A 54,816-nucleotide genomic window follows, 5' to 3' on the forward strand; every position below is an offset into this window, starting at 1 on the left:
CTGGATCAACGATCCCAACGGCCTGATCTGTATTGACGGCGTCTATCATGCGTTCTTCCAGCATCACCCCTATAGCGAACACTGGGGGCCCATGCACTGGGGGCACGCGACCAGCCGCGATCTGATACGCTGGCAGCACCAACCCATCGCCCTGGCGCCCGATGCGCCCTATGACAAAGACGGTTGTTTTTCCGGCTGCGCCGTGGATGACAACGGCGTGCTGACGCTGCTTTACACCGGCCACGTGTGGTTGGGCGAACCCGGTGACGACAGCCAGGTGCGGGAAGTGCAATGTCTGGCCACCAGCGAAGACGGCATACGCTTCGTCAAGCACGGGCCGGTACTGGCCCCGCCGGACGGCATTCAGCATTTTCGCGATCCGAAAGTCTGGCGCGAAAACGGCGAATGGTGGCTGGTGGTCGGCGCCAAAGAAAACGGCCTGGGCCAGGTGCGCCTGTACCGCTCTGCCGACCTGCGCGCCTGGCGCTTCGATCGGGTGCTGGCCGGCGCGCAAACGGCGCATCAGGGCTATATGTGGGAATGCCCGGATTTCTTTCCGCTGGGGGAGCAACACCTGCTGCTGTTTTCGCCGCAGGGGCTGGCGGCGCAGGGCTACCGCTACCGCAATCGCTTCCAGAGCGGCTATCTGCTCGGCCATTGGCGGCCGGACGGCGACTTTACGGTAACGCAGCCCTTCTGCGAGCTGGATGCCGGCCACGATTTCTATGCGCCGCAGACCTTCACCGCCGCCGACGGCCGTCGGCTGCTGTTTGCCTGGATGGATATGTGGGAATCACCGATGCCCAGCAAAGCGCACCGCTGGGCCGGCGCCCTCACCCTGCCACGCGAGCTGACGCTGGCCGCCGACGGCAGCGTCCGCATGAATCCGGCTCGTGAACTGGCGGCGTTGCGCCGAGGATCGCAGACGTTGTCGGCGCAGACGCTGACCAATCAGCATCTGCCGCTGACGAACGATATGCAGGAGCTCATCATGACGTTGAGACCGGCCGACAGCGACGCCGAGCGGTACGGGCTGGCCATTGGGAGTGCGGCGCGGCTGTTCGTCGACAATCAGTCACACCGATTGGTGCTGGAGCGTTTTAATGAACACCCGGCGCTGTGCACCTGCCGCAGTGTGCCGCTGCCGGAGGGTGACATTCTGTCGCTGCGGATCTTTATCGATCGCTCCTCGCTGGAGATCTTCGTTAATCAGGGGCAGGCCTGCCTGACCAGCCGCATCTATCCGACGGCGGGCGATCGCCGCCTCAGCCTGTTCGCCGAAGGCGGCCAGGCGCTGTTCGAGCCCATCACGGGATGGCAGTTGGCAAGCATCTGGGGGTAATGGGAATGAGCACCGGGCGCGCAGCGACGCCCCCGGTGCGTTTACAGCGAACCACGTTCCAGCAGCGGGCAAGGCACTTTCACCGTATCACGCTGTTCCCGCCGCTCAATCACATGCAGCGCCGCAAGACGACCCAGTTCATAATGCGGCAGCTGCACCGTCGTCAATGCCGGCAGGAACAGCTCGCCGGTGCCGACCATATTGTCGTAGCCCAGCACCGCCACCTGCTGCGGTATCCGCCATCCTTGCGCCAGCAATACCTGATACGCCAGAAACGCTATCCGATCGTTCCCACACACCACGACATCGCAATCGCGCCGGCCGGCGGAAAAATGCCGCTCCAGCAACGCTACGCAGTCGCGATAGCTTTGATCGCCGGCGCTCAGATCGAGATGATACTGCCGCAGCTGTTCAACATCGCGCCCCGCTTCGCGCCAGGCGCGTTCCAGACCGCGGCGGCGCAGCCCCGCCGCCAGCGTATCCGCCGGTAAATGAATGCACAAAGGCGCGCGATAGCCTTTGGCGATCAGCGTGCGCGTCGCGTCATACTGCCCTTGCTCATCATCAGGAATGTAGCTGGCGATCGAATGCGCCGGGCTGACGCAGTTGGCCAACACCAGCTTTTTGTCCAGCAGTTTGGCCGGCAGCGTCACCTCACGCAGCCCCATCGTGGTGAAGATCACCCCATCCGGCCGATGTGCCAGCAGCAGATCGACGGTCTGTTCGGCGTTGTCGTCGGCGAACAGGTTGACGACGAAGCTGTTCCAGCCGCGCTCGCGCGCGGTTTTCTCAATCGACAGGATCATTTCCACCGAGAACGGCGTCGTGGCGGTATCCAGCGCCAGCACGCCGAGCGTCTGCACGCGATTTCCGTCACCGCGAATACGCCGCGCCGACAGATCCGGCACATAGTCCAACCGATCGATAGCCTGTTTGACGCGCCGATAGGTTTCCGGCCGCAGCTTGCCGGGCTCATTGATGGCGCGGGACACCGTCATCAACGAGACTCCGGCAAGTTTTGCGACGTCTTTCAGCGAAGCCATGCGCCCTTCTTTATGATTAATGGGTAAAAGTGAATAATCCCATAACCGGGCGCAGGACTCTACTCTGCGTTAACGGGGTGTGATGTCCGCCCACAGGATAGCGCTGCCGGCCCTTAACGGCGCCACGTCGCCCCCCGCCGCCGATGCCGTCCACCAGACGCCCTCGCGCGCGCTCAGTTCGCCGCCCCCCGGCAGCGACCAGAGCCCGCTCAGCACATACAGCACCCCCGCCCGCCCCGGCGGCAAGGTTAGCGGCTCGGCGCTGCGTTGCACCTGCGCCGCTAGCCGGCCGCGGCGCGTCATGATGTTGAAATCCTGACTGGCGCCGCCCAGCAGCGTCGCTTCCAGCGCCACGTCGCCGGAAAAGGCGAACGGCTCCCCGATACGCGCCAACTGATGGTCGATATGCCCGGCGCTGAACAGCCGCACGCCGTCGCCTTCCAGCAGCGTGATCGAACGGTCAATGCCCGCAAAGGCGGAAAACGGCCCGTCCTGCGCGATGGTGGCGATGCTGGCGCGCCAGTCGAAATCCGGCTCGCCCGGCGGCCAACTGACGATTTCACGGGTTTCCCCGCCGCCGTTGCGCCACGGGCTGACCGGCAGCCCAGCGAAATTAAAACGGGTCAGGCTCATCACGCCTCCTGCTGAAAGGTTTTCAGCACCTGCAGGAACTCGGCGCTGCTCTGCTGCTGCAGCGCGTGCCGCCCCTGCTCGATCACCTGTCGGCCGCCGACGAACACGTCGCGAATTTGCTCTTTGCCGCCGGCGAACAGCCAGCGGTTGAGGATCGAGGCATCCGGCGCCGCCGCCAAATACGGATCGTCGCCGTCCAGCACCAGCCAGTCGGCGCGATAGCCGCTCTGCAAGCGGCCGATCGGCGCGCCACACGCCTGCGCGCCGCCTTGCAGCGCCTGGTGATACAGCACATCGCCCACCGCCGATTGCTGCGGTGTCGTCAGGCGATTGCGGCGCTGATCGCGCAGCCGCTGCCCATATTCAAACCAACGCAGCTCTTCCACCACGTTGAGCGAAACGTGGCTGTCGGAGCCGATGCCCCAACGCCCCTGCTGCTGCAGATAGGCGTCGCCGGGGAAAATGCCGTCGCCGAGGTTGGCTTCGGTGGTCGGGCACAGGCCGGCCACCGCGCGACTGCGCGCCAGCGCTTCCAGCTCATCGCGATCCAGATGGGTGGCGTGCACCAGGCACCAGCGCTGATCCACCGGCAGATGGTCATACAGCCAGGCCACCGGTCGCTGCCCGCTCCACGCCAGGCAGTCGTTCACCTCTTTTTGCTGCTCGGCGATATGAATATGCACCGGCAAGGTGCGATCCGACGCGGCCAAAATCTGTTGCATCTGGCCAAGTTCCACCGCGCGCAGCGAATGGAAACACAGACCGTGATTCTGCAACGGGCGATCCGCCAGTTGGCGAGCAATCACCTGCTGCTGTTGCAGATAGCTTTCGGTGTCCTGGATAAACCGTTTCTGCCCCGGCTGGGCCGGCTGGGCGCCGAAACCGGCGTAGCTGTACAGTACCGGCAGCATCGTCATGCCGATGCCGGCCTGATGCGCGGCCGCGCTGAGGCGGCCGGTCATTTCACCACGATCGGCGTAAGGCTTGCCGTCGGCGTCGTGATGCAGGTAGTGGAATTCGGCCACCTGGGTATATCCGCCCTTGAGCATTTCGATATACAGTTGACGGGCGACCACCTCCACCTGCTCCGGCGTCAGGCGCTGCACCAGGCGGTACATTAGATCGCGCCAGGTCCAGAAGCTGTCCTGCGGGTTGCCCGCCACTTCCGCCAACCCGGCCATCGCGCGCTGAAAGGCGTGGGAGTGCAGGTTCGGCATGCCCGGCACCGCATCGCCGTGCAGCCGGGTGCAGCCTTGCGGTTCAGCGTTGGCGGTAACTTGAGTCAGATAACCTTGCGCATCGACGTCCAGCCGGACGTTATGCGCCCAGCCCTCAGGGAGCAAAGCGCGTGGGGCAAAATAAGCAGGCATGGCAGTATTCCACGGTTAATGTAACGGCGAATAAGGCGCGGCGATGGCGCGTCTTCAGGAATTTTTGGCGGTCGCCAGCAAGTTTCTGGCGCGACGGCCACTAGTTGTATATACATATACATACGCCGACATCAACAGTAAACTGGTGTTATTATTTTTTTATTTGACGAGGTTAACGTCGTGGCTGAACAACAGACCGTGTTACAACTGGCGGCTGCAATGAGCGATGCCCCCGCCCCGATCTACCAACGGGTCAAACAGGCGATCGTGAATCAAATCCGTGCGGGGCACTGGCAACCGCACCAGCGCGTGCCCTCCGAAAGTGAACTGGTGGCGGAACTGGGCGTCAGCCGCATGACCATCAACCGCGCGCTGCGCGAGCTGACCAGCGAAGGTTTTCTGATCCGCATGCAGGGCGTCGGCACCTTCGTCGCCGAAGCCAAGGCGCACACCGCGCTGCTGGAAGTGCACAACATCGCCGATGAGATCGCCGCGCGCGGTCATCGCCACAGCAGCAAAATCCTCGAGCTGAAGGCCCGCCCGGCCAGCGAGGAAGAGGCGGCGGCGCTCGGCATTCAGCCCGGCCAACGGCTGTTCTATTCGCAGATCGTGCATTACGAAAACGACGTGCCGGTGCAGGTGGAAGACCGCTGCGTCAATCCGCTGGTGGCGCCGGATTACCTGAAGCAGGATTTCGACCGCGTCACGCCCTACACCTATCTGACGCAGGCCGCGCCGCTGACCGCCGGCGAACACATCGTCGAAGCGGTGATCCCGACCCGGCGCGAACGCGAGCTGCTGCAGCTGGAGGACCACGAACCCGGCCTGCTGATCCACCGTCGCACCTGGTCCGGCAAAACCGTGGTGACCTCGGCCCGGCTGCTGTACCCCGGCAGCCGTTACCAGCTGTTCGGCCGCTTCACCAGCGAAGTCTGATCCCCGGCGGGCGCACCCTGCGCCCGCATCTCCGCGGTCGATCACATCCTGATAACAAAATCTCTCCCGCCTCTTGTGACATCCCGATGAATGCGTTAGGTTGTTTTTAATTGTATATACAACCATGTGGGAGCTGTGGCTCCGGCGGAGGAAAGCAATGACGTCTGAAATTCACTGTGACAGCCTGTGGCACGGCGCCGATATCGTCACCATGCGCGACGGCAAATATCACACCCTGACCGATGGCGCCATCGCCGTACGCGACGGCAAGATCGTCTGGATTGGCGAACATGCGGCGCTGCCGCCCGGCCTGATGGCGGACGAAACGGTGAAATTCGACGGCGGCATCATCACCCCCGGCTTTGTTGATTGCCACACGCACCTGGTGTTCGGCGGCAACCGCAGCGGCGAATTCGAACAGCGGCTGAACGGCGTAAGCTACGCCGACATCGCCGCGCAGGGCGGCGGCATCATCTCCACCGTGAAAGCCACCCGCGAGGCCGACGAAGCGCTGCTGCTGGAACAAGCGCTGTTCCGCCTGCGGCCGCTGCTGGCGGAAGGCGTCACCTGCGTGGAAATCAAATCCGGCTACGGTCTCAGCCCGGAAAGCGAGCTGAAAATGCTGCGGGTGGCGCGCAAACTGGGCGAGCTGCTGCCGGTCGAGGTGAAAACCACCTGTCTGGCGGCCCATGCGCTGCCGCCGGAATACGCCAACCGCGCCGACGACTACATCAATCTGGTCTGCAATACCATCATCCCGCAGGCCGCCGCCGCCGGCCTGGCGGATGCGGTTGACGCCTTCTGCGAACATCTGGCGTTCTCGCCGGCGCAGGTGGAGCGAGTCTTCGCCGCCGCCGAAGCCGCCGGTCTGCCGGTCAAACTGCACGCCGAACAGCTCTCCGCCCTCGGCGGCAGCACGCTGGCGGCGCGCCATCACGCGCTCTCCGCCGACCATCTCGAATACGCCACCGAACAAGATGCCCGCGCCATGGGCGACGCCGGCACCGTGGCGGTGCTGCTGCCGGGCGCCTACTACCTGCTGCGTGAAACCCAATGCCCGCCGGTAGAGCTGTTCCGCAAACACAACGTGGCAATGGCGATCGCCAGCGACGCCAATCCCGGCACGTCGCCGGCGCTGTCGCTGCGCCTGATGATCAACATGGCCTGCACGCTGTTCCGCCTGACGCCGGAAGAAGCGCTGGCGGGCGTCACGACCCACGCCGCCAAAGCGTTGGGGCTGCAACACAGCCACGGCACGCTGGAAACCGGCAAGGTGGCGGATTTTGTTCACTGGCCGCTGTCGCGGCCGGCGGAACTGGCTTATTGGTTGGGCGGCCAGCTGCCCTGTACGGTGATTTTCCGAGGAGAAGTACGTCAATGACCATTCGCGATCCTTTTAGCTTCCAGATCGGCAGCCTGCCGCTGCTGATCAGCATCCCACACGCCGGCACGCAACTGACGCCGGCGGTCGAGGCCGGGCTGACCGACGATGCCCGCCCGCTGCCCGATACCGACTGGCATATCCCGCAGCTGTACGACTTCGCCCGGGCGATGGGCGCCAGCGTACTGGTCGGCAACTATTCGCGCTTCGTCATCGATCTGAACCGCCCGGCGGACGACAAACCGCTGTACACCACCGCCACCACCGGTCTGTATCCCGATGTGCTGTTCGACGGCCGCCCAAGCTTCCTGCCGGGCAAAACGCCGACGGACACAGAACGCGCCGGCTATCTGCAGCAAATTTGGCAACCTTATCATCAGCAGCTGCAGAACGAGCTGGCGCGCCTCAAAGCGCGGCACGGCTATGCGTTGCTGTTCGACGCGCACTCCATCGCCTCGGTGATCCCGCGGCTGTTCGACGGCAAACTGCCGGATCTCAACCTCGGCACCAACGGCGGCGAAAGCTGCGCCCAGGCGCTGAGCGATCGGCTGGTCGCCTGCTGCGAGCAGCAACAGCAGTACACCCACGTGCTGAATGGCCGCTTCAAGGGCGGTTATATCACCCGCGCCTATGGTCAACCGCAGCAGCAACAGCATGCGATCCAGCTCGAACTGGCGCAGGTCAACTACATGTCCGAACAGTATCCTTTTGCGTTCGAGCCCCAGCGCGCCGCCTCGCTGCAGCGCCTGCTCAAGCAGATAATTGAAAGCCTGTTGGACGGTGCCGCCAGACTGAATTGATCCCCCTTTACAGGCGCCGCCGGGCGCCTGTTTTTCTCCTGCCTCTAACCGCAACGCCAGCAGCAATCTGCGCGCTATATCAAAGTTTCGCGTGATTCCCCGCTAGCTGGTCTAAACAGCGCACAAAACGGCGGCCGACGAAAAACGCACTGCGCCACAATCAGCCCAAAAGCCCGCGCTCAGCGCCGGGCGGCGTGTGGCCGAGCTGGCCCGTTTCGAATACTCTCTGGAGGCCCTATGTCTGTAACACCGTTAAACTGGCGCGCTGCCGGCGCCTTGGCCGAACAACTGCTGGCCGGCTGGCAACGGCATGGCGAACCCGGCGGCGCCATCACCCTGTTTGACGCCCAACAACGCCGCGCCACCGCCTGCGCCGGCCTGGCCGATCTGGCGCAGAACACCCCCTTCACCGCCGACAGCGTGGTGCGTTATGCCTCAGTGACCAAGCATATCTTCGCCGCGCTGGCGCTGAACGCCACCGAGCGCGCCATTCGGCTGGAGCAACGCCTGGGTGAACTGCTCCCCGCCCTACAGCCCGCGTTGGCGGACGTTACCGTCGGCCAGGCGCTGGACATGACCGGCGGCCTGCCCGACGTGCGCGAGACGCTCGGCCTGCTGGGCATCTCGCTGCACGCCGTCAGCGAGGCGCAGCCGGTGATGCAGTTCGTCGAGGGGCTGGAGAAATTGAACTACGAAGCCGGCAGCGAGATCGCCTACAGCAATACCGGCTATCGGCTGCTGGAGGCCGCGCTGCGCAGCAAAGGGTATGATTTCGACCAGTTGGTGCAACGGCATATCGCCCAGCCGCTGCAGGTGCAGATGCGGGCGCCGGAAAGCTGGTTCGACGTAGTGCCGGGGTTGGTGCCGGGTTACTGGCGGGCGCCGCAGGGCTGGCAACACGCCAGCGCCGGTCTGCACCTTTCCGCCTCCGGCAGCCTGACTGGCAGCCTCAACGCCCTCACCCGCTGGCTGCAAACGCTGCTGGCCGACCAGGGCCCCGGCCAGGGCGTGCTGGCGCAGCTCAGCGCGCCGCGCCGCCTCAATCAGGGCCAACTCAGCGCCTATGGCCTGGGGCTGGCGCGCACGCCGCTGGGCCGCCGCAGCCTGCTGGGCCACGGCGGCTCCCATGCCGGTTACAAAACCTATTTCCTGCTGGCGCCCGACCGTCAGGCCGGCGTCGCGCTGGTGGCCAACCGCGAAGACTGCGACAGTTTCGGCATGGCCTTGCAGGTGATGGCGACGCTGCTGGGCGAACCGCTGCCGCAGCGCAGCGCGGCGATCCCCGACGGCCTCTACGCCACGCTGGCGGAGCCGCACTGGCTGGAAGTCAAAAACGGTAACCTGGCCTATCTGGGCAGCGATGAACCGCTGTATCAAGGGGAGGACGGGTACGCGGTGTCGCTATCCGCTCATATGCCCATCAGGCTGAAGTGGACCGGCGAAGCAGTAGAGGGCGAGGTTGGACACGTGGCGCGCCGTTTCCTGCCGGTCACGGCCAACGGCGACTGCCTGAAGCATGTGCAGGGGCTGTGGTACCACCCGCACTATCGCACCGCCTTTGAAATTCGCGGCAATCGGGTGCATATCGGCGTCGGCCCGGCGGCGCAGACCGGCACGCTCAGCCCGCTGGGCCAGGGCCGCATGCTGGTGGAGTGCCAGGACGGCCCGTGGTTGAAACGCTTTTGCCTCTATTTCCGCGGTTACAACGTGGATCTCATCGCCAACCGCAGCCGGATGCTGACCTTCCGCCGCAGCACCGTCGGCCGCGACTGACGATCAGCGCGCGCTGTCGGTTTTGACCGCCAGCAGCGCATCCGCCAGCCGCCGTTTGTCGGCGGCGCTGAGATTCACCTGTTCCACGGACGCCATAAACGCCGCCCGATCCGCCGCGTCGAGCGGGCCGGCGCGCAGCCGCGCCGCCAAACGCTGCAGTATCCGGCTGCTCAATTGCCCGATCTGCACCCGCACCTGCGCCAGCGGGCGCGGCTGCCAATCGCTTTCCGGGCTCGCCAACCAGTCGGCGCGATAGCGGTACTGAATCGCCTTGGCGGCGTCCATCTGCGCGGTGATAAAAGGCCGTACCGACGCCGGCTCCAGCCCCAAACGCCCCGCTTCCGCCTGCGCGTTGGCCAACACCTTCGCCTCCTGCGCCAGATCTTCGATCGGCAAATGCTGCTGCGCCTTGTAACCGGCCACGTCTTTCATCAACGACAGCCGTTGGTTCACCAGCTCGCCGATAGCGGCGCCGCCGTCCGCCAACGCCGGAAAACTGGTCAGGCAACACGCTATCAATAACGCCCTGAACATGGCGCCTCCCTTATGATGCAGTGAAAAGGTCAGGCGCCAAGTTCACCACGTCAGCCCCGCGCCGGCAAATAAAAAAGGCCCCGCCGCAGCGAGGCCCGATGAGACCCAACCGGCGTTAGTTGAACACGCCGTTGATGACGGAAGCCACAATCGCGGTGCTGAGCGCGACCAGCACCAGATCGTCGCCGGCGATGCGCCATTCATAACCCGGATACTGCGGCAGTTCACGCAGCATCGAAGACGGCACCATTTTTTTGGCGATGCCCGGCGGCAGCGGTTTGCCGCGCGCCAGATTCTTGGCGATGCCCGGCGGCAACGAGCGGTAGCCGGTCAGCCCGTAGGTGTGCGCCAGCGAACGGGCGCGGTCACGCGAGAGGCTGACGGAAACCAGATTATCGTCGTTTCTATAGTCTCTATAGTCGCCTTTATCTTTGTTGCCTTTGTTGCCGTGATTGCCGTTGTTGCCGTGGTTACCGTTATTGCCATGATTGCCGCTGTTGCCATGCCCGTTGCCGTTACCATTACCGCCTTTGTCGGCCATGGCCGGGGCGGATGACAACCCCAGCGATGCAATCAGTGCCAACACCGTGAGAGTCGTACGACGTTTGTTCATGTTGTGTATTCCTGCGTGGGGGACTCTGTTTACTATAGTTGGCCTTTTCCGGATAAAGTATAAGGAAAACTCCGAGATGACAGTGCGGTTTTACGGCATTCGCGCCACTCTCTTGTTTTAACGCAAAACGCCTCGAGAATTCCGAAATCTACCCCCGATTTTTCTTGAAGAAAAATAAGCCTTCCGCTAGCGTGGGACGGTAACAAAAAAGAGTTAGCGTGCTCTTTTTCGTCGCACCTCAAATCTTATTCTTATCATCCAGAATGATAATATCGAACACTTCCCGCCTTTCCGTGCGGGATTCTTTTTCCCACCGGCGTCGCCCCTATTTGGTGCTTTATGTTGAGATTTCGTTGCCGATAATTTACATTCGCTGTCTGAGAAACCTTAACCTCCCGCGGTGGCCAGGCTGGCAACGGGTGGGCGTTCAGGAGCAAAAGACGTGCAAATGACCCTCATGGAATACATCACTCGGCACTTTAACGGCGATCTTCATCGTTACGCGCAGTCGGAAGGCGTCAGCCGTGAACAAATCATTAGTTGGATAAATAATGAATGTCACGTGATCAAAGGCAGGCTGTTTATGCCGGTGAGGCATCTCCCGGTAGAACAAGCCCAGTGATGACGAAAAAAAACCCCGCCAGGCGGGGTTTTCTGTTTCTGATAACACGGAAAATCAGAAGTTATAGCCGACTACGAGGTAGTAACCCCAACCGGTAGACTTGATCGGGCCCTGCGGCGTGCCGATCTCCGCGCCATCCTGCCACTGGCCGCCGTTATGGAAGTAACGCGCCACGAAAGAATAATGCCAGTGATCGTAGTTCAGCGCCAAAATATGGCTGGAGGCGATCGAGTTGCCGGTGCGCACCTGTTTGCCGGTGCCGTCAACCCAATGGCTGTCCTTGCCTAGATCGGAACCGAAATCGAAGTTGGTAAAGCCGATGTAGCTCAGATTGCCGCCCCACACTTGGGTCAGCGGCACGAAGTATTTCACCTTGAAGCGGTAACCGTCCCAGCTGTTCTCGTTGGCGGCCTGGTAGTTTTCCCACTGGTATTTGGCATAGATGTTCATCGACAGGCTCATCGGCAGGCCGGTGTCGATATCGGTACCCAGACCCATGTACCAGGTGTTCTGACGGCCGTCGGCGTTGTGGCCCAGATCATAAATGTAGTTGTTGGCGAAATACCACTCTTTGAACGGGCCGAAGCTCAGATCGGTGCCGGTCAGTTTGTCGATGGAGAAGCGCGGTTCAATCTCCATAAACAGCGGGGAGCCTTTGTCCCAAATGCCGCGATCCGGGGTGTTGCCCACGCCGAAGAACTTCGGCACGTCAACGTAGCCGTAGAAATCGAACCAGTCTTTCTTGGCGAAGGCTTCGTATTCGAGATACACGTCGTTATTCAGCTGCGGCCCGAAACGGGTGTGGTAGCTGCCCACCACGTTAACGCTCTGGTGCCACCAGTCGGAGACATATTGACTGTCTTTGCTATCAGCCATTGATGATGCACTGTAAGACGCTGCGAGCAGTACACCTGCTGCGAGAGCTATTTTTTTCATTTTATTACCACATGCTTAAAGGGCCATTTCCTGCCCGTTTAGAAAAGATGACAATGAGTCTGCCGACACCTGGCGTTGTCTTCACACAGAAACTCGGATGACGCGCGCATTATAGAAACCACTGACTGTAAGAATCTGTGATCCAGTTACGCATTTCGCGAATAGGTAATCGATTGCGTTCACATTTGTCAAATTATGTTTCATGCAAATTCACATTCGCTGTGATTTTTGTCATGTGTCGCGTTTTTTAGCGCAGTTTTTAAGCCAAATGACATCAGAGCGTCATCACGAGGTGGAAAAGAAAAAGCCGACGCGCGAGCGTCGGCCTTCATCAGTATCAGGAGAAAGTGCGGAACGTGAAATCAGCTTACCGCCGGCACCGCTTTGGCGATGTTTTCCTGGCGGAACGCCACCTCTTCACCGTTTTTGACCTCCCAGCTGGCGACCGGAATATCGGTTTTGGGCGCCGCCGCGACGACCGAACCGTAAATCAGCTTGTCATCGCGGCGCAAAATATAAACATCGAGCTGATATTCATGCCGCAAATTCGCCGTGGTCAGGCGCACGGTATCGCCGCGCTCATAATGATGCACGTCGATTTCAGGCTGCTGAATAAATTGAATGTCACTTCTCATTGTCGTCGTTCCTTCAGGCAACATGGCTAGTTAAATTCTAGTTCAACATTGCGGCGATGGCGGATAATTTCCGTTAATTTCCGCGAGTTGCCCGCCAACAGATCAGCGAGCCCAGGGTGACCATCGCTACGCCCTGCCAGAAATTGGCGGTCAGCGACGTGTGCAGCACCAGCGCGGCGAACACCGCCGACAGCACCGGGGTAAAATAGGAGACGGTCGCCAGCAGCGTCATGTTGCCGTGCAGAATGCCGACGTTCCAGGCGGCATACCCCGCCCCCATCGCCACCCCGGCGCACAGCAGCGTCACGGTCACGCCGACGCTGAACTGCATGCCGCTTTCCGCGCTGAAGGCGTACTTCAGCCACAACGCCAACGCGGTCAGCGCGATAAACAGCACCACGCCGTTGCTGCCCCGGGCGATCTTCTTGGTCAGGTTGCAATACAGCGCCCAGATCACCGCGCCGCTGAACGCCAGCGTATAGCTGAGCGGATTGCTGCGCACGTTGGCCAGCATCTGCGCCGGTGACCAGCCGCCCTCGCCGCTCATGATCCAGCCGATGCCGAACAGCGACAGCAGCAGCCCCGGCAGCAGCCACCATTTCGCCTTTTGGCCGTTGAGCGCCAGCGCCATCAGCACGGTGAAACAGGGCCACAGGTAGTTGATCATGCCCACTTCTATCGCCTGCAGGCGGGTATTGGCGTAGCCGAGCGACAGCGACAGGCAGATCTCGTAGCTGACGAACAGCAGGCTGCCGACGATCAGGTAAGGCCGCGGAAAGCTGCGCCATTTCGGCACGCCGAGCGCCACCAGCAAGAACGCCGCGCTGACGCTGTAGATCATCGCCGCGCCGCCGACAGGCCCCAGCCCTTCGCTGACGCTTCTGATCAGGCCAACGACGCTGCTCCACAGCACGATGGCCAACAAACCGAACAGCGTGGCGCGGGTACGCGAGGGCAAAGCGGGCATAAGGCAGGTCCAATAGGTTATTTTTTATCAGGTTTTTCACTCTACTGCCGCACGCGCCAAAAAGAAAGGCGGGAAACTCCCGCCTGTGAATTTATTGCTGCGGTTGTCGCTCCAGCTGCGGCGGCGGCTGGCGAAAACGCCGGGTCAGCCAGGCCAAGTAGCCGAAGCCCAGCGTCGCCCAGATCAATCCCATGGTCAGCGAGCTCTTCTCCAGATTCAGCCACAGCACGCCCACCGTCAGCGCCCCCACCAACGGCAGGAACAGGAAGTTGAAACGATCCTTCCAGCTTTTGTTGCGCCCTTCGCGAATAAAGAAGTGGCTGATCACCGACAGGTTAACGAAGGTAAAGGCCACCAGCGCGCCAAAGTTGATCAGCGCCGTGGCGGTCACCAGATCGAACGACAGCGCCGACAACGCCACCAGCCCGACCATCAACACGTTCAGCGCCGGCGTGCGCCATTTGGGATGGATATAGCCGAAGAATTTCTCCGGGAACACGTTGTCGCGCCCCATCACGTACAGCAAGCGCGACACGCTGGCGTGCGACGCCAAGCCGGAGGCCAGCGTATTGATAAAGGTCACGCACAGGAAGATCGACTGGAACAGTTTGCCGCCGACGTACAGCGCAATCTCCGGCAGTGCGGCGTCGGGCTGATGAAAGCGTTGAATGGACGGGAAAAACAGCTGAATGAAGAACGACACGCTGATAAAGATCACCCCGCCGTACAGCGCGGTCAGGAAGATGGCGCGCGGGATCACCTTGGCGGCGTCGGGCGTCTCTTCACACAGCGTGGTGACTGCGTCAAAGCCGAGGAACGAGAAGCACAGGATAGTCGCGCCGGTAATGATCGGCAGCAGGTGCGCATTCTCGCTGAGGAACGGCCGCAGGCTCCACACCGTACCCATCCCCTCGCCGTTGTGCAGGCCGCGTACCACCAGGTAGATAAATACCAGAATGATCGCCACCTGCGCCAGTACGAACAGGGTATTGAAGTTGGCCACCAAATTGACGCTTTTCAGGTTGATGGCGGTGATCAGAATCACGAAGCCCACCACCCACACCCAGGGCGGCACCTCCGGGAACAGCGCGGTCAGGTAGATCTTGGCCAGCAGCGTGTTGATCATCGGCAAGAACAGATAGTCCAGCAGCGACGACCATCCCACCAGGAAACCGACGTGCGGGTTGATCGCCTTCTGCGCATAGGTGTAGGCGGATCCGGCGGTGGGAAACTGGCGCACCAGTTTGCCGTAGCTGATGGCGGTGAACAGCACGCCGGCCAGCGCCAGCAGGTAGGAGGTCGGCACATGGCCGTCGGTGAGGCCGGAGACGATGCCGAAGGTGTCAAACACCGTCATCGGCGTCAGATAGGCCAGGCCCATCATCACCACCTGCCACAGCTTGAGGGATTTGCGCAGCTGCGGTTTGCCCGCCTGGCCGCCGTCGATGGCTTTAGTCGTCATGGCATTTCCCCTTTTGGTCCTCTGCTGTCAACCGTGCAACGTCATTCAGAGAGGCCGCAGGGAAACTGCTGCTCAGGCGGCGGTAAAAACGGGTTGGGATCGCTGTCGGGCGGCCGGCGACCGGCCCGTCGGCACTGCGGCACAGGCAAACGTCTGCGCAGGGGGATGACTGAGTCATGGTTATTTCCTCGTCGGCGTCCTGTACGCCGTGATAGAAGAAATTCTGTACCGCAGCGCGCAGCCTCGCCGGCCACAGGAGAGCCGATGAAATGCGCCGGACGCGCGCGGTCATGGTTGGGTGAGCGGGATCAGGCGTTTTTCAGCATCCACTCGATCTCGGTTTCGGTGATCAGGCGCTCAAACTGCACCAGCTCATCGGTTTTGCAGGCCAGGTAGACATGGCTGAAGCGTTCGCCCAACAATGCATTGAGCACCGGCTGATGTTCGAACTCGTACAGCGCGTCGCTCTGACGGATCGGGAACGGCAGCCCGTCCTGCTCCAGCCCGTTGCCGGTCACCGGCTCAGGCAGCGGCAATGCGGTTTCCAGGCCGTAGACGATGCCGGCCAGAATGGTCGCCATCACCAGATACGGGTTGGCGTCGGCGCCCGCCACGCGATACTCCACCCGGCGGTTATCACGATCGCCGCAGGGAATGCGCAGCGCCACGGTGCGGTTATTATGCCCCCAGGAGGCCTGGGTCGGCACATACATGCCGGGCTGGAAGCGGCGGTAGGCGTTGACGTTCGGCGCCAGCAGCGCCATCGAAGACGGCATCAGGGCGATCATGCCCGCCAGCGCCTGTTTCAGCAGCGCCGAATCTTCGCCGTCGTCATCGGCGAACACGTTGTCGCCTTGCGCATTCAGCATGCTGATGTGCACGTGCATGCCGCTGCCGGCGTGCTCTTCATACGGCTTGGCCATAAAGGTCGCCTGCATATTGTGGTTCTCGGCCACCATGCGCACCAAGCGCTTCAGCGCCAGCGCATGGTCGCAGGCCTGCAGCACATCATCGGTATGGTGCAGGTTGACCTCGAACTGCCCCGGCGACGCCTCCGCCACCGCGCCGTCCGCCGGAATGCCCTGCAAGCGCGCCAGTTCGTCGATCTCGCTCAGCACGTCGGCGAAATGATTCAGGTTATCGACGGAGTACACCTGGCTTTGGGTGTTGCGCTCCTGGGTCCCCGGTGCGCACGGCGGCTGCAGATACCCCTCCGCATCGCGTTGACGATCGATGAGATAGAACTCCAACTCTACCGCTACCACGGGGGAGAGCCCGCGCTGACGCAAACGCTGCCACACTCGGTTCAGCACATTGCGCGGTTCAACGTCAAAGGGAGTGCCATCTTCATCCAACATGGTGAGCAGCACCTGCGCGATATATTGCGGATCCGCCGCCGACGGCGTCAGCGTGCCCGGTACCGGCACGCACACGTGATCCGGCTCGCCCAGCTCCTGCCCCAACCCGGCCTCTTCCACCACGTTGCCGAGAATATCCATCGCAAATACCGACGCCGGGAAGTAACAGCCCTTCTCCAGTTTGTTCAGGCCGCTGACCGGGATGCGTTTGCCGCGGAAGCTGCCGTTCAGGTCGGTCAACAGTACGTCGACATGTTGGGTTAACGGATAACGTTCCAGATACTTCTTCACTTCGCGCTGGAACGCGCTACTTCGTCTCTCTTCACTGTGCTGAACAAAGTTTTCCACTTCTACGATGTTGGTCTGCATGGTTCACCCGCCGTTTGTGTTTTGCTGTCGTCGATGTTTATTGACCGCATTGTTCAATATAATGCCCACAAATGAAACGTAGATGAAACAAATTTGTTTTGCAAGTGTTACTTTTGGTTTGAATATTGCCCAATCGACTGCTAGATTTATAGAATATTGAACGAAATCGGCGGTGGAGAAGCTTATCGTTCATAATTTCGAACGTACCAAGGGGATAGCATGGACAATATATTTAACAGGCCAGTCATTGGCGTCGTCATGTGCAGGTATAGGTTAAACGGGCACCTCACACAGACCTTGCAAGAAAAGTACCTGAATGCCGTTATCACCGCCGGCGGCTTGCCGATCGCCCTGCCGCACGCGCTGGCGGAGCCGGAAATGCTGGCGGAACTGTTGCCGCGCCTCGACGGCATTCTGTTGCCCGGCAGCCCCAGTAATGTGCAACCGCACCTTTATGGTGAAAACGGCGATGAGCCTGACGCCGATCCTGGCCGAGACGCGTTGAGCCTGGCGCTGATCCGCCAGGCATTCGACAGGCGCATTCCCCTTTTCGCCATTTGCCGCGGCATGCAGGAAATGGTGGTCGCCACTCAAGGCACCCTGCATCGCCGCCTGTACGAACTGCCCGAGCTGCTGGAGCATCGTGAAGATCACGACCTGCCGCTGGAACAGCAATACGCCCCCGCCCACGAGGTCATCGTTCAGGAAGGGGGGCTGCTTTCGCAACTGATACCGGATTGCAACAGATTCTGGGTGAACTCGCTGCACGGCCAGGGCGCCAAAACCCTGGGCGCGAGCGTTCGCATCGAGGCGCACGCCGCCGACGGGCTGGTGGAGGCGATCAGCGTACGCGATCAGCCTTTCGCGCTCGGCGTGCAGTGGCACCCGGAGTGGAACAGCGACGAGTACGCCCTGTCGCGCCTGTTGTTTGATGGTTTCATTACCGCCTGTCGGAACTATCAAAAGGAAAAACGCCCATGAGCGACGTCAGCTTGGCACCGGGAAAACGTCTGTCGCAGATCCGTCAACAATTGGGGTTGTCGCAGCGCCGGGTCGCCGAACTGTCTGGGTTAACCCACAGCGCCATCAGTACTATCGAGCAAGACAAGGTCAGCCCGGCCATCAGCACGCTGCAAAAGCTGCTGACGGTATACGGTCTGTCGCTGTCGGCGTTTTTCGCCGAACCGGAAAAACCGGCTGAGCCGCAGATCGTGATAGACAGCGACGACCTGATCGAGATCGGCAGCCAGGGCGTATCGATGAAGCTGATCCATAACGGCGACCCGAATCGCACGCTGGCAATGATGATCGAGACCTACGAACCGGGCACCACCACCGGCGAGCGCATCAAACACCAAGGGGAAGAGATCGGCACGCTGCTGGAAGGCGAAGTGGTGCTGCAGGTCAACGGCCAGAGCTATCACCTGCTGGCCGGGCAGAGCTACGCCATCAATACCGGCATTCCCCACAGTTTCAGCAACACGTCGGCGCGCATTTGCCGGATTATCAGCGCCCATACGCCGACGACATTCTGATCAACGGAGCCAGGCATGAACTTTCACCATTTGCAGTATTGGCAACAACGGGCGCAGGCCCTGAAGATTGAGCACCAGCTGTTTATCGACGGCCGTTACCAGCCGGCCGCCGCGGGGAAACGTTTCGCCGTCGAAGATCCCGCCGGTCGCCGTGAGCTGGCGCAGGTCGCGCGCGGCGAAGCCGCCGACATCGATCGGGCGGTCAGCGCGGCGCGCGCCGCCTTTGAACGCGGCGACTGGGCCCAGGCCGCGCCGGCGCAGCGCAAAGCCACGCTGCTGCGATTCGCCGAGCTGATGGAACAGCATCACGAAGAGCTGGCGCTGCTGGAAACGCTGGACACCGGCAAACCGATTCGTCACAGCCTGCGCGACGACGTGCCGGGCGCTATCCGCTGCATCCGCTGGTACGCCGAAGCGATCGATAAGGTGTACGGCGAAATCGCCCCCACCGGTCGCGAGGCGCTGGCGCTGATCGAACGCGAGCCGATCGGCGTGGTCGGCGCCATCGTGCCCTGGAACTTCCCGTTGCTGCTGGCCTGCTGGAAGCTCGGCCCGGCGCTGGCCGCCGGCAACAGCGTGGTGCTCAAACCCTCAGAAAAGTCACCGCTGAGCGCCATCCTGCTCGGCAAACTGGCGCAACAGGCCGGGCTGCCGGACGGCGTGCTGAACGTGGTGCCCGGCTACGGCCACGACGCCGGCAAGGCGCTGGCGCTGCACCGCGACGTCGACGCCCTCACCTTTACCGGCTCTACGCTGGTGGCGAAACAGCTGATGATTTACGCCGGCGAATCGAACATGAAGCGTGTCTGGCTGGAGGCCGGCGGCAAAAGCGCCAACATCGTCTTCGCCGACTGCCCGGATCTGGATCAGGCCGCCCGCAGCGCCGCCGCCGGCATCTTCTACAATCAGGGGCAGGTGTGCATCGCCGGCACTCGCCTGCTGGTCGAAGCGAGCATAGAGCAAGCGTTCCTGCAGGCGCTGCGCAAACACGCGGCGGCTTTCGTGCCCGGCGATCCGCTCGATCCCGACACGGTGATGGGCACGCTGATCGACAGCGGCCACTGCGAGAAAGTGGCCGGCTATATCGATCGGGGGCTGAGCCAGGGCGCCGCGCTGTTCCTCGACGGGCGCGACCATCCGCAGGGCGACCACGCCGGCTATCTGGGGCCGACCATCCTCACCCAGGTGGACAATGCCATGAGCGTGGCGCGCGATGAAATCTTCGGCCCGGTGCTGGCGGTGACGGCGTTCGACGACGAGCAACAGGCGCTGCAGCTGGCCAACGACAGCGACTACGGCCTCGGCGCCGCGGTCTGGACCCGCGATCTGGCGCGCGCGCACCGCATGGCGCGCCAACTGAAGGCCGGTACGGTGTTCGTCAACAACTACAACGACGGCGACATGACCGTGCCGTTCGGCGGTTACAAGCAAAGCGGCAACGGCCGCGACAAATCGCTGCATGCGCTGGACAAATTCACCGAATTGAAAACCACCTGGATCTCGCTGGAATAAGGGCTTACATCATGACTGAACACGTAAAAAGCTATTATGCGGCCACGGCCAACGCACATCAGCCCTATCCGCAACTGAATGAATCGATCGAATGCGACGTCTGCGTGATCGGCGGCGGCTATACCGGCCTCTCCTCCGCGCTGTTCCTGGTGGAAGCCGGTTACGACGTGGTGGTGTTGGAAGCTGCGCGCATCGGTTTCGGCGCCAGCGGCCGCAACGGCGGCCAGTTGGTCAACTCTTACAGCCGCGACATCGATGTGATTGAAGAGCGTTACGGCGCGGAAAGCGCCCGCCTGCTCGGCAGCATGATGTTCGAAGGCGCGGAGATCATTCGCAGCCGCATCAGCCGCTACGCCATCGACTGCGACTACCGCCCCGGCGGCATCTTCGCCGCCCTGAACAACAAGCAGTTCCATGCGCTGATCGAGCAAAAACGCAACTGGGAGCGCTACGGCAATACCCAGCTTGAGCTGCTCGACGCGGACCGGGTGCGCCAGGAGATCGCCAGCGATCGTTACGTCGGCGCGCTGCTCGATCACAGCGGCGGCCACATCCATCCGCTCAATCTGGCGCTGGGCGAGGCCGAGGCGATTCGCCTGCAGGGCGGGCGCATCTTCGAGCAATCGGCGGTGACGAACATTCGCCACGGCGAACCGGCGCTCATCAGCACCGCCAATGGCCAAGTGAAGGCGCGCTTCGTCATCGTCGCCGGCAACGCCTATCTGGGCGATAAGCTGGAGCCGCGGCTGGCCAAGCGCAGCATGCCGTGCGGTACCCAGGTGGTGACCACCGAACCGCTGGCGCCGGAGATAGCGCAGGCGCTGATCCCGCAGAATTACTGCGTGGAGGACTGCAACTACCTGCTGGATTACTACCGCATCACCGCCGATCATCGTCTGCTGTACGGCGGCGGCGTGGTGTACGGCGCGCGCGATCCGGACGACATCGATAACCTGATCCGGCCGAAGCTGCTGAAGACCTTCCCGCAGTTGAAAGGCGTGCGTATCGACTATCGCTGGACCGGCAACTTCCTGCTGACGCTGTCGCGCATGCCGCAGTTCGGCCGGCTGGAGAATAACGTGTACTACATGCAGGGATACAGCGGCCACGGCGTAACCTGCACCCATCTGGCGGGCAAGCTGATCGCCGAGCTGATGCGCGGCGACGCCGAACGCTTCGACGCCTTCGCCAAGCTGCCGCACCTGCCGTTCTTCGGCGGACGCAATCTGCAGATCCCGTTCACCGCCATCGGCGCGGCCTACTACACGCTGCGCGATCGCATCGGCGTCTAAAACAACAGGCCCGGTCATGATGGCCGGGCCTGCGCATTAACGCTTAGACGATCTTCGGTTGGCCGTCCGAGGCGGTCGCCCCGCCATCGACCGGAATGTTGGCGCCATTGATAAAGCTGGCGTCGTCGCTGGCCAGAAACGCCATCACCGCCGCCACTTCTTCCGGCTCCGCCGCACGCCCCAGCGCGATGCGCTCATTGAACTTGTCGCGGATCTCCTGCGGCCAGCCGTTGGTCATGTTGGTTTTGACCAGGCTCGGGCAGACCGAGTTGATGCGCACGCCGTCACCGCCGTGATCCAGCGCCATGGCGCGCGTCAGGTTAACCACCGCGCCTTTCGCCGCGCAGTAATAGGCCGCGCCCCAGTCACCGCCCAGGCCGGACACCGATGCGGTATTGACGATGCAGCCTTTGGTTTTCAGCAAGTGCGGCAAGGCGAATTTGGAACAGAACACCACGCCGTCGATATCGACCCCGGCGATGCGACGCCAGTCGTCGATGCTGGTTTCCAGCACGCTACCCGCCACGTGTACGCCGGCGTTGTTCAGCAGGACGTCGATGCGGCCCAGTTTTTCCGCCACCTCGTTCATCATTTTTTCAACCGCCACGTGATCGGAAACGTCGATATGCACCGCCATCGCGCGGCCCTTCGGCAGCGAAGCGGCGACCTTGTCTACCGCTTCCTTGGCCCAGTCGGCCAGCACCACAATGGCGCCCTCGGCGGAGAAACGCCGCGCCGCCGCTTCCCCCATGCCATTGCCCGCACCGGTGATAACCACGACTTTATTGTCAAAACGCATGAGACCTCCTCCATGTAAACGCATTTATATAAGTCATACAAATCTCATTGCCCCGAGGATAAGACGCAGGCTCCCTGAGAGCCAGTCAAAACGTGCGGTTTATTAACCAAAAGGAGGTATGCGAGTCATTTCAATGCGCTGGGTTAATCTTTATCGGATTTTGGCCAACATATTGATGGAGATAATAAAATTTCGGACAGTCACTATTTTCCTGGCGGATTGTCAGCAAGCGGGATTATTGCGGATAGACGGTTATGGCCGCTCAGAGATAAGCGATGCGAATGAAAAAAGCAGCCACCCGTCGGCGGCCGCGACTATTTTTTCTCGATGGGGATCACCAGCAGATCGACGTTCAACTCATTGATCGCCTGACGCGTCGAAGAGATCAACCGGCTCCAGACATCGTGGTGATGGCCGAAGATCACCAGATCGAACCCTTTTTCCTTCGCCACCCGATTCAGCTCCTCCGTCAACGCGCCACGGCTGACGATCACCTCTTCCACCGGATAGGAAGACTGCCCTTTGATCGCATTGAGCATATTCTTCACCCGCTCCGAAAACGTGCGATCGGTGTAGTTGTAATCTCCCACGCCCAGATCGACATAATAACCGGCGCGGTGAATATCGATATAAATCAGTGAAAGTTTGGCCTGGAGCGCGGCAGCCAACCTGGCGCCCTTGCCCAACAGGAACTCGGCGTCTTCGCTGAGATCCGTGGCGACAACGATATGCTGATAAGCCATGACGGCGGCCCTCCGCGTCAAACCCATGAACAGGATGGCGTTCCTTGCCGCATGTTTCTCATGCACCTTAAGTTTAGCCCAGCGCCGGCCCCCTCGCCTGCTGCAGTGTCGTTCTATTAATGGAACGATGCATCCCGGCTTTAGGCTCTACCGGATTTATCTCCTCTCTCTACACTGTAGGCAAGTGCTGAGTTTCAGCCTTATCAATCAAAGAAGATACCCACTGACCTCACGACGAGAAAAGGAAAACACCATGAGCACTCCAGCCAACTTCAACGGCCAGCGTCCTGTTATTGATGCTAATGACGCGGTCATGCTCCTGATCGACCACCAGAGCGGTCTGTTTCAGACCGTCGCCGATATGCCGATGACCGAACTGCGCGCTCGCGCCGCCGCCCTCGCCAGCATCGCCACCCTCAGCAAACTGCCGGTGATCACCACCGCCTCGGTGCCGCAGGGCCCCAACGGCCCGCTGATCCCGGAAATTCACCAGAATGCGCCGCACGCGCAATACGTCGCCCGTAAAGGGGAAATCAACGCCTGGGACAACCCGGACTTCGTGGCGGCGGTCAAAGCCACCGGCCGCAAAACCCTGATCATCGCCGGCACCATCACCAGCGTCTGCATGGCCTTTCCGTCCATCAGCGCGGTGGCCGAAGGCTATAAGGTCTTCGCGGTGATCGACGCCTCCGGCACCTACTCGAAAATGGCGCAGGAAATTACCCTGGCGCGCGTGGTACAGGCGGGCGTGGTGCCGATCGACACCGCCGGCGTCGCCTCCGAGCTGCAGGGCAGCTGGAACCGCGCCGACGCTCAGCAGTGGGCCGAGGTCTACACCAAAATCTTCCCGGCCTATCAGCTGCTGATCGAGAGCTACCTCAAGGCGCAGGACGTGGTGAAAAATAACGAACTGCTGGACTCGCAGCGTTAAGATCGCGGGCATAAAAAACCCCGGCCAAGGCCGGGGCTATTAATCGTGTGCCGGTGACTTTCCCGGCTGTCATGTTATGGCGTAAGCGTCCATCCCACACTCCAACATTACGCAGCCTAAGCGCGACTTTTTCACAACAGAAAAATAGACTGAAACGCGGCGTTATTAATTCTGCGGCAATCTGTTTTTCTGTTGCCAATAATCATTAATTATTGGAGCGTCATCGAGGAATCGAACCCCAGTCCGCCAACGAATAATTTCGCTGCCGCTCTTCCTGCTGAGCTAATGACGTATCGAGAAAGACTCCGGGCGAACCCGGAGTTTATTCAGGCTGAGGATTTCATTGCTTAACTGCTCCGGCTTAAACCATCATCGCTGTCGTAAGAAATTGCACCTCGGCCAAAAATTATAACGCGACCACGTTGCCGGCAGAAGGCCCCTTCATGCCATTTTCGATAGTGAACTCAACCTGTTGGCCTTCGTCCAGCGTTTTGAAATCGTTGCTCTGGATAGCGGAGAAGTGTACGAACACGTCTTTGCCGCCGTCTGCCGGGGTGATAAAGCCAAAGCCTTTACCTGCATCAAACCATTTTACCAAACCCGTCATTTTATTGGACATAGAGATATTTCCTTTATATTTTTTCGACGCCATAGGTCGATAGAGGTCTGTTTTTATTGGAAACTTATGGGGCGCTAGAGAAGAGAATTCGCGGAAGAAGAGGTATCTGAGGGATATCGCTAATACTGAGAACTGCTTTACTAAAACTGCTTTCATAAGGTCTGTACTACAAACCGATGACGCTATTTACACACAGCTAAATTATTTAATCAAGATATATTTTAAATTATATTCATCTGCCTCATAAATTTATTACCGCAAATCACCGCCTGCATCTGCCGCTAACGGCCTATGAAAAAATTTTTTCGCACTGCTGGATCATACCGGCGATTCATTATAGAACTAGGTTCCCCCTTCTTACAGGCCGTTAACCGATGATTGATATGCCAGCCGTGCTCGCCGTCTTCACCGTGTATATTGTCGGCGTGGTGATCCCCGGCCCCAACTTTGTCGCCGTTGCACACAAAGCCGTTTCCGCGCGCCGCAGCGAGGCTTTCGCTCTGGTGGCAGGTATTGTCTTGGTCAACCTGTTCTGGGCGAGCAGCGCCCTGCTCGGCGTCGGCATGATTTTCACCCTGTTCCCTTGGCTGGCGCTGGCGGTAAAAGTGGCCGGCGCAGGTTATTTGATTTGGTTCGGTTATCGGCTGATCGCCCATGCAGCTCCCGGCTCAGGGGTTGTCGGCGCGGCGGGTGGGGTGAACTCCGGCTTCAGATCGGCATTCTTGCAAGGGGTCGCCACCAACATCGCCAACCCCAAATCCGTCGCCTTTTACGCCGCGGTGTTTTCGTCGGCGGCGCCTGCCCATGTCTCCATGCCCACCTTCGCCGCCATGCTGCTGGAGGTCGCGGTAGTCGCTAGCCTGTGGTATGGCCTGGTGGCGCTGGTGCTGTCGCACGCGCCGATCGCCAGCGCCTACCGACGCAGTAAAGCCTGGATCGATCGCGCCTGCGGCGTGCTGATCATCAGCCTGGGCATCAGGCAGCTCTTCAGCCGATGATTGCGATCCCCAGCCGCTCCAGCAGTTGAGCGGCCTGGTGACTGTCCATTTTAACGCCCTGCAGATCGGTGGTGCGCAAATCCAACTCGCCCAGTTCCGCGTTGCTCAGATCGCACTGGGTGACATCGGCGGCGCGCCAGTCAAAACCGGAGAATTCGCCGCCGGACAGATCGGAGCCGCTGAAGCTGGCGCCGAGCACCTGCGCACCGTGCCAACGGTTTTCCCACAGCTCGCATTTCTCCAACACCACTTTGGCAAAATTGGCGTAGCTCAGGTTGCTCTTGGTGATATAGGCGCTGCAAAACCAGGTGCGGCTGGTGATCATATTCATAAAGCTGGCGCCGCGAAAATCTGCTCCCTGCGCGCGACATTCGCGGATCTCCAACCCCAATGCGTCAACGTGGCGGAAATCGGCCATCGATAAATCGCAGCTTCTAAAACTCGCGTCTTTCAGGATCGCGCGGCTGAAGTTACCGCCCTGTCGGCTCTCGCGATCGTAAAATTGACAGCCGATAAATTCGGTGCCGGTCAGATCGGCGCCCGAAAAATCACACAGCATAAAGCTGCCGTTTTCAATTTTTTCGCCGGTAAAGCGGTTACGCGCGATCTTCTCACCCTTTAGCGCCAGGCTCATTGCAACACCCCTGTTTATTTATACAGTCAGCGCAGCATTTAATCCTATTCCGGCGCGGTTGGCAACCGCCGTCGCTCAGCGGCCATCCGCTACGGGCGGTGCGAACGCCACCTTGACGATGCTGAAGCGCTTGGCGCTTTCCGCCTGAGCGACGTCGGCAAAAAGTTTGGGGTAACGCGAGTTGACCACCCACACCTCGCCATCGCGCAGCGCGGCGCCGGTCGGCCCATCCAGCCCCGGCGGCGCGGCGACGGCGACGATATGCGCGCTGGCCCAGCCGTCCGTCGAGGAGAGCAGCGACACGTCACCGGACATGCTCCCTGTTCTCCCCGGATAAGACTGTACGATCACCAATTCGTTGGCGTTTTTGAGCCGCAGCCCGTCGGGCCCTTTCAATCGCTGCGGCAACCTGATTTCACTGACCGCCGGCGCGTTCTCCAACGTCACCTTCCACAGCAGCCCGCGGGTGTAGTCCGCCGCGATCAGATAGCCATCCGGATGATACACGATACCGTTGAGATAAGGCTGCGTGCCCTGTGCAGCCGCAGGCGCCTCAGCGGGCAGCAGAAGCGATGAGCGCACCAGGATCGACGCCTGGCGCGTTGCCCGATCGATCTTGTAAATCTGCGGCTGGAAGCTGTCGGTGACGTAGATATTGCCCTGCGCATCGAGCGCCAGATCGTTGGCGAGCGTCGGCCCACGGCTTAACGAAGACAGATCGTACACCTGCTGCAGCGCACCGGTATCGAGACGAAATTCCAACACCTGCGCCACGCGATTGCGCGTGCCGGGCGAAGAGTGGAGGGACACCCCTACGTCTTCATTGCACACCAGCACCCGGTTGCGCTCGGTGTCCACCAGCATGCCGGAGGTGGTAATCAGTCCCTTGCCGGTGGAAAAACGCCGATAGCGGCCATCAGGATAAACCAGGCCAAGTTGCCCGCCGCGCAGGGAAGACACCAAAAACGCGCCGGCGCGCGCATTCCAGGCGACGCCCTCTGGGTAAGCGCCGGCGGGATCCGGCGAAAAGTCGATGCGTTGCGTGGCCTGCGCCTGCATAACGACGCCGAGAAGCAGTGTGGCGCCGACCAGCTGGGTGACGCGCCGGCGGCGCAACAATAAGAAAGACAAGAGACTGAAGCGGAACATGAGCATGACCCTGATGAGGACTCGGATCGCTAGAGTAGGATCGCGCCGCTCACGGCACCAGCCGGGAAAAAGGCAATACGCCGCTAAAAAAATCGCAGTAATCGGCGCAAAAAAAACCGCCCGATACGGGCGGTTGAGGTGACGGCGAACCGTTACTTCAGGGCTTCCTGAATAGCGTCGGCCATCGGGCCGATGTGCTTCTCCGCCGCCTTCAGCTGGAAATCCACGCCGTTGCCATCGTTGGTGTCTGACAGCGTAGCCTTGATAAGCTCCAGTGCCGCCTGCACCGCCACCAGCCGCTTGTGCTGTTCGTCCGTGACCGGTTCGGCGCCCATGTTTGCCGGATAATAATGCTCTAACATCGCGATCTCCTTTTGATGACGTTAAACCTTAACCTACCAGAAAACCGCGCATTTATTAAGGAAACCGCGCCCGGCGCGGCCGAATGGCGATAAATTGCACTATACTGGGCAAACCCGCCCTCCTGCCACAGGATCACCGCCATGTCATTCCAGGGAAGCTGCCACTGCGGCGCCGTCACCTTCTCCGTAGACGCCGAACTGCCGACCGAAGCCCTCAGCTGCAACTGCTCGATCTGCCGCCGCAAGGGGCTGTTGCTGTCGTTCTTTCCCCTCGCGGCCTTCACGCTGCGCAGCGGTGAAGATCAACTCAGCGCCTATACCTTCAATCGGCACCGGATCCGCCATCAGTTCTGCCGAGTCTGCGGAGCCCAGCCCTTCGCCTACGGCACCGCGCCAGACGGCGCCGCGATGTGCGCCGTTAACCTGCGCTGCGTGCCGGACGTCGCGCTGGATGCGTTACAGATCCACCGCTACGACGGGGCCAGCGTCTGAGCGAATCGCTCGCTCAGTCGAAGGCGACCCAGCCGGCGTCGGTTTCGGCGGATTGCACGCAGCGCGCCACCCACTTCACGCCCAGCGAGCCAGCCTGCACGTCCGGGTACCAGAAGTCGGCCAGAAAGGCTGCGTCGCGCCGATCGGTGGCGTCCATCGCCAGCGCGAAGCGGCGGTAGAGATTCGACCAGGCTTCAAACAGCCCCTCCGCATGGCCGCCGCCGATGCGATCGTCCGCCAGCGCCGACGCGGCGAGATACGGCATGCCGCGCTCCAGGATCCGCACCGGCTCGCCCTGCACTTCGAAGCGCAGCTGATTGGGTTGTTCATCCCACCACTCCAGGCTGGCCTTTTCACCGACAATGCGCACCTTTTGGCCGTGCATCGAACCGCAGTTGACCGCCGAAGCCCACACGGAGCCGATGGCGCCGTTGTGATACTCCATCAGCACATAGGCGTTGTCCTCCAACGGCGCGCGCGACGGCACAAAGCTTTGTCGGCTGCAGATCAGCCGTCGGATCTTCAGCTGCGGCGCCATGGTTTCCGCCAGGAACAGCGTGTGGGTCGCCAGATCGCCCAGCACATAGCTGGGGCCGACAAAGCGCGGATCGACCCGCCAGCGAGTGCTGGGATTATCCTGCTCCACCGGCGCGGCGTGAAAGCCGTGGGCGAACTGCATATTCACCAGCCGAATTTCCCCCAGCCGGCCATCGGCAATCATCTGCCGCGCCTGCAAAATCATCTGGTGCCCGGCATAGCCGTAGGTCACGCCGATGACTTTGCGCTGCCGCTCGCACAGCGCCGCCAGCGCCTGTGCCTCTTCGACGCTGAAACACAGCGGCTTCTCGCATACCACGTGCAATCCCGCCTCCAGCGCCGCCCGGCAAATGACGTAATGGGTGTTGTTCGGCGTGGCGATCGAGACCGCTTCGATGCCGTCCGCCCGCGCGGCTTCGGCGCGGAACATTTCGGTATAATCCGCATAACAGCGCTCCGCCGCCACGCCCAGACTCCGGCCAAAATCACGCCCGCGTTCGGCGTCAATGTCGAACGCGCCGGCCAACAGAGTAAACGCACCGTCGCGCAAGGCCGCCGAACGATGGATGTAACCGATCTGGCTGGTGCCGCCGCCGCCGACCATGCCCCAGCGCAACGATCTCGCCAAAGGTTTGCTGCCGTTGATCATCGTGTTTCTCCTGATTAAAAGCCGAGGCCGCGCAAGTAGCGCAAGCTGGCGGTGACGTCCTGCAGGCTGCCCTGCACATTGCGCGGATCGCGTTCCTGCTCGATAGTGATCCAGCCCCGGTATCCGCGCTCGGCCAACAGCGCGCGCAGCTGCGGATAATCGATCGCCCCGCAGCCCAACGGGCACATGACGCCCTCGGCGCAGGCGGTGAAGAAATCGACGCCGCGCGCCAGCACCTCGCGGAACACCTGCGGATCGACGTCTTTGAAGTGCAGATAATCGAGACGCTCAAAGAGCTTGCTCAGCCAGGCAGCCGGGTCCAGCCCGGCGTAATACAGATGGCCGGTATCCAGGCACAATCCGGCGGTGTGATGCGGAATGTCCGCCGCCAACCGGTCGATTTCGTCGGCGAACTCGATGCAGCCGCCGGCGTGCGGATGCACCACCGGCCGCACACCGTATTCCCGCCAGGCCAGTTCGCTGATGCGCGTAATGTGCCCGATCATCCTCTGCCACTCCCCCTGCGACAAACGCGGCGCTAAATCTGAACGCCCGGCGAACCTGGCGCGTTGCGGATTGCCGAAATCGATAATCACCAAGAACGGCGGCGCGGCGCGATCGCCCTCGGTCGGCTCCGCCCTGGGCGCCCGCGAGAGGTTGCGGCATATCCGATGAGTCAGGGCCAGCAGGCGCTCAATGTTCGCCTCGCTGACCAGATCGTCAAAAATCGTGCCGGCCACCAGCGACAGGCGATGCTGCTCCAGCGCGGCACACAGCGCCTCGCTCTGCGTCGGCAGATAGCCCCACGGCCCCAGCTCGATGCTGCGGTAGCCGGCCGCCGACGCTTCTTGCAGAACCGTGGCATAGGGCGGCAAATGGGGGTTGTTCGGATCATCCACGCCCCAACTGCAGGGCGCATTGGCGATAGGCAAAGTCATGGCGACGGCTCCTTTTTTGCGGGGGATGCCGGCAGTATCAAACAAAAATTCCAAAACCATCAATAATGAAAATTTTATTTTTTGATAGAGATCGCGCTATTTTTGATAAATTATTTGATAGTTTTTAATCAAATTCAGGCAGCACCTGAACTGCGCCCTGACCTCGGCAACACCACTCAGCGGCCGTCAGAGGTTTTCTTTGGTGATCACATCGAAGCGATTAATGATGTGGCGTAATCCCGGTTGTTCATCGGCGGCGAGTAACGTCTCGACGATCGTGGCGGCCAATTCGGGAATGCGGTGGCACAGCAGCAGATCCACCGTGCCGTCGAGCAGCGCCATTTCACCGCCCTGCACCGGGCCGTGGCACACCAGCGTGATGTCGCGCTGCCGGCCGCTCTCTCGCAACGCCTGAATAATGCCCTCCACACCGCCGCTCGGCGCGTAAAGCGCCGCCAGTTCCGGGTGGTTCGCCAGCAGTTCACGCGTGACCCGGCGCGCCGTTTCCGCGTCCTCAAGGCTGCGCACCGGTTCCAACACACGCTGGCCGCTCATCTGCTCACGCAGGTAGGAGCGAAAACCGATCTCGCAGGCTTCCTGGCAAGTAAAACGATTGTCGCCGATGATCACGCCGACGTCGCCCTGACGCCGGCACAGACGATCCACCGCCCAGCCGGCGGTGCGGCCCGCTTTTTGATTATCCAGACCGATGTAGCCGGCGCGGCTGGGCACCGATAAATCCGACAGCAGCGCGAAAACGTTGATGCCCGCCTGGGCGGCTTCTTCTACGGCATAGTGGATCAGGGGATGATCCAGCGCCAGCACGCCGATCGCTTCCACCTGGCGGCTCAATTGGCTAATGGCGGCGGCGGTGTCGCCGATGGCATTGAGAGAGTGGAAGATGAACTGCGGCGGCTGACCCGGCTCATGATACGGCGCCGCTTGCGCCATCAGTTCATCAGCCAGTTGCGCATAGAAAGAGTGTTCACGCCGCAGCAGGATGAACCCCATTCTCAGGCGGCGCTCCGGCCTGCCCAGCACCGACGACAGGCAGTGGGATTTCTCCAACGCGAACCCCAACTTTTTCGCCGCCTCAATCACCCGGCGCTGGGTGGCGGGCCGCACCGACGCGCGTTGGTTGATCACCCGATCGACGGTGGCGATGCCGACCCGCGCCTCTCTGGCGATGGCCGCCATGGTGGTTTTCTTGCCGCTCATGTTCATCTCCATCAACGATTTGATGGAAAAATATCATAGCCGTTGCCGCCCCTGATGTGATGCCGTTCGCGATTAACGGTAGACGGAGAACTTCTTGGTGAGCGGCTTAAGCTGTTCAGTGTCGCCGTAGAGCGCTACCGCCACGAAGTCCAACTGCTCGTAGGGGGTATTGGCGGTGTCGGCGATCTGCTGCTCGGCGGAATGCGACAGCATGGTGGTGGTGAAGAAGTTGGCCAGCACGCCCTCCTCCTTGCATTTGAGGATCAGGTTGCTGAGCTGGCTGCTGTTCTTGGCCTGCAGGATGACGATCGGGTAGTGGCTCATATTGGCGCTGACGCCGTCGAGGCTGCTCGGGTAGTGGTGAAACTCGCGCTGCTCGATAAGATCGGTGATGCCCGCCGTCAGATGGCAGGAGGCGTTAAACAGCGTGGCCGGTTCGTGGTTGCGGTTGAGGATGATGTAGAATTTTTTCTCGTTGTCGCTGTACATACTCTTCTCCTTGAATAGACAACCCTTTTTACCCAAGCCAAGGGCGGTTTTCAAGGCGAGATAAGGGCCGCGTCCGGCCCCATGATAACGTTTCAGCCTCAGATCCCGCCTTCGCCCGGGCCCTGCGACTGCGCCACCTGATGCAGCACGGTGATGTTCTGCAGGACAGTGCCGCCGTCGATCGGTTTCATCTGGCCGTCGCGATCTTTATAGTGCGTCGGTTTGGCCCCGTGGAAGAACAGACCGGCGTTGACCTGCACGCCCAGATAACCGGCGCTTGGCGGCAGGCGCTGCACGTCGGTCCAGGGGTTGGAAACCGGCACGAACTGGAATCCCTCGCCCGTCTTCGCATACAGCGGGCGCAGCAGCGTGACAAAGGCCATCAGCGGCGACAGCGCCTCTTTGAAGATCTGAACCGGCCGATCGACCGTCATCAGGAAGCCATGCGGCTGTTCCTCTACCGTGTCGAAGGTCAGGCTGCTGCTGATATCGTCACCCCGGCCGCCGTAGCTCCACTCCATCACCGGCGCTCCGTTTTCATTCATCATCTCTGACATACACTGCTCCTTATAAATAAAATTGATCGGGCACGCTCGCGGCGTGCCGGAACAGTAAACCGCTGAACGGGCACCCGCGTCCACGCAGGGCGGCACGCTGGCGAACCAAACAACGAGGCGCGCAAAATAAAGCTCGAAATGAATAATTTCCCCGCGTGACAGCGCAGCATTTGAACGACTTCTGTCGTAGCGCAGACGCATAGTGAGGGCGTTACCGCCACTGGAGAGTGTTATGACTGCGATTAAACCGGACGCCATTGACCGCGTTTCCCCCGCCGCCACGCCCTGGCTAGCCGTCATCAATGTGCTGTTCGCCGGCATCGCTGCGGCGCTGCACGTGGGCAAGGCCACCATTGCCTTGCCGGCGCTGCAGGCCGAGTTTGGCCGTTCACTGGAGACGCTAAGCTGGGTCATCTCGGCGTTTCCTTTCGTCGGGGTGTTCGGCGGCATCGCTGCCGGGCTGCTGGTGCGCCGCTGGGGCGATCGGCGGCTGCTGGCGCTGGGATTGCTGATCGTCAGCGCCGCCAGCTTTACCGGCGCCACGCTGCACGACTTCAGCGGCTTGATCGTCAGCCGCTTTGTCGAAGGCCTCGGCTTCGTCATCGTGGTGGTCGCCTCGCCGGCGGTGCTGAACCGCATCGTCGCCCCGACGCAGCGCAGCCTGGTGTTCGGCATCTGGAGCACCTTCATGCCGGCGGGCATCGCCATTTCGCTGTTTTTCGGTCCTCACCTGGCGGGCTGGCAACAGAACTGGCAGGCCGGTGCGGCGCTGACGCTGCTGGCCGCGCTGCTGCTGCCGCTGACCACGCCGCGCCGCGCCGCCGACGCGCACGCTCCGCCGTTGCCGCTGCGGCAAGCGCTGGGCGCGATGCTGCGGGCGCGCCAGCCGCTGTTGCTGGCGCTGATGTTCACCGCTTACAACCTGCAGTTTTTCTCGGTGATGACCTTTTTACCGATCTTTCTGATGCAGCGCATCGGTCTGACGCTGGCGGCCGCCGGCGGCATCAGCGCGGCGGCGGTGGCCGTCAATATCCTCGGCAATCTCGCCGCCGGGTTCTTGCTGTCGCGCGGTCTGCGGGCCGGGAGCCTGCTCGCGGCCACCAGCCTGGTTATCGGCATCTTTGGCATCGGCATTTTCCTGCCGATGACGCCCAATGGCCTGCTGATCCCGCTATGCTTCCTGTTCTGCGCCATCGCCGGCATGCTGCCCGCGACGCTTCTGGCCGCCACGCCGGCGGCGACGTCAGAGCCCACGCTGCTGCCGCTGAGTCTGGGGTTGGTGATGCAGGGGAACTACCTCGGCCAGGTGATCGGCCCGGTCGCGCTGAGCGCCATCGTGGCCGCGGCCGGTTGGGCGGCGCCGGCTTGGCTGGTGCTGGCGGCGGCGGTGTCAGGGGCGGGATTGGCGCTGATTTATCGCCGCGGGCCGCGCAATGCGGCGTAATGGCGCAATAATAATGAGAAAGGAGGTTCTATTTATTATTAGCGGTGCTGAATATTCCCTGGTGCGGGCGCGTGCTTATCGTGAAGGATAAGGCCAGTGATGATCCAGGCCCGACAATGACAAGGCGCCGGTCGCAACAAGATAAATCAGCAGACCGGCGAAAGCGATCAGCAATGCCTTTTCGATAACGGCAAGTCGTTTGTGTTCTGTCATTTGCATACTCCTGCGTGGTATCGGGCGAACGGCCGCCCTCATCAACACTAGGAAAGCCTGGCGCAGGCGGCAAGCGCAACACACAAAATGAAACACAATCAATAAATTTTGTTAACTATTTAGCGTTCTTTCTTTCCTTGTGCTGCCACCTGAGCCTCGCGCGGCGCCCTCCTTTCCCCTTAGTAACCCTATGGAATACGCCGTTAAAAATCCCCTACCGGATAAGCAAAGGTAATGATAGTGTTGTTTTCATTCAGTTCATCTATGCTGAAAATTCATCTTTTGAGGGACGACTATGATGTCTAAAGGCATTTCCAAGGGATTCTTTATTCTGATCCTATTCATCGTTACCGCCGCCTTTCTCGACGTGCTGGGGCCTTATTACTCCTCGGTGCTGTGGGCGGTTATTCTGGCGGTGATTTTCCATCCGGTGAAAAAGAAGTTGAAACAGTACGTCGGCGAACGCAACGGCGTGGTGTCGCTGCTGACGGTGGCGCTGATCTGCCTGATCGTGTTCACGCCGTTAGCGATCATCGCCTCATCGCTGGCGATGGAATTCAACATGATTTACACCAAGCTGCAGACCAACAACAGCCAATTGCCGACCATGCTGGCGGACTTCATGCGTCATCTGCCCGGCTGGGCGCAGCGCTTCCTGGCGGAACATAACCTCAACAGCGCCGCCGAGATCCAAAAACAACTTTCCGAGGTGGCGCTCAAGGGCGGGCAATACCTGGCGGGCAGCGTGTTCCTGATCGGCAAAGGCACCTTCAACTTCGTCGTCGGCTTCGGCGTGATGCTCTACCTGCTGTTCTTCCTGCTGAAAGACGGCCCGTATCTGGTGAACCTGGCGCTCGAAGCGCTGCCGCTCTCACAGCACGTGAAGCACCACCTGTTCGTGAAGTTCGCCGCCGTCTCCCGCGCCACCGTCAAGGGCACGGTGGTGGTCGCCGTGGTGCAAGGCGCGCTCGGCGGGCTGGCGTTTTACTTTACCGGCATCGACGGCAGCTTGCTGTGGGGCGCGCTGATGGCGTTCTTGTCGATCATCCCCGCCGTGGGCTCCGCCATCATCTGGGTGCCGGCGGTGATCTACTTCTTCGCCACCGGCATGCTGTGGAAAGGCATCTTCCTGGTGGTGTTCTTCGTGGTCGTAATCGGCCTGGTGGACAACATTCTGCGCCCGCTGCTGGTAGGCAAAGACACCAAAATGCCGGACTACCTGATCCTGATCTCCACCCTGGGTGGCATGGAGATTTACGGCATTAACGGCTTCGTCATCGGGCCATTAATCGCCGCGCTGTTCATCGCCTGCTGGAACATCCTGTCCGGCCGTGACAGCAAGGAAAACATCGAAGAGATCGACGAAGAATTCATCGAAGAAGGCAAGAATCATCCCGACGCGGCGGAGTAAACCTCTCGCGCCGTATCGCACCGGGGCCCGTTTGGGCCCCTTTTTTGTCTGTGGTATCCTTGCCGCGCTCACAAGGAAGAACGGGTTTCGTTATGCTTATTCTCTACGCCACGCTGGCCATCGCCTTCACCCTGCTGTGCCTGCTGGCCTTTATCTCTTGCGCTTACCAGCTTTCGAAGCAGGGCGACGTCAAATTTTTGGCCTCGCTTTCCGTGCTGATCTTCGCGCTGCTGGCCTTCTATGCCGCTTATGGCTACGTCAGCACCTGGCTGCAACAGCAGGCGGTGGATGTCCGGCTGTATTAGCGCAGCGGGATGAAAAAGACCTGCTCCGGATCGCCGTCATCGAGATTGTCAATTTGGCCGCTGGCGACAAACCCGGCGTTCAACAGCAGCCGCTGCATCGGCAGGTTGGAATGATTGGTGGAGGTGAACAGCTTCGGGTGCCGGCAGTGCAACTTAAGCGCCGCAATCAGCGCCTGCCCGACGCCCCGGCGGCGATAGCGCTCGCCGACCATCAGCATCTCCACAAAGCCGCAGCCGAAGAAGTGATAGTGCAGCACACCGTATCCCATCGCCATGCCCTGCTCCTCGGCAAGATAACAGACGCCCTGCCCGCACCAGGCGCGGATCTGCGCCGCGCGCTGCGGCTCGTATTCGGCGACGCTGTCGAGGGCGATCAGGGCTGCGGCATCGGTTTCAGCAGCAAGGCGCACAAGCATATTTAACCCCTCATTCGTATGGATGACGGCGGTGCCGCTTCAACGAAACGGCAACCGCGGCGGGATAGTTTTTACATCCCGGTCGAATTTTGTAATCCTATTATAGAGTTACCAAAACACACGCCAAGGAAGGAAAGCATTTCCCGATGAAAATACCGCAAATCTCCGCCGCCCTGCTGTTTACCCTGCTGCTGGCGGGCTGCCAGTTCCACAAAACCGTGTTCCCGCCGCCGTATATCGGCACTCCGCAAGAGATCAGCACCTACGAAGTGAAAGGGCTGACCTTCGTCACCACCGTCACCTTCAGCGGCCTGTTTGCCGAAGAGCTGGTGCGCGAATACGCACAGAAACACCACTATCGCTACTACGTGGTAACGATGCGCAGCAACGGTTTTAAAGACCGAAGCGAGCGAGTAAGCGCGATGATGTATCGGTAGAGAGTGGCGCCACATGCCGTGAAATAATGCCGAAAAAACGGGCTTTAGCATGAGGAAGCGCTATACGAAATATTGCACAACCCAATACTCACAGGCCGCATGAAAATACGGCCTGTGACTTTGGTTTAATTGTCTGACATCGCAGTTTCCGCCCTGCATTTTCACTGCGGACGAAATTCCAATACGCTGCTTTTGACCGCTTCGTAAGCCGCGGCCGTTGGCGGTTTAGGCAAACGTGCATTGACGATTGCTTTTATCGCGGCCTGGCAAAGTTCCGGATCCCCTTGAACAGCCCGAATGCTGATCAGCAGGCCATCCGGCGCCAGCTTGATGCTTAATGTACAACTTCTGCCTGAGTAGGTTTCGGCGTCTTTAAAATGGCGTTGGATCTCCGCTTGCACCTGAGACAGGTAATGTAATTCCTCTTTTCCCGGCGCCTTTGGGTTGCCAAGGTTGGCGAAAAGATCGTCAACCTCTTTATTTGCCGGATCGGTTTGGCTGGGGGCGGTGCTCTTGGCACACCCCGTTAATGCCAGCGCGAGCATCGCCGCCAATAATGTGGCGGCGCCGGTTTTAAAGCCTGAATGCGTGATTTTCATATCCCTGTCCTTATGGATGACTATCAGCCAAAATCAACGTGGTATTCGACAAGATCCCCGGCGCATACTTATACAGAATTAACGCCAAACCGCCAGAGACATTGCTAGTATCAAGCATCGGCATGCGGAGAATCGTGGGCCGATGATGACATGAAGCCATAGCTCCCCAGGCGGGGCGTACAGCTGAAAACCCTGACCTATCGATAACCTTGTTATCCGAACGAGTAATCACTCCATCAATAAATTAAGTTATTCTTAATTTTTTATCCCATTAGAAGCGCTTTCAACCCTGGCAATCTGGAAAATCTGCCTATACTTACTTTCCTGATATTAAATTTGTTTAAGTAACCAGGATGGTAGGTATGAAAAGCAAACGCCCCTTTGCCGCGCTGCTGGCGGCAACAGCATTGATGTCCTTGGTGGGCTGCGCTTCCAATCAGGCGATCAAAACGACGGACGGCAAAACCATTGTTACCGACGGCAAGCCCCAGATCGATAAAGATACCGGATTGGTCTCCTATCGAAATGCTGAAACGGGCAAAACGGAACAGATCAATCGAGACCAGATTGCAAACATGAGTGAGTTGGATAACTAAAAGGAGCTACAAATGAAAAAAGCGCTTGTTCTTCCCGCGATCGCCCTGGTTGCCATCGCTGCACTGTCAGGCTGCACACGCACCAGCTACGCTATTCATACCCACGATGGCCGAACGATCATCAGTGACGGCAAACCGAAAGAGACTTCTGCCGGGTTGATCGGGTATACCGACGCCAATGGCGTCAAACAGCAAATCAACAAGACGGAAGTCAAAGAGGTGTCGGAAATTCCTCATTAAGGTTCCGATAATCTGAGCCCGCTAAAACAAAGGGAGCCGATGGCTCCCTTTCTATTCAAACAGTAAGCGCGCCCATTGGCGTTTAACGATAACGTCGATAAACGCCTGACATTTCAGCAGACAACGTTGCCAGGTTTGCCATACGGATCTCCCCTTTCCCGGCGTCGAACGGCTATAATCCGATAAGTGGAGTTTTTTAAAACGATAAGGAGGGAGTATGTACAAAACTATTTTGGTTCCCGTGGATATTACCGAGCCGGAATTAACACAGCAGGTCATCCCGCATGTCAACGCGCTCGCCAGGCTCGAAGACTCCCACGTCCATTTCCTGGCGGTGATCCCGTCGCGCGCCACCTACGCGGCCTTCGGCTTTGCCGCCACGGCGGCGGTGGAAACCAAAGATGAAACCATTGCGATAGCGACCGAGGGGCTGGCGAAAGCGGCAAAACAATTCAGCGTTCCCGAGGATCGAGTGACCACGCATGTCGCCGTCGGCGATCCCAAAGATCAGATCCTGGAGCTCGCCGATGCGCTTAACGCGGAGATTATTGTGATGGGTTCCAACCGCCCTTCTGCAATGACTTATCTTCTCGGCTCAAATGCCACCGCGGTAGTGCGCCACGCCAATTGCCCGGTGCTGGTCGTGCGTGAATCGGCTAACGCTTAAAATCGCTTGCTCATTTGAACAATAAAAAACGGGAGCCCCAAGGCTCCCGCTCTCATTCAAGCGCTGAACACACTTACATGTGTTTAACGATAGCGTCGCCAAACTCTGAACATTTCAGCAGTTTAGCGCCTTCCATCAGGCGTTCGAAGTCATAGGTCACGGTCTTGGCGGCGATGGCGCCTTCCATGCCTTTAACAATCAGGTCAGCCGCTTCGAACCAACCCATGTGGCGCAGCATCATCTCTGCGGACAGGATGATGGAGCCTGGGTTCACTTTGTCCTGGCCGGCGTACTTCGGCGCGGTGCCGTGAGTCGCTTCGAACAGCGCGCAGTCGGAACCGATGTTGGCGCCCGGCGCGATGCCGATGCCGCCTACCTGGGCCGCCAGGGCGTCGGAGATGTAGTCGCCGTTCAGGTTCATACAGGCGATCACGTCGTATTCCGCCGGGCGCAGCAGGATTTGTTGCAGGAAGGCGTCGGCAATCACGTCTTTAACCACGATCTCTTTGCCGGTGTTCGGGTTCTTGATCTTCAGCCATGGGCCGCCGTCGATCAGCTCGCCGCCGAACTCTTCGCGCGCCAGCTCATAGCCCCAATCCTTGAAGGCACCTTCGGTGAACTTCATGATGTTGCCTTTGTGAACCAGGGTCACGGAGTCGCGGTCGTTGGTGATGGCGTATTCGATCGCCGCGCGCACCAGACGCTTGGTCCCTTCTTCAGAGCATGGCTTCACGCCGATACCGCACTGCTCCGGGAAGCGGATTTTCTTCACGCCCATTTCGTCACGCAGGAATTTGATCACTTTGTCCGCTTCGGCGGAGCCGGCTTTCCACTCGATGCCGGCGTAGATGTCTTCGGCGTTTTCGCGGAAGATCACCATGTCGGTCAGCTCAGGCTGCTTCACCGGGCTTGGAGTGCCCTGGTAGTAACGCACCGGGCGCAGGCACACGTACAGGTCCAGCTGCTGGCGCAGGGCCACGTTCAGAGAACGGATGCCGCCGCCGACCGGGGTGGTCAGGGGGCCTTTGATGGCGACGCGGTAGTCGCGGATCAGGTCCAGAGTTTCGTCCGGCAGCCACACGTCTTTACCGTAAACGTGGGTAGATTTTTCGCCGGTGTAGATTTCCATCCAGGAGATTTTACGTTCGCCGTGGTAAGCCTTTTTAACGGCCGCATCAACCACGTGGATCATGGCAGGAGTCACGTCAACGCCGATGCCGTCGCCTTCGATGAACGGGATGATCGGGTTATGAGGAACAACCAGTTTACCCTGGGCGTCAACCGTGATTTTTTTACCTTCTGCCGGAACAACTACTTTGCTTTCCATCAACCTCTCCTTCAAGCGCAATTTTGTTAATGCTTTGTAAGATGCGTGTAGATACTACTTGAATATTCGGTCCGCGCCAATCCGAAACGGATTCGGTTATAATGCGCTTATCATCCGTAATCTCAACTGTTATGAAAAAATTCTCTGTTAGAAATCACAACGTTAAACGATTCAGCAAGCCGAATGCCGCCAAACCCGCCGCGCCGAAGGGGCCGCGCCGAATTGTGTTATTCAACAAGCCCTTCGACGTGCTGCCGCAGTTCACCGACAAAGCCGGCCGCGCCACGCTGAAAGAGTACATCCCCTTCCCCGACGTTTACGCCGCCGGGCGCCTGGATCGCGACAGCGAAGGGCTGCTGGTGCTGACCAACGACGGCCAGCTGCAGGCGCAGCTCACCCAGCCGGGCAAGCGCACCGGCAAAATCTATTATGTGCAGGTCGAGGGCGCGCCGCAGGAAAGCGATCTGGCGCCGCTGCGCTCCGGCGTCACGCTGAAAGACGGCCCGACGCTACCCGCCGGTGTTGAGTTGGTGGCCGAGCCTCAGTGGCTATGGCCGCGCAACCCGCCGATCCGCGAGCGTAAATCCATCCCCACCAGTTGGCTGAAAATCACCCTGTTCGAAGGGCGAAACCGCCAGGTGCGTCGCATGACGGCGCATATCGGGTTCCCTACCCTGCGCCTGATTCGCTACAGTATGGGTAATCTTTCGCTGGGTTCACTGCAGCCTGGTGAATGGAAAAGCATCGATTCTCTGTAGACCGATAACTGATGGAGGCGCCATGAAATACACGCCGATCGCGCTGCTGCTCGCCGCTCTGGCGGCCCCGTTCGCCGCCCAGGCCGCCAGCTTCGACTGCGCCAAGGCGGCAAACCGCGATGAGCAAGCCATCTGCGCCAACCGCACGCTGAACGATTTGGATGTGCAAATGGCCACCCAATACCAATTCCTGCGCGGCCTGTTCGCCATGGGCGCGCGCGGCGCGATGCAGGACAGCCAGCAGGCCTGGCTGGCAAAACGCCAGCGGTGCGGCGGCGACACCGCCTGTCTGCTCAAAAGCTACCGCACCCGCATCGCCGAGCTGGACGATATCTATCGGCGCATCGACAAACCGCTGTAAGGAGACCTCATGTTCAAACCGCACGTCACCGTGGCCTGCGTAGTGCACGCCGCCGGCAAATTTTTAATTGTCGAAGAGACCATCAACGGCAAAGCGCTGTGGAATCAGCCGGCCGGCCATCTGGAAGCCGACGAGACGCTGGTGCAAGCCGCCGAGCGCGAGCTGTGGGAAGAGACCGGCATCCGCGCCACCCCGCAGGCATTTTTACGTCTGCACCAATGGATTGCGCCGGATCGCACGCCGTTCCTGCGTTTTTGCTTCGTCATCGAGCTGGAACAGCCGCTGCCGACCGAGCCGCACGACAACGACATTGATCGCTGCCTGTGGTTGAGCGCCGACGAGATTTTGCAGGCGCCCAACCTGCGTTCCGCGCTGGTGGCCGAGAGCATTCGCAGCTACCAGCAGCCGGAGCGTTACCCGCTGTCGCTGGTCGGCAGCTTCGCCTGGCCGCATTGAGGGCACCGGGCAGCACAAGATGAACAGTGCGCCGGCGCGGGCAACGTGGTAAAATCCTGCGCTTGTTTTTATCAGCACGGTTCGTGTTCAAGTTCGTGAGATCCCCATGTCAGACAACAGCCAGAAAAAAGTAATCGTCGGTATGTCCGGCGGCGTCGACTCTTCCGTTACCGCCTATCTGTTACAGCAACAGGGCTATCAGGTCGCTGGGCTGTTCATGAAAAACTGGGAAGAAGACGACGACGAAGAGTACTGCTCCGCCGCGACCGATCTGGCCGACGCGCAAGCGGTCTGCGACAAGCTGGGCATCGAACTGCACACGGTGAACTTTGCGGCGGAATACTGGGACAACGTGTTTGAGCTGTTCCTGGAAGAGTACAAGGCCGGCCGCACGCCCAACCCGGACATCCTGTGCAATAAAGAAATCAAATTCAAAGCCTTCCTGGAGTTCGCCGCTGAAGACCTGGGGGCCGATTTCATCGCCACCGGCCATTACGTGCGCCGCCAGGACGTGGACGGCAAAAGCCGCCTGCTGCGCGGCGTCGACGGCAACAAAGATCAGAGTTACTTCCTCTATACCCTGAGCCACGAGCAGGTGGCGCAAAGCCTGTTCCCAGTTGGGGAACTGGAGAAGCCGGAGGTGCGCCGCATCGCCGAGCAACTGGAGCTGGTCACCGCCAAGAAGAAAGACTCCACCGGCATCTGCTTTATCGGCGAGCGCAAATTCCGCGACTTCCTCGGCCGCTACCTGCCGGCGCAGCCGGGCCCGATCGTCAGCGTCGACGGCCAGACCGTCGGCGAACACCAGGGCCTGATGTATCACACCTTGGGCCAGCGCAAAGGGTTAGGCATCGGCGGCCTGAAAGACAGCAGCGAAGATCCGTGGTACGTGGTGGATAAAGACGTGGCCAATAACGTGCTGGTGGTCGCGCAAGGGCACGATCACCCGCGACTGATGTCCGTCGGCCTTATCGCGCAGCAGCTGCACTGGGTGGATCGCCTGCCGCTGACCGGCCCGTTCCGCTGTACGGTGAAGACCCGCTATCGCCAGCAGGACATCCCTTGCACCGTGACCCCGCTCGACGACGAACGCATCGAAGTGCGTTTCGACGAGCCGGTCTCCGCCGTCACCCCCGGCCAGTCGGCGGTGTTCTACCAGGGCGAAATCTGCCTCGGCGGCGGCATCATCGAACAGCGCCTGGCGTAGTTCGCCTGCCGCCCAAGAAAAACGCTGCGTTTACCGCAGCGTTTTTTTTATTCAGAATTCCACCTGCGCCCCCAGTTCGATCACCCGGTTTGGCGGGATTTCGAACAGATCCGGCGCCCGCAGCGCGTTGCGCTGCAACAGCTGGAACACCTTGCCGCGCACGCGCAGATACCAGGGGCGCTTGCCCAATACCAGCGTATCGCGCGACATGAAGAACGAGGTCTCGTTCATGGTGAAACTCATCCCTTCCAGGCCGCAGCGATAAAGGATATCCGTCACGTTGGGTGTTTCGCGCCAGCCGTAGCTCGCCACCACCCGCCAAAAGCTCGTCGACAGCTGTTCGATCGCCACCCGCTGCACGTTGTGCACATACGGCATGTCGGTAGTCACGATAGTCAGCAGCACCACGCGCTCATGCAACACCTTGTTGTGCTTCAGGTTATGCAGCAGCACCAGCGGCACCGCATGCGGCGTGCGCTCCATAAACACCGCGGTGCCCGGCACCCGCTTCGGCGGCGCCTTCTCCAGCGACTCGATCAGCGCGGTCAGCCCTTCCTGGTTGTCGCGCAGCCGGCGGATCAGGCGCGAGCGCTCGGTCTTCCAGGTCAGCATGATCAGCAGAATGATCAACCCCAGCGCCACCGGCAGCCAGCCGCCGGTCGCCAGTTTGATCAGGTTGGCGCCGAACAGCGGCACGTCGATGCACAGCATGGCAAGCAGCATCAGCCCACCCAGATAGCGCGGCCAGCCCCAGTTTTTCACCGCCACGATGCTCAGCAAAATCGACGACAGCAGCATGGTGCCGGTCACCACGATGCCGTAAGCCGAGGCCAGGTTGCTGGAGTGTTTGAAGCTGATAATCACGATCAACACCGCCGCGAACAGCAGCCAGTTCACCACCGGAATGTAGATCTGCCCGGACTCCTGATCGGAGGTATAGATGATGCGCATCGGCGGCAGGTAGCCCAGCCGCACCGCCTGGCGCGTCAGGGAGAAGACGCCGGAGATCACCGCCTGCGAGGCGATCACCGTCGCCAACGTGGCGATCACCAGCAGCGGGATCAGCGCCCAGGTGGGCGCCAGCAGGAAGAACGGGTTATTGATCGCCGCCGGGTTGGCCAACAGCAGCGCCCCCTGGCCGAAGTAGTTCAGCACCAGCGCCGGCGCCACCAGCGTAAACCACGCCAGGCGGATCGGTTTTTTGCCGAAGTGGCCCATGTCGGCGTACAGCGCTTCGGCGCCGGTGACCGACAGCACCACCATGCCCAGCGCGAAGAACGACACTGCCTTGTACTCGAGGAAGAAATTCACCGCCCAGTAAGGGTTCAGCGCCCGCAGCACGCCGGGGTGATGCAAAATGCCGCCGATGCCGAGCAGCGCCAGCGTCAGGAACCAGATGACCATCGCCGGGGCGAACAGTTTGCCGACGCTGCCGGTGCCGTGTTTCTGGATCGCGAACAGCGCGGTCAACACCAGCAGCGACAGCGGCACGATAAAGCTGTCCAGCTCGGGGGCGATAATCTGCAGGCCTTCGATAGCCGAGAGCACCGAAATGGCCGGGGTAATCACCCCATCGCCATAAAAGAAGCTGCCGCCCACCAGCCCGACCAGCACCGCCGCCGGCACCCAGCGCGCATCCAGCTTGCGGATCGCCAGCGACATCAGCGTCAGAATCCCCCCTTCACCGTCGTTGTCGGCGCGCATCACGAAGCAGACGTATTTGATCGATACCACCAGCGTCAATAGCCAGAAAATCAACGACAGGAAGCCGTAGATCGACGTCGGCGTCAGGGTGATCCCTTCTTCCGCCGTCAGGCATTCGCGCAGGGTATAGAGTGGGCTGGTGCCGATATCGCCGTACACTACGCCGATGGCCGCCAGCGTCACCGCCGGCAGCGGCTGCTTGTTTTTTACGTGCATATAAAGGTCTTTATTTGAGGGGTCACGTTGGCAGTATAGATGCAGCCGCCGCACTTTATTTGCCGCCGCAACAATAAGTTCGCGCCGCGCCACCGGCGATTTTCGCCGTCTATTTGCGCAGTTCTGCGCCGCACGGTGCATCCGCCTCGCCACAGGCGTATTAGACGCTGGGTTTACCCTCAATTTTATGGCATGATCCGCGGCATTCGTTGTCATCGTTGTTACAGCCACGCCCGATCGTTACCGTTCGCGGCCGCCGCCGTTACCCTGGCGATACGCACAACCTTATACAGTAAGCCATGTACCGTTCACCGCGTTTACAGGAGTCATCGTGGCGAAGAATTATTATGACATCACGCTGGCCATGGCGGGTATCAGCCAGTCGGCGCGTTTGGTTCAGCAATTGGCCCATGAAGGGCAATGCGACCGCGAAGCGTTTCACACCTCGCTGAAAAGCCTGCTGCAGATGGACCCACCCTCTACGCTGGCGGTGTTCGGCGGCGAGGAGCGCAATTTGATGGTCGGCCTCGAAACCCTGATGGGCGTGCTTAACGCCAACAACAAAGGGCCGGGCGCGGAACTGACCCGCTACACCATCAGCCTGATGGTGCTGGAGCGCAAGCTCAACGCCAACAAACAGGCGATGAACACGCTCGGCGAACGCCTCGGCCAGCTCGAACGCCAGCTGGCGCACTTCGATCTTGAGTCGGACACCATCATCAGCGCGCTGGCCGGCATTTATGTCGACGTGGTAAGCCCGCTCGGGCCGCGCATCCAGGTGACCGGCTCGCCGGCAATCTTGCAGAACCCGCAGGTGCAGGCCAAAGTTCGCGCCACGCTGCTGGCCGGCATTCGCGCCGCCGTGCTGTGGCAACAGGTCGGCGGCAGCCGCCTGCAGTTAATGTTTTCCCGTAATCGTCTGTTCAAGCAGGCGCAAAATATCGTTGCTCATTGTTAATCGATCCCAGGAGTTGCTACCGATGGAATTATCCTCACTGACCGCCGTTTCCCCCGTTGATGGACGCTACGGTGATAAAGTCAGCGCACTGCGCCCCATTTTCAGCGAATACGGTCTGCTGAAATTCCGCGTACAGGTTGAAGTACGTTGGCTGCAAAAACTGGCCGCCTGCGCAGAAATCAAGGAAGTTCCCGCTTTTGACGCCGACGCAAACGCTTTCCTCGACAAAATCGTCGCTGAATTCAACGAAGAAGACGCTCAGCGCATCAAAACCATCGAGCGCACCACCAACCACGACGTGAAAGCGGTCGAGTATTTCCTGAAGGAAAAAGTGGCGGCGGTGCCTGCGCTGCACGCGGTGTCCGAGTTCATTCACTTCGCCTGCACCTCCGAAGATATCAACAACCTGTCGCACGCTCTGATGCTGCAAAGCGCTCGTCAGGACGTGGTGCTGCCTTACTGGCGTAAAATCATCGATGCGCTGAAAGGGCTGGCGCTGGAATACCGCGATATCCCGCTGCTGTCGCGCACCCACGGCCAGCCGGCTACGCCGTCGACCGTCGGCAAAGAGTTCGCCAACGTGGCTTACCGCATGGAGCGCCAGTACCGCCAGCTGGAGCGTGTGGAGATCATGGGTAAAATCAACGGCGCGGTCGGCAACTACAACGCCCACATCGTCGCCTACCCGGAAGTGGACTGGCATCAGTTCAGCGAAGCGTTCGTGACCTCGCTCGGCATCACCTGGAACCCGTACACGACCCAGATCGAACCGCATGACTACATCGCCGAGCTGTTCGACTGCGTAGCGCGTTTCAACACCATTCTGATCGACTTCGACCGCGACATCTGGGGCTACATCGCCCTGAACCACTTCAAGCAGAAGACCATCGCCGGGGAAATCGGCTCCTCCACCATGCCGCACAAGGTCAACCCGATCGACTTCGAAAACTCCGAAGGCAACCTGGGCCTGGCCAACGCCGTGCTGGGCCACCTGGCGGGCAAACTGCCGGTCTCCCGCTGGCAGCGCGACCTGACCGATTCCACCGTGCTGCGTAACCTGGGCGTGGGCCTGGGCTATGCGCTGATCGCCTATCAGGCCACCCTGAAGGGCATCAGCAAGCTGGAAGTGAACCAGGCGCACCTGCTGGACGAACTGGATCACAACTGGGAAGTGCTGGCCGAACCGATCCAGACCGTGATGCGCCGTTACGGCATCGAGAAGCCTTACGAGAAGCTGAAAGAGCTGACCCGCGGCAAGCGCGTGGACGCCGCCGGCATGCAGGCGTTCATCGACGGTCTGGCGCTGCCGGAAGAAGAGAAAACCCGTCTGAAGGCGATGACCCCGGCCAACTACATCGGCCGCGCCACCACCCTGGTCGACGAGCTGAAGTAAGCGCGTTAGACCCACAACGACAAGGCGGCCCGCGGGCCGCCTTGTTGCTTATTATTCGCCGCGCAACACCTGCAGCCGGGCTATCTGCCGCCCCTGCGCATCGAAGTTCTCGGCACTCAGCCAACGCGCCAGCGCCTGCCGCACCGTCGGCCAACGGTCGGCGGTGATGGCGAACCAGTCGGTATCCCGGCTGCGCCCCTTGACGATCACCGCAAAGCGGAAGTTGCCCTCGTAACGGAAACCAAAGCGCAGCGCGGCCTGGCGCGACGGCGCGTTGTGGCTGTCGCACTTCCATTCGCAGCGGCGGTAGCCCAGCGTATCAAAGGCGTAGCGCAGCAGCAGCGCGATGGCTTCGGTGGCGCTGGAGCGCTGTTTCATCAACGGCGACCAGCTGACGTGGCCAATCTCCAGCACGCCATTGGCCTCGTCGATGCGCATCAGCGCCACCGTCCCCACCGGCGCGTCACTGGCGGCGTCGAACACCGTCAGATTGACCAGCCCCGGGTTGGCCTGCAGCGTCTCCAGATGCTGCAGCATCGCCGCCGGCGTATCGGGCCGTTCGATAGACAGATAGGTCCAGTCGCGGCCGTCCGGCGCCAGCTGGAAAGCATCGTACAGCGCGGCGTAATCCCGCTGCGGCTCGAGCGGCGCCAGTGAACAGAAACGCCCGCCGAGCGTTGCGCCGCCCGGGCGGCGAGCCGGCTGCCAATCCGGCATCGGTTCGCCAATCGGCTGACCATAACGATTCATTGCCATACGCGCCTCCTGCGGTTAACGGGTATAAACGATAAACGAACTTCTTCTGCCGATTTTGTCGTACAGCGAACGCGCCGGCGCGTTGTACTCCTGAGTCATCCAATAGACCCGATCGCTGCCGCGCGCCTCCGCCAGCCGATACGCCTGTTCGAACAGTTTTTCCGACACTTTATGGCCGCGCGCCTGCGGCGACACATAAAGATCTTCGATATAACAATAGCCCACCGCGCTCCAGGTGGACGGATGGAATACCAGGTTCATCAGCCCCAGCAGCCGGCCGTCGGCATCCTCCGCCACCAGCCCGTACACCTGTTCATCCTGCCCCAACCGTTCGAAGGTGCGATCGGTCACCTGCGGCGCCACGTCGGCGCGGTAGAAGTCGAGATAGCCCTGCCACAACGCCAGCCATTGCGCTCTGTCGTCGCCATTGATTCTGCGGATAGTCACTTCACGATTTGATGGGTTCATAGCGCCTCACGGGGTTAAGATATTATTTCCATTAGGGAAATAACCGAATAGCGGCAGGATACACCGCGCAGCGACGGTGTAATACGGACCAATTCAAAACGCCGAGCAGACCAATTTTAACCGCCGTTTTCCCGCGGCAGCGTGTTGAACACCTGCGCCAGCGTGGCGATAAAGCGCACGATCTCGTCCGGCGCATAGGCCGAGAAACCGAGCACCAGCGCCCCGCGCTGCGGCGCGCCGGTGTAGAAATCCGCCAGGCCGTACAATCGTATTCCCCGCTCGGCCGCCGCCGTCACCAGCCGCCGCTCCGTCGCCGCATCCGCCAGCGGGCAAACCAGCTGCAGCCCGCCCTGCGGCAAGGCCGGGCGCGTCCAGGGCGCGAGATGGCGATGCACCGCGTCGTACAGGACGTCCAGCCTCGCCTTGTACAGCGTGCGCATATTGCGCAGATGCTCGGCGTAGCCGCCCTCGTGCAGGCAGTGGAACAGCGTCATCTGCGCCAGTGCTGACGTGTAGCCGTCCTGAAACTGCCTGGCGGCGACTAATGGCCGCACCAGCTGCGGCGGCGCGATCATGAAACCGATGCGCAGCCCCGGAAACAGCGTCTTGCTGAAGGTGCCGATGTACAGCGTGCGCCCGCCGCTGTCCAGCCCCTGCAGCGCCGCCTTGGTTTGTCGATCGTAGTTGAACTCGGCGTCGTAATCGTCTTCGATGATCCAGGCCCGCCGGCGCTGGGCCCACTGCAACAGCGCCAGGCGCCGCTCGAGGCTCAGCGAGTATCCCAGTGGGTAATGATGGGAAGGCGTGATGTAAACGCCCCGCCCGCCGCCCGAAGCCTGCATCAGTTGCCCGACGTCCAGCCCTTGCTCATCAATGCCGATCGGCCGCGCCTGCAGCCCCGCCGACTGCACCAGTTTTTTCGCCCCCTGGTAACCCGGCTCTTCGACGAATACCGCATCGCCGGGATCGAACAGCACCTGCGTGCACAGCGCCAGCGCCTGCTGAGAGCTGGTGACTACGATCACCTGCTCCGCCGTCGCCTTGACGCCCCGCTCCCGCTGCAAATAGTGCGCGATCTCCGCACGCAGCTCCGGCAAGCCCTGCGGATCGGCATACCCCAACAGCCGCTCGCCGTGCCGCCGCAGCGCCTGCTTTTCCCACTGCAGCCACGAATCGATGGGAAACGCCCGCAGATCCGCCAGCGAGGGCGTCAGCGACGCCTGACGGCTGGTGTGCGGCGTATGGCTGACCGCCAGCAACGCCCGGCCGCGATCGCTTAGCTCGCGTTCCGCCAGCCGCGCCTCCTGGCCCGCCTGCGTCGCCAGCAGTTCACGGCCGAGCAACGTATCGCAGCGATAGCGAACATAGCTGCCGCGCCCCACCGCCCGACTGATGTATCCCTCCGCCTCCAGCCGCGCGTAGGTCTGCTCCACCGTATCGCCCGCCACGGCAGTTCCCCGGCGGTGATGAGCCGCAACAGGGCCTGATGCAGCGCCGAACGTCGGGTCAGCCCCTGCTGACGCTGCTGGGTGAAGGCCGCCAGGATTGCCGCGTCGTCCGCGCAGGATGGGTGGTCACTCATGGGCTGTCTGTTTCTCCAAACTCGGGGCGATTGCACACTACTCTACCTTATTTCATCCCCTCGGCGGCGGCAGTTGCGCTGCCCGGCGAAATCCCCTTAAATAAGCCATTGCATTGAGGCTACAGGATTTCCGTCGGCTATGAGCAAGGAGACCAACCAGCGTCTGCTGGAAAAACTGCTGCAGGATCTGGCCAGCGCGGGCGCGATGCCGCTGTATCTGCGCTTTAACGCCTCGGTGCGCCAGGCCATCGAGCAAGGATTGCTGAACGCGGGGGATTTCCTGCCCAGCGAGCGTCTGTTTACCGAACGGCTCGGCATCTCGCGCATCACGGTGCGCAAAGCGCTGGCCTGTCTCGAGCAAGACGGCATCATCGGCCGTTCACGCGGTTACGGCACTTTCATCCAGGCGCAACGGCCCGCGCCGAAGCTGCGCTATTCATTAGCGGACGTCAAAGGGTTCTCGCGCGAGGTGATGCAACAAGGGCGCCGGCCGGACACGCAATGGCTCAGCCGCGAACGGGTGCCGGCCAGCGCCGAACTGGCGGAAAAGCTCCAGCTGGCGACCGGAACGCCGATCTATCAACTCAAACGCATTCACTTTATCGATCGGCAGCCGATGTCGGTGGCGGTGTCCTACGTGGTGGCGGCGGCGATTGCCAATGTCGACGAGATTGGCATCTCGCTCTATGACTACTTCCGCCGAAATAACGTGGAGATGGGATCGCTGCGCAGCCAGGTCAGCGCGGCCATGGCCGATGACGACATCCGCCGGGCGCTGCAATTATCAGAACCGATGCCGCTGCTGATCGTGCGCCAGACGCTGTTCGACCACCGCAAGAAGCCTATCGAATACAGCGAAAGCTTCTGCCGCAGCGATATGTACGAGTTTACCAGCGAAAGCTGATCCGTTACGCCTCGCCCTGCCGACGGCGGCGAAAACGCACGAACGCCTGGGCATACGCCTCGACGTCCAGTGGATTCACCCGCTGCAACTGCGCCAGCAGCGCAGGATCCATCGCTTCGGCGCCGTGCAGCGCGCCGCAGACAGCGGTGGCCATCGCGCCGATGGTGTCGGTATCGCCCCCCAGATTGGCGCACAGCACGGCGCAACGGGTAGGATCGGTTTGCGCCAGCTGCACCATCGCCAGCGCCGCCGGCACCGACTCGATGGTGCTCACCCCGGCGCCAATCAGTTGATATATCCGCTCGGATGCCTGTTCGGGATCGGCCGCCTCATCCACCACCTGAAACGCCAACTCGATGCGCGCCGCCAGCGAAGGACTGAACGTCGTCACCTGACGGCGCTGGGCATACTCCGCCACGCCCGGCAACGCCAGGCGAATCGAGGCCCAGTCCGCCCCCTCCACCGCACGCGAAACCGCCCAGGCGATCGCCACGGCACCGGCGACGGCGATGTCGGATTTGTGCGTCGGGCTGGAGGCCAGCCACACCTGCTGACAGAAACCCTCCAGCGGCGCAGACGGCAGCACGCAGCCCAAAGGCGAAATGCGCATCGCCGCGCCGTTGGTGATGCCGTTGTTTTCCAACGCGGCGATCGGCGTGCCCGCTTTCTGCTCGCTCAACGCCAGTTTGGAACTGGGGCCGAGAATGTTCTTGTTGAAGGCGTCAAAACTGTCCACCCAGCGGATCACGTTGCGAGCGATCAGTTCTGGCACCACCTCGCCTTCCGCTTCCAGCAGCGCATCGGCCAGCGCCAACGCCATCGAGGTATCGTCGGTATATTGCCCGGCCTTGAAGTAACAGGCGGCCGAGTTCTCCGCCGGCCCATCGAGGAAGCCGTCTATCCAGCCGAAGTGGCGCTTAACCCGCTCGCGCGGCCACAGCTCGGAAGGCATGCCGAGCGCGTCGCCCAGCATCTGTCCGTAAAATGCGCCCGCTATGCGTTCTGCCTGGGTTAATTGCTTCATCCATCGCTCCTGAGAAAATATGCCGATACCTCAATAATACCTTATTAGTACCTTTAAAGCTTATCAAGCGCTCCGGTTCACACTTTCCTTTCGCGGCAATGCCCGACGCGTTTAAGTTGCGTTTAACGTTGCCCCGCCGCTGTTTATCCGACGTTTATCAGAACTTGTCGATAATGTCGGCGAACAAATTGATAACGCTTATTTTAATACATTGCTTCGGCTCTCTTGCGGGCCGGGCGGGTTATACCTACCATAACCTCAGCATTTTTTGCCAAAATGGTTCAGGTGGCCGCGTTATCCCCTGACACGCCGCGGAGCGTGTTCCCTTTTATCGCGTGGGTGACAGGACATTCACCCGCACAGTCACAGGAGTTCGCCATGCGAGTACTGGTTGTTGAAGATAATGGTTTGCTGCGCCACCACCTTTCCGTTCAGATGCGCGAGATGGGCCATCAGGTCGATGCGGCTGAAGACGCCAAGGAAGCCGATTATTTCCTGCAGGAGCATGCGCCGGATATCGCCATCGTCGATCTCGGCCTGCCGGGCGAAGACGGCCTGAGCCTGATCCGCCGTTGGCGCGCGCACCAGACCAAGCTGCCGATCCTGGTGCTGACCGCCCGCGAAAGCTGGCAGGACAAAGTGGCGGTGCTGGAAGCCGGCGCCGACGACTATGTCACCAAGCCGTTCCACCTGGAAGAAGTGATCGCCCGCATGCAGGCGCTGATGCGCCGCAACAGCGGCCTGGCATCGCAGGTGATCGTGCTGCCGCCGTTCCAGATCGATCTGTCGCGCCGCGAACTGAGCGTCAACGATCAACAGATCAAGTTGACCGCCTTTGAATACACCATCATCGAGACCCTGATCCGCAACGCCGGCAAGGTGGTGAGCAAGGATTCGTTGATGCTGCAGCTTTACCCGGACGCCGAACTGCGCGAAAGCCACACCATCGACGTGCTGATGGGCCGCTTGCGCAAGAAGGTGCAGGCGGAATACCCGCATGAAGTGATCACCACGGTACGTGGCCAGGGCTATCGTTTTGACGCGAAGTGAACATGATGTTCAACAAGAATAAAAAACCGTTTTCGCTGCGCGCCCGCTTCCTGATGGCGACCGCCGGGGTGATCCTGGCGCTGTCGCTCTCTTACGGTTTGGTGGCGGTCGTCGGCTACATCGTCAGCTTCGACAAGACCGCCTTCCGCCTGCTGCGCGGCGAAAGCAACCTGTTCTTCAGCCTGGCGCAGTGGAAAGACAACAAGCTCACCATCGCCATTCCTCCCGATATCGATCTCAATTTTCCCACGCTGGTGTTTATCTACGACGATAAAGGCAACCTGCTGTGGAGCCAGCGCAAGGTGCCGGAGCTGGAGAAGCTGATCAACAAGGAATGGCTGGAGGAGTCCGGCTTCTACGAAATTGACACCGATACCCGCATCAGTAGCGAAGTGCTGGGGGACAACCCCAAAGCGCAGGATCAGCTGAAGAATTATGACGATACCGATCAGAACGCGCTGACGCACTCGGTGGCGGTCAATACCTATGCCGCCACGGCGCGGCTACCGGCGTTGACCATCGTGGTGGTCGACAGCATTCCGCAGGAGCTGCAGCGCTCAGACGTAGTGTGGGAGTGGTTCAGCTACGTGCTGCTGGCCAACCTGCTGCTGGTGGTGCCGCTGCTGTGGCTGGCGGCCTACTGGAGCCTGCGGCCGATCAAGGCGCTGGTCAATCAGGTGGGCGAGCTGGAGAACGGCGAACGCGATCAGTTGGATGAGAACCCGCCCAGCGAACTGCGCGGCCTGGTGCGCAATTTGAACATTCTGGTGCGCAACGAACGCCAGCGCTACACCAAATACCGCACCACCCTGTCGGATCTGACCCACAGCCTGAAAACGCCGCTGGCGGTGCTGCAAAGCACCCTGCGCTCGCTGCGCAGCGGCAAGCAGACCACCATCGAAGAAGCCGAGCCGATCATGTTGGATCAGATCGGCCGCATCTCTCAGCAGATCGGTTACTACCTGCATCGGGCCAGCATCAACTCCGGCCAGACGGTGCTGACGCGCGAGATCCATTCGGTGCCGGCACTGCTCGACAGCCTGGTGGTGGCGCTGAACAAGGTTTACCAGCGCAAAGGGGTGGTGATCACGCTGGACATCTCGCCAGAGGTGACCTTTATGGGCGAGAAGAACGACTTTATGGAAGTGATGGGCAACGTGTTGGAAAACGCCTGCAAATACTGCCTCGAGTTCGTGGAAATCACCTCGCTGCACTCCGAGAAAAACCTCATCCTCGTCATCGACGACGACGGCCCGGGCATCCCGGAAAGCAAGCGCCAGCTGATCTTCCAGCGTGGCCAGCGGGTGGATACCCTGCGCCCCGGCCAGGGCCTTGGCCTGTCGGTGGCGACGGAGATCATCGAGCAATACGACGGCGAAATCGTCATCAGCGACAGCCCACTCGGCGGCGCGCGCATGCAGGTCACCTTCGCCCGCCAGCACGATACCCACCACAACGAGTAAATTATGCCTCGGCGGCCCCGATCCACGGGGCCAAACTTCCGTTATAATCGCACTCAGGCTCACTCCTCTATCCTGGAATAGAACATGGATTATCAATTAGACCTGGACTGGAACGATTTTTTGCAACGTTATTGGCAAAAGCGTCCGGTGATTCTGAAGCGCGGCTTCAAAAACTTTATCGATCCGATCTCCCCGGATGAGCTGGCCGGGCTGGCGATGGAAAACGAAGTGGACAGCCGCCTGGTCAGCCACCAGGACGGCCGTTGGCAGGTCGCGCACGGCCCCTTCGAGAGCTTCGATCACCTGAGCGAAAACAACTGGTCGCTGCTGGTGCAGGCGGTGGACCACTGGCATGAGCCTTCCGCAGCGCTGATGCGCCCGTTCCGCCAACTGCCGGACTGGCGGATGGATGACCTGATGATCTCCTTCTCCGTTCCGGGCGGCGGCGTCGGCCCGCACCTCGATCAGTACGACGTGTTCATCATTCAGGGCACTGGCCGCCGCCGCTGGCGAGTCGGGGAAAAAACGCCGCTGAAACAGCACTGCCCGCATCCGGATCTGCTGCAGGTAGAGCCGTTCGACGCCATCATCGACGAAGAGATGGAACCGGGCGACATTCTCTACATTCCGCCG

At 60.7% G+C, this 54,816-nt stretch carries 59 protein-coding genes and 1 pseudogene (2 of these 60 cut by a window edge); 30 read left to right on the forward strand and 30 right to left on the reverse strand.

Going from position 1 to position 54,816, the window contains the following annotated elements; all coding sequences use genetic code 11:
• Positions 1-1,342, forward strand: the 3' portion of a protein-coding gene (locus ACJ8PE_RS14760) for a glycoside hydrolase family 32 protein (protein WP_404768945.1). 101 nt of this gene lie to the left of the window's left edge; only the last 1,342 of its 1,443 coding nucleotides appear in the window; its start codon lies beyond the left edge, outside the window; it ends in the stop codon at positions 1,340-1,342.
• A 41-nt stretch (positions 1,343-1,383) separates the two neighbouring features.
• On the opposite strand, the gene ACJ8PE_RS14765 is transcribed toward ACJ8PE_RS14760, so the two are convergent.
• The 3 genes from ACJ8PE_RS14765 to ACJ8PE_RS14775 all read right to left on the reverse strand — a co-directional run bounded on the left by ACJ8PE_RS14765 (position 1,384) and on the right by ACJ8PE_RS14775 (position 4,388).
• Complete coding sequence (locus tag ACJ8PE_RS14765; protein ID WP_164057542.1) at positions 1,384-2,385, reverse strand: LacI family DNA-binding transcriptional regulator; 1,002 nt, start codon at positions 2,383-2,385, stop codon at positions 1,384-1,386.
• A 69-nt stretch (positions 2,386-2,454) separates the two neighbouring features.
• Positions 2,455-3,018 carry a HutD/Ves family protein gene (locus ACJ8PE_RS14770; RefSeq protein ID WP_033652099.1) on the reverse strand — a complete coding sequence of 188 codons (564 nt, stop codon included), beginning with the start codon at positions 3,016-3,018 and terminating at the stop codon, positions 2,455-2,457.
• The gene (locus ACJ8PE_RS14775; RefSeq protein WP_164119725.1) at positions 3,018-4,388 is read right to left on the reverse strand and encodes a formimidoylglutamate deiminase; all 1,371 of its coding nucleotides are present in this window, start codon (positions 4,386-4,388) and stop codon (positions 3,018-3,020) included. The genes ACJ8PE_RS14770 and ACJ8PE_RS14775 overlap by 1 nt, the downstream gene beginning before the upstream one ends.
• 180 nt (positions 4,389-4,568) lie before the next feature.
• Here ACJ8PE_RS14775 and hutC point away from each other — a divergent pair, with 180 nt between their 5' ends.
• The 4 genes from hutC to ACJ8PE_RS14795 all read left to right on the forward strand — a co-directional run bounded on the left by hutC (position 4,569) and on the right by ACJ8PE_RS14795 (position 9,278).
• On the forward strand, positions 4,569-5,324 hold the full coding sequence (gene hutC, locus ACJ8PE_RS14780; RefSeq protein ID WP_033652097.1) for a histidine utilization repressor: 756 nt from the start codon (positions 4,569-4,571) through the stop codon (positions 5,322-5,324).
• A gap of 157 nt (positions 5,325-5,481) precedes the next feature.
• Positions 5,482-6,705, forward strand: coding sequence for an imidazolonepropionase (gene hutI, locus ACJ8PE_RS14785; RefSeq protein WP_404768946.1), 1,224 nt, complete (start codon positions 5,482-5,484; stop codon positions 6,703-6,705).
• Complete coding sequence (gene hutG / locus ACJ8PE_RS14790; RefSeq protein ID WP_197759999.1) at positions 6,702-7,505, forward strand: N-formylglutamate deformylase; 804 nt, start codon at positions 6,702-6,704, stop codon at positions 7,503-7,505. Before hutI ends, hutG begins: the two co-directional genes overlap by 4 nt.
• A 237-nt stretch (positions 7,506-7,742) precedes the next feature.
• Entirely contained in the window at positions 7,743-9,278 is a 1,536-nt protein-coding gene (locus ACJ8PE_RS14795) for a serine hydrolase domain-containing protein (protein ID WP_197759998.1), read from the forward strand.
• Between the two features lie 3 nt (positions 9,279-9,281).
• Here ACJ8PE_RS14795 and ACJ8PE_RS14800 read toward each other — a convergent pair whose 3' ends face one another.
• A complete protein-coding gene (locus tag ACJ8PE_RS14800; RefSeq protein WP_047576102.1) occupies positions 9,282-9,812 on the reverse strand; it encodes a chorismate mutase in 531 nt (176 codons plus the stop codon).
• Between the two features lie 115 nt (positions 9,813-9,927).
• Positions 9,928-10,425, reverse strand: a complete 498-nt coding sequence (locus ACJ8PE_RS14805) for an anti-virulence regulator CigR family protein (protein ID WP_197759997.1) — start codon at positions 10,423-10,425, stop codon at positions 9,928-9,930.
• A gap of 442 nt (positions 10,426-10,867) precedes the next feature.
• Between ACJ8PE_RS14805 and ACJ8PE_RS14810 the strand changes: the two genes are divergently transcribed.
• Positions 10,868-11,047 carry a hypothetical protein gene (locus ACJ8PE_RS14810; protein WP_033642811.1) on the forward strand — a complete coding sequence of 60 codons (180 nt, stop codon included), beginning with the start codon at positions 10,868-10,870 and terminating at the stop codon, positions 11,045-11,047.
• A gap of 54 nt (positions 11,048-11,101) precedes the next feature.
• Here the strand turns inward: ACJ8PE_RS14810 and ACJ8PE_RS14815 are convergent, their stop codons facing one another.
• The 5 genes from ACJ8PE_RS14815 to ACJ8PE_RS14835 form a co-directional block, all read right to left on the reverse strand.
• On the reverse strand, positions 11,102-11,983 hold the full coding sequence (locus tag ACJ8PE_RS14815; protein ID WP_033642808.1) for a nucleoside-specific channel-forming protein Tsx: 882 nt from the start codon (positions 11,981-11,983) through the stop codon (positions 11,102-11,104).
• Positions 11,984-12,345: 362 nt separating this feature from the next.
• Complete coding sequence (locus tag ACJ8PE_RS14820) at positions 12,346-12,618, reverse strand: hypothetical protein (RefSeq protein WP_033642807.1); 273 nt, start codon at positions 12,616-12,618, stop codon at positions 12,346-12,348.
• 73 nt (positions 12,619-12,691) lie between these two features.
• Positions 12,692-13,585, reverse strand: coding sequence for an aromatic amino acid DMT transporter YddG (gene yddG / locus ACJ8PE_RS14825; protein ID WP_197792854.1), 894 nt, complete (start codon positions 13,583-13,585; stop codon positions 12,692-12,694).
• 91 nt (positions 13,586-13,676) lie between these two features.
• Entirely contained in the window at positions 13,677-15,047 is a 1,371-nt protein-coding gene (locus tag ACJ8PE_RS14830; protein WP_033642803.1) for an APC family permease, read from the reverse strand.
• 308 nt (positions 15,048-15,355) lie between these two features.
• Positions 15,356-16,774, reverse strand: coding sequence for a glutamine synthetase family protein (locus ACJ8PE_RS14835; protein ID WP_197792853.1), 1,419 nt, complete (start codon positions 16,772-16,774; stop codon positions 15,356-15,358).
• Between the two features lie 219 nt (positions 16,775-16,993).
• On the opposite strand from ACJ8PE_RS14835, the gene puuD reads away from it, so the two are divergent.
• The 4 genes from puuD to ACJ8PE_RS14855 are packed head-to-tail and all read left to right on the forward strand — an operon-like array spanning position 16,994 to position 21,113.
• Entirely contained in the window at positions 16,994-17,755 is a 762-nt protein-coding gene (gene puuD / locus ACJ8PE_RS14840) for a gamma-glutamyl-gamma-aminobutyrate hydrolase (RefSeq protein ID WP_025302552.1), read from the forward strand.
• Positions 17,752-18,309, forward strand: a complete 558-nt coding sequence (gene puuR, locus ACJ8PE_RS14845) for an HTH-type transcriptional regulator PuuR (RefSeq protein WP_016928041.1) — start codon at positions 17,752-17,754, stop codon at positions 18,307-18,309. The genes puuD and puuR overlap by 4 nt, the downstream gene beginning before the upstream one ends.
• A 15-nt stretch (positions 18,310-18,324) precedes the next feature.
• A complete protein-coding gene (gene puuC, locus ACJ8PE_RS14850) occupies positions 18,325-19,821 on the forward strand; it encodes an aldehyde dehydrogenase PuuC (RefSeq protein WP_033642800.1) in 1,497 nt (498 codons plus the stop codon).
• Between the two features lie 11 nt (positions 19,822-19,832).
• Positions 19,833-21,113 carry an NAD(P)/FAD-dependent oxidoreductase gene (locus ACJ8PE_RS14855; RefSeq protein WP_016928043.1) on the forward strand — a complete coding sequence of 427 codons (1,281 nt, stop codon included), beginning with the start codon at positions 19,833-19,835 and terminating at the stop codon, positions 21,111-21,113.
• A 43-nt stretch (positions 21,114-21,156) separates the two neighbouring features.
• Here the strand turns inward: ACJ8PE_RS14855 and ACJ8PE_RS14860 are convergent, their stop codons facing one another.
• A complete protein-coding gene (locus ACJ8PE_RS14860; RefSeq protein WP_016928044.1) occupies positions 21,157-21,912 on the reverse strand; it encodes an SDR family NAD(P)-dependent oxidoreductase in 756 nt (251 codons plus the stop codon).
• A gap of 314 nt (positions 21,913-22,226) precedes the next feature.
• The gene (locus ACJ8PE_RS14865) at positions 22,227-22,655 is read right to left on the reverse strand and encodes a universal stress protein (protein WP_197792851.1); all 429 of its coding nucleotides are present in this window, start codon (positions 22,653-22,655) and stop codon (positions 22,227-22,229) included.
• 253 nt (positions 22,656-22,908) lie between these two features.
• On the opposite strand from ACJ8PE_RS14865, the gene ACJ8PE_RS14870 reads away from it, so the two are divergent.
• Positions 22,909-23,586: an isochorismatase family protein gene (locus tag ACJ8PE_RS14870; RefSeq protein ID WP_016928046.1), complete on the forward strand. Its 678-nt coding sequence runs from the start codon at positions 22,909-22,911 to the stop codon at positions 23,584-23,586.
• 406 nt (positions 23,587-23,992) lie between these two features.
• On the opposite strand, the gene cspE is transcribed toward ACJ8PE_RS14870, so the two are convergent.
• Positions 23,993-24,205, reverse strand: coding sequence for a transcription antiterminator/RNA stability regulator CspE (cspE, locus tag ACJ8PE_RS14875; protein WP_004941268.1), 213 nt, complete (start codon positions 24,203-24,205; stop codon positions 23,993-23,995).
• Between the two features lie 374 nt (positions 24,206-24,579).
• Between cspE and ACJ8PE_RS14880 the strand changes: the two genes are divergently transcribed.
• Positions 24,580-25,203, forward strand: coding sequence for a LysE family translocator (locus ACJ8PE_RS14880; protein WP_033642797.1), 624 nt, complete (start codon positions 24,580-24,582; stop codon positions 25,201-25,203).
• Here the strand turns inward: ACJ8PE_RS14880 and ACJ8PE_RS14885 are convergent.
• The 3 genes from ACJ8PE_RS14885 to ACJ8PE_RS14895 form a co-directional block, all read right to left on the reverse strand.
• On the reverse strand, positions 25,193-25,837 hold the full coding sequence (locus ACJ8PE_RS14885) for a Qnr family pentapeptide repeat protein (protein WP_033642796.1): 645 nt from the start codon (positions 25,835-25,837) through the stop codon (positions 25,193-25,195). The two genes, ACJ8PE_RS14880 and ACJ8PE_RS14885, sit on opposite strands and share 11 nt — an antisense overlap.
• A 75-nt stretch (positions 25,838-25,912) precedes the next feature.
• Positions 25,913-26,986: an SMP-30/gluconolactonase/LRE family protein gene (locus tag ACJ8PE_RS14890; RefSeq protein WP_197792850.1), complete on the reverse strand. Its 1,074-nt coding sequence runs from the start codon at positions 26,984-26,986 to the stop codon at positions 25,913-25,915.
• A gap of 152 nt (positions 26,987-27,138) precedes the next feature.
• Positions 27,139-27,348 carry a hypothetical protein gene (locus ACJ8PE_RS14895; RefSeq protein WP_004941260.1) on the reverse strand — a complete coding sequence of 70 codons (210 nt, stop codon included), beginning with the start codon at positions 27,346-27,348 and terminating at the stop codon, positions 27,139-27,141.
• A 141-nt stretch (positions 27,349-27,489) separates the two neighbouring features.
• Between ACJ8PE_RS14895 and ACJ8PE_RS14900 the strand changes: the two genes are divergently transcribed.
• Complete coding sequence (locus tag ACJ8PE_RS14900; RefSeq protein ID WP_197774604.1) at positions 27,490-27,840, forward strand: GFA family protein; 351 nt, start codon at positions 27,490-27,492, stop codon at positions 27,838-27,840.
• A 13-nt stretch (positions 27,841-27,853) separates the two neighbouring features.
• Here the strand turns inward: ACJ8PE_RS14900 and ACJ8PE_RS14905 are convergent, their stop codons facing one another.
• The 5 genes from ACJ8PE_RS14905 to ACJ8PE_RS14925 form a co-directional block, all read right to left on the reverse strand.
• The gene (locus tag ACJ8PE_RS14905; protein WP_197792849.1) at positions 27,854-29,026 is read right to left on the reverse strand and encodes a Gfo/Idh/MocA family protein; all 1,173 of its coding nucleotides are present in this window, start codon (positions 29,024-29,026) and stop codon (positions 27,854-27,856) included.
• 14 nt (positions 29,027-29,040) lie between these two features.
• A complete protein-coding gene (locus tag ACJ8PE_RS14910) occupies positions 29,041-29,964 on the reverse strand; it encodes a TIM barrel protein (RefSeq protein ID WP_197792848.1) in 924 nt (307 codons plus the stop codon).
• A gap of 186 nt (positions 29,965-30,150) precedes the next feature.
• On the reverse strand, positions 30,151-31,182 hold the full coding sequence (locus ACJ8PE_RS14915; protein ID WP_442536800.1) for a LacI family DNA-binding transcriptional regulator: 1,032 nt from the start codon (positions 31,180-31,182) through the stop codon (positions 30,151-30,153).
• A gap of 72 nt (positions 31,183-31,254) precedes the next feature.
• The gene (locus ACJ8PE_RS14920; protein WP_033642793.1) at positions 31,255-31,671 is read right to left on the reverse strand and encodes a DUF2000 domain-containing protein; all 417 of its coding nucleotides are present in this window, start codon (positions 31,669-31,671) and stop codon (positions 31,255-31,257) included.
• Between the two features lie 98 nt (positions 31,672-31,769).
• Positions 31,770-32,228 carry a hypothetical protein gene (locus ACJ8PE_RS14925; RefSeq protein ID WP_089191585.1) on the reverse strand — a complete coding sequence of 153 codons (459 nt, stop codon included), beginning with the start codon at positions 32,226-32,228 and terminating at the stop codon, positions 31,770-31,772.
• 232 nt (positions 32,229-32,460) lie between these two features.
• Here ACJ8PE_RS14925 and ACJ8PE_RS14930 point away from each other — a divergent pair, with 232 nt between their 5' ends.
• Positions 32,461-33,672, forward strand: coding sequence for an MFS transporter (locus tag ACJ8PE_RS14930; RefSeq protein WP_273874009.1), 1,212 nt, complete (start codon positions 32,461-32,463; stop codon positions 33,670-33,672).
• 75 nt (positions 33,673-33,747) lie between these two features.
• Here ACJ8PE_RS14930 and ACJ8PE_RS14935 read toward each other — a convergent pair whose 3' ends face one another.
• On the reverse strand, positions 33,748-33,885 hold the full coding sequence (locus ACJ8PE_RS14935; protein ID WP_016928056.1) for a hypothetical protein: 138 nt from the start codon (positions 33,883-33,885) through the stop codon (positions 33,748-33,750).
• A gap of 295 nt (positions 33,886-34,180) precedes the next feature.
• Between ACJ8PE_RS14935 and ACJ8PE_RS14940 the strand changes: the two genes are divergently transcribed.
• Both ACJ8PE_RS14940 and ACJ8PE_RS14945 read left to right on the forward strand, forming a co-directional pair.
• Entirely contained in the window at positions 34,181-35,296 is a 1,116-nt protein-coding gene (locus ACJ8PE_RS14940) for an AI-2E family transporter (protein ID WP_033652078.1), read from the forward strand.
• A 92-nt stretch (positions 35,297-35,388) separates the two neighbouring features.
• Positions 35,389-35,601, forward strand: coding sequence for a hypothetical protein (locus tag ACJ8PE_RS14945; RefSeq protein WP_033652077.1), 213 nt, complete (start codon positions 35,389-35,391; stop codon positions 35,599-35,601).
• Here ACJ8PE_RS14945 and ACJ8PE_RS14950 read toward each other — a convergent pair.
• Positions 35,598-36,017, reverse strand: a complete 420-nt coding sequence (locus ACJ8PE_RS14950; protein WP_197759989.1) for a GNAT family N-acetyltransferase — start codon at positions 36,015-36,017, stop codon at positions 35,598-35,600. The two genes, ACJ8PE_RS14945 and ACJ8PE_RS14950, sit on opposite strands and share 4 nt — an antisense overlap.
• A 146-nt stretch (positions 36,018-36,163) precedes the next feature.
• Here ACJ8PE_RS14950 and ACJ8PE_RS14955 point away from each other — a divergent pair, with 146 nt between their 5' ends.
• On the forward strand, positions 36,164-36,454 hold the full coding sequence (locus ACJ8PE_RS14955; RefSeq protein WP_033646366.1) for a hypothetical protein: 291 nt from the start codon (positions 36,164-36,166) through the stop codon (positions 36,452-36,454).
• 161 nt (positions 36,455-36,615) lie between these two features.
• Here the strand turns inward: ACJ8PE_RS14955 and tolA are convergent, their stop codons facing one another.
• Positions 36,616-37,053 (reverse strand): cell envelope integrity protein TolA, encoded by a 438-nt coding sequence (gene tolA / locus ACJ8PE_RS14960; protein WP_197759988.1) that lies wholly within the window; start codon positions 37,051-37,053, stop codon positions 36,616-36,618.
• Positions 37,054-37,415: 362 nt separating this feature from the next.
• On the opposite strand from tolA, the gene ACJ8PE_RS14965 reads away from it, so the two are divergent.
• The 3 genes from ACJ8PE_RS14965 (at position 37,416) to uspF (ending at position 38,556) form a co-directional block, all read left to right on the forward strand.
• Positions 37,416-37,649 (forward strand): YgdI/YgdR family lipoprotein, encoded by a 234-nt coding sequence (locus ACJ8PE_RS14965; RefSeq protein WP_047026248.1) that lies wholly within the window; start codon positions 37,416-37,418, stop codon positions 37,647-37,649.
• 12 nt (positions 37,650-37,661) lie between these two features.
• Positions 37,662-37,889, forward strand: a complete 228-nt coding sequence (locus ACJ8PE_RS14970; RefSeq protein WP_019454813.1) for a YgdI/YgdR family lipoprotein — start codon at positions 37,662-37,664, stop codon at positions 37,887-37,889.
• Positions 37,890-38,106: 217 nt separating this feature from the next.
• Entirely contained in the window at positions 38,107-38,556 is a 450-nt protein-coding gene (gene uspF / locus ACJ8PE_RS14975; protein WP_042784284.1) for a universal stress protein UspF, read from the forward strand.
• A 73-nt stretch (positions 38,557-38,629) separates the two neighbouring features.
• On the opposite strand, the gene icd is transcribed toward uspF, so the two are convergent.
• Positions 38,630-39,883 carry an NADP-dependent isocitrate dehydrogenase gene (icd, locus tag ACJ8PE_RS14980; RefSeq protein WP_015377612.1) on the reverse strand — a complete coding sequence of 418 codons (1,254 nt, stop codon included), beginning with the start codon at positions 39,881-39,883 and terminating at the stop codon, positions 38,630-38,632.
• Positions 39,884-40,014: 131 nt separating this feature from the next.
• Here icd and rluE point away from each other — a divergent pair, with 131 nt between their 5' ends.
• The 4 genes from rluE (at position 40,015) to mnmA (ending at position 42,665) form a co-directional block, all read left to right on the forward strand.
• Entirely contained in the window at positions 40,015-40,641 is a 627-nt protein-coding gene (gene rluE, locus ACJ8PE_RS14985) for a 23S rRNA pseudouridine(2457) synthase RluE (RefSeq protein WP_197792845.1), read from the forward strand.
• A 22-nt stretch (positions 40,642-40,663) separates the two neighbouring features.
• Positions 40,664-41,002 (forward strand): lysozyme inhibitor LprI family protein, encoded by a 339-nt coding sequence (locus tag ACJ8PE_RS14990; protein ID WP_197792844.1) that lies wholly within the window; start codon positions 40,664-40,666, stop codon positions 41,000-41,002.
• 9 nt (positions 41,003-41,011) lie between these two features.
• Entirely contained in the window at positions 41,012-41,458 is a 447-nt protein-coding gene (locus ACJ8PE_RS14995; protein WP_101453104.1) for an NUDIX hydrolase, read from the forward strand.
• 106 nt (positions 41,459-41,564) lie between these two features.
• Positions 41,565-42,665 carry a tRNA 2-thiouridine(34) synthase MnmA gene (gene mnmA, locus ACJ8PE_RS15000; protein ID WP_016928066.1) on the forward strand — a complete coding sequence of 367 codons (1,101 nt, stop codon included), beginning with the start codon at positions 41,565-41,567 and terminating at the stop codon, positions 42,663-42,665.
• A 51-nt stretch (positions 42,666-42,716) separates the two neighbouring features.
• Here mnmA and kup read toward each other — a convergent pair whose 3' ends face one another.
• Positions 42,717-44,585 carry a low affinity potassium transporter Kup gene (gene kup / locus ACJ8PE_RS15005; protein WP_033642781.1) on the reverse strand — a complete coding sequence of 623 codons (1,869 nt, stop codon included), beginning with the start codon at positions 44,583-44,585 and terminating at the stop codon, positions 42,717-42,719.
• A 331-nt stretch (positions 44,586-44,916) separates the two neighbouring features.
• On the opposite strand from kup, the gene hflD reads away from it, so the two are divergent.
• Both hflD and purB read left to right on the forward strand, forming a co-directional pair.
• Entirely contained in the window at positions 44,917-45,543 is a 627-nt protein-coding gene (gene hflD, locus ACJ8PE_RS15010; protein WP_033642780.1) for a high frequency lysogenization protein HflD, read from the forward strand.
• A gap of 22 nt (positions 45,544-45,565) precedes the next feature.
• Complete coding sequence (gene purB, locus ACJ8PE_RS15015; protein ID WP_033652066.1) at positions 45,566-46,936, forward strand: adenylosuccinate lyase; 1,371 nt, start codon at positions 45,566-45,568, stop codon at positions 46,934-46,936.
• 51 nt (positions 46,937-46,987) lie between these two features.
• Here purB and ACJ8PE_RS15020 read toward each other — a convergent pair whose 3' ends face one another.
• From ACJ8PE_RS15020 to pdxR, 3 genes and pseudogenes are all read right to left on the reverse strand, one after another.
• Entirely contained in the window at positions 46,988-47,692 is a 705-nt protein-coding gene (locus ACJ8PE_RS15020) for a GNAT family N-acetyltransferase (protein WP_046899339.1), read from the reverse strand.
• Positions 47,693-47,707: 15 nt separating this feature from the next.
• On the reverse strand, positions 47,708-48,160 hold the full coding sequence (locus ACJ8PE_RS15025) for a GNAT family N-acetyltransferase (protein ID WP_033652064.1): 453 nt from the start codon (positions 48,158-48,160) through the stop codon (positions 47,708-47,710).
• Positions 48,161-48,276: 116 nt separating this feature from the next.
• Positions 48,277-49,742, reverse strand: a pseudogene (gene pdxR, locus ACJ8PE_RS15030) (MocR-like pyridoxine biosynthesis transcription factor PdxR).
• Positions 49,743-49,881: 139 nt separating this feature from the next.
• Between pdxR and ACJ8PE_RS15035 the strand changes: the two are divergent.
• Complete coding sequence (locus ACJ8PE_RS15035; RefSeq protein ID WP_197759973.1) at positions 49,882-50,646, forward strand: GntR family transcriptional regulator; 765 nt, start codon at positions 49,882-49,884, stop codon at positions 50,644-50,646.
• A gap of 4 nt (positions 50,647-50,650) precedes the next feature.
• On the opposite strand, the gene ACJ8PE_RS15040 is transcribed toward ACJ8PE_RS15035, so the two are convergent.
• Complete coding sequence (locus ACJ8PE_RS15040; RefSeq protein WP_046686902.1) at positions 50,651-51,670, reverse strand: ADP-ribosylglycohydrolase family protein; 1,020 nt, start codon at positions 51,668-51,670, stop codon at positions 50,651-50,653.
• 378 nt (positions 51,671-52,048) lie between these two features.
• Between ACJ8PE_RS15040 and phoP the strand changes: the two genes are divergently transcribed.
• The 3 genes from phoP to ACJ8PE_RS15055 form a co-directional block, all read left to right on the forward strand.
• Positions 52,049-52,720, forward strand: coding sequence for a two-component system response regulator PhoP (gene phoP, locus ACJ8PE_RS15045; RefSeq protein WP_004941169.1), 672 nt, complete (start codon positions 52,049-52,051; stop codon positions 52,718-52,720).
• A 5-nt stretch (positions 52,721-52,725) separates the two neighbouring features.
• Positions 52,726-54,183 (forward strand): two-component system sensor histidine kinase PhoQ, encoded by a 1,458-nt coding sequence (gene phoQ, locus ACJ8PE_RS15050; protein ID WP_197760058.1) that lies wholly within the window; start codon positions 52,726-52,728, stop codon positions 54,181-54,183.
• Positions 54,184-54,267: 84 nt separating this feature from the next.
• Positions 54,268-54,816, forward strand: the 5' end (the start) of a protein-coding gene (locus ACJ8PE_RS15055; RefSeq protein WP_004941161.1) for a ribosomal protein uL16 3-hydroxylase. 573 nt of this gene lie beyond the right edge of the window; the window shows 549 of its 1,122 coding nt (coding positions 1-549); it begins with the start codon at positions 54,268-54,270; its stop codon lies off the right edge, out of view.

Source organism: Serratia sp. CY74737 (genome assembly GCF_052166775.1).
GTDB lineage: Bacteria > Pseudomonadota > Gammaproteobacteria > Enterobacterales > Enterobacteriaceae > Serratia > Serratia ureilytica.

Coding starts and splice junctions, on each gene's coding strand:
- ACJ8PE_RS14765 (WP_164057542.1), bottom strand. CDS start 2,385: ATGGCTTCGCTGAAAGACGTCGCAAAACTTGCCGGAGTCTCGTTGATG.
- ACJ8PE_RS14770 (WP_033652099.1), bottom strand. CDS start 3,018: ATGAGCCTGACCCGTTTTAATTTCGCTGGGCTGCCGGTCAGCCCGTGG.
- ACJ8PE_RS14775 (WP_164119725.1), bottom strand. CDS start 4,388: ATGCCTGCTTATTTTGCCCCACGCGCTTTGCTCCCTGAGGGCTGGGCG.
- hutI (WP_404768946.1), top strand. CDS start 5,482: ATGACGTCTGAAATTCACTGTGACAGCCTGTGGCACGGCGCCGATATC.
- hutG (WP_197759999.1), top strand. CDS start 6,702: ATGACCATTCGCGATCCTTTTAGCTTCCAGATCGGCAGCCTGCCGCTG.
- ACJ8PE_RS14795 (WP_197759998.1), top strand. CDS start 7,743: ATGTCTGTAACACCGTTAAACTGGCGCGCTGCCGGCGCCTTGGCCGAA.
- ACJ8PE_RS14800 (WP_047576102.1), bottom strand. CDS start 9,812: ATGTTCAGGGCGTTATTGATAGCGTGTTGCCTGACCAGTTTTCCGGCG.
- ACJ8PE_RS14805 (WP_197759997.1), bottom strand. CDS start 10,425: ATGAACAAACGTCGTACGACTCTCACGGTGTTGGCACTGATTGCATCG.
- ACJ8PE_RS14815 (WP_033642808.1), bottom strand. CDS start 11,983: ATGAAAAAAATAGCTCTCGCAGCAGGTGTACTGCTCGCAGCGTCTTAC.
- ACJ8PE_RS14820 (WP_033642807.1), bottom strand. CDS start 12,618: ATGAGAAGTGACATTCAATTTATTCAGCAGCCTGAAATCGACGTGCAT.
- yddG (WP_197792854.1), bottom strand. CDS start 13,585: ATGCCCGCTTTGCCCTCGCGTACCCGCGCCACGCTGTTCGGTTTGTTG.
- ACJ8PE_RS14830 (WP_033642803.1), bottom strand. CDS start 15,047: ATGACGACTAAAGCCATCGACGGCGGCCAGGCGGGCAAACCGCAGCTG.
- ACJ8PE_RS14835 (WP_197792853.1), bottom strand. CDS start 16,774: ATGCAGACCAACATCGTAGAAGTGGAAAACTTTGTTCAGCACAGTGAA.
- puuD (WP_025302552.1), top strand. CDS start 16,994: ATGGACAATATATTTAACAGGCCAGTCATTGGCGTCGTCATGTGCAGG.
- puuR (WP_016928041.1), top strand. CDS start 17,752: ATGAGCGACGTCAGCTTGGCACCGGGAAAACGTCTGTCGCAGATCCGT.
- puuC (WP_033642800.1), top strand. CDS start 18,325: ATGAACTTTCACCATTTGCAGTATTGGCAACAACGGGCGCAGGCCCTG.
- ACJ8PE_RS14855 (WP_016928043.1), top strand. CDS start 19,833: ATGACTGAACACGTAAAAAGCTATTATGCGGCCACGGCCAACGCACAT.
- ACJ8PE_RS14860 (WP_016928044.1), bottom strand. CDS start 21,912: ATGCGTTTTGACAATAAAGTCGTGGTTATCACCGGTGCGGGCAATGGC.
- ACJ8PE_RS14865 (WP_197792851.1), bottom strand. CDS start 22,655: ATGGCTTATCAGCATATCGTTGTCGCCACGGATCTCAGCGAAGACGCC.
- ACJ8PE_RS14870 (WP_016928046.1), top strand. CDS start 22,909: ATGAGCACTCCAGCCAACTTCAACGGCCAGCGTCCTGTTATTGATGCT.
- cspE (WP_004941268.1), bottom strand. CDS start 24,205: ATGTCCAATAAAATGACGGGTTTGGTAAAATGGTTTGATGCAGGTAAA.
- ACJ8PE_RS14880 (WP_033642797.1), top strand. CDS start 24,580: ATGATTGATATGCCAGCCGTGCTCGCCGTCTTCACCGTGTATATTGTC.
- ACJ8PE_RS14885 (WP_033642796.1), bottom strand. CDS start 25,837: ATGAGCCTGGCGCTAAAGGGTGAGAAGATCGCGCGTAACCGCTTTACC.
- ACJ8PE_RS14890 (WP_197792850.1), bottom strand. CDS start 26,986: ATGTTCCGCTTCAGTCTCTTGTCTTTCTTATTGTTGCGCCGCCGGCGC.
- ACJ8PE_RS14895 (WP_004941260.1), bottom strand. CDS start 27,348: ATGTTAGAGCATTATTATCCGGCAAACATGGGCGCCGAACCGGTCACG.
- ACJ8PE_RS14900 (WP_197774604.1), top strand. CDS start 27,490: ATGTCATTCCAGGGAAGCTGCCACTGCGGCGCCGTCACCTTCTCCGTA.
- ACJ8PE_RS14905 (WP_197792849.1), bottom strand. CDS start 29,026: ATGATCAACGGCAGCAAACCTTTGGCGAGATCGTTGCGCTGGGGCATG.
- ACJ8PE_RS14910 (WP_197792848.1), bottom strand. CDS start 29,964: ATGACTTTGCCTATCGCCAATGCGCCCTGCAGTTGGGGCGTGGATGAT.
- ACJ8PE_RS14915 (WP_442536800.1), bottom strand. CDS start 31,182: ATGAGCGGCAAGAAAACCACCATGGCGGCCATCGCCAGAGAGGCGCGG.
- ACJ8PE_RS14920 (WP_033642793.1), bottom strand. CDS start 31,671: ATGTACAGCGACAACGAGAAAAAATTCTACATCATCCTCAACCGCAAC.
- ACJ8PE_RS14925 (WP_089191585.1), bottom strand. CDS start 32,228: ATGTCAGAGATGATGAATGAAAACGGAGCGCCGGTGATGGAGTGGAGC.
- ACJ8PE_RS14930 (WP_273874009.1), top strand. CDS start 32,461: ATGACTGCGATTAAACCGGACGCCATTGACCGCGTTTCCCCCGCCGCC.
- ACJ8PE_RS14935 (WP_016928056.1), bottom strand. CDS start 33,885: ATGACAGAACACAAACGACTTGCCGTTATCGAAAAGGCATTGCTGATC.
- ACJ8PE_RS14940 (WP_033652078.1), top strand. CDS start 34,181: ATGATGTCTAAAGGCATTTCCAAGGGATTCTTTATTCTGATCCTATTC.
- ACJ8PE_RS14945 (WP_033652077.1), top strand. CDS start 35,389: ATGCTTATTCTCTACGCCACGCTGGCCATCGCCTTCACCCTGCTGTGC.
- ACJ8PE_RS14950 (WP_197759989.1), bottom strand. CDS start 36,017: ATGCTTGTGCGCCTTGCTGCTGAAACCGATGCCGCAGCCCTGATCGCC.
- ACJ8PE_RS14955 (WP_033646366.1), top strand. CDS start 36,164: ATGAAAATACCGCAAATCTCCGCCGCCCTGCTGTTTACCCTGCTGCTG.
- tolA (WP_197759988.1), bottom strand. CDS start 37,053: ATGAAAATCACGCATTCAGGCTTTAAAACCGGCGCCGCCACATTATTG.
- ACJ8PE_RS14965 (WP_047026248.1), top strand. CDS start 37,416: ATGAAAAGCAAACGCCCCTTTGCCGCGCTGCTGGCGGCAACAGCATTG.
- ACJ8PE_RS14970 (WP_019454813.1), top strand. CDS start 37,662: ATGAAAAAAGCGCTTGTTCTTCCCGCGATCGCCCTGGTTGCCATCGCT.
- uspF (WP_042784284.1), top strand. CDS start 38,107: ATGTACAAAACTATTTTGGTTCCCGTGGATATTACCGAGCCGGAATTA.
- icd (WP_015377612.1), bottom strand. CDS start 39,883: ATGGAAAGCAAAGTAGTTGTTCCGGCAGAAGGTAAAAAAATCACGGTT.
- rluE (WP_197792845.1), top strand. CDS start 40,015: ATGAAAAAATTCTCTGTTAGAAATCACAACGTTAAACGATTCAGCAAG.
- ACJ8PE_RS14990 (WP_197792844.1), top strand. CDS start 40,664: ATGAAATACACGCCGATCGCGCTGCTGCTCGCCGCTCTGGCGGCCCCG.
- ACJ8PE_RS14995 (WP_101453104.1), top strand. CDS start 41,012: ATGTTCAAACCGCACGTCACCGTGGCCTGCGTAGTGCACGCCGCCGGC.
- mnmA (WP_016928066.1), top strand. CDS start 41,565: ATGTCAGACAACAGCCAGAAAAAAGTAATCGTCGGTATGTCCGGCGGC.
- kup (WP_033642781.1), bottom strand. CDS start 44,585: ATGCACGTAAAAAACAAGCAGCCGCTGCCGGCGGTGACGCTGGCGGCC.
- purB (WP_033652066.1), top strand. CDS start 45,566: ATGGAATTATCCTCACTGACCGCCGTTTCCCCCGTTGATGGACGCTAC.
- ACJ8PE_RS15020 (WP_046899339.1), bottom strand. CDS start 47,692: ATGGCAATGAATCGTTATGGTCAGCCGATTGGCGAACCGATGCCGGAT.
- ACJ8PE_RS15025 (WP_033652064.1), bottom strand. CDS start 48,160: ATGAACCCATCAAATCGTGAAGTGACTATCCGCAGAATCAATGGCGAC.
- ACJ8PE_RS15035 (WP_197759973.1), top strand. CDS start 49,882: ATGAGCAAGGAGACCAACCAGCGTCTGCTGGAAAAACTGCTGCAGGAT.
- ACJ8PE_RS15040 (WP_046686902.1), bottom strand. CDS start 51,670: ATGAAGCAATTAACCCAGGCAGAACGCATAGCGGGCGCATTTTACGGA.
- phoP (WP_004941169.1), top strand. CDS start 52,049: ATGCGAGTACTGGTTGTTGAAGATAATGGTTTGCTGCGCCACCACCTT.
- phoQ (WP_197760058.1), top strand. CDS start 52,726: ATGTTCAACAAGAATAAAAAACCGTTTTCGCTGCGCGCCCGCTTCCTG.